General features: G+C 43.8%; 43 protein-coding genes (2 of these 43 only partly in view). 24 read left to right on the top strand and 19 right to left on the bottom strand.

Translation table 11 applies throughout. The features are described 5' to 3' along the window. Nucleotides 1-6,644: the 3' portion of a VCBS domain-containing protein gene (locus OC193_RS08485; protein WP_261978624.1), read on the top strand. Its footprint begins 34,003 nt before the window's first position; the window shows 6,644 of its 40,647 coding nt (coding positions 34,004-40,647); its start codon lies beyond the left edge, outside the window; the stop codon is at nucleotides 6,642-6,644. A 69-nt stretch (nucleotides 6,645-6,713) separates the two neighbouring features. On the opposite strand, the gene OC193_RS08480 is transcribed toward OC193_RS08485, so the two are convergent. Continuing rightward, nucleotides 6,714-7,907: a class I SAM-dependent methyltransferase gene (locus tag OC193_RS08480; protein ID WP_048662985.1), complete on the bottom strand. Its 1,194-nt coding sequence runs from the start codon at nucleotides 7,905-7,907 to the stop codon at nucleotides 6,714-6,716. Nucleotides 7,908-8,035: 128 nt separating this feature from the next. Then, nucleotides 8,036-9,439: a methyl-accepting chemotaxis protein gene (locus tag OC193_RS08475; protein WP_048662987.1), complete on the bottom strand. Its 1,404-nt coding sequence runs from the start codon at nucleotides 9,437-9,439 to the stop codon at nucleotides 8,036-8,038. A gap of 88 nt (nucleotides 9,440-9,527) precedes the next feature. On the opposite strand from OC193_RS08475, the gene yccX reads away from it, so the two are divergent. Continuing rightward, nucleotides 9,528-9,815, top strand: coding sequence for an acylphosphatase (gene yccX, locus OC193_RS08470; RefSeq protein WP_048662988.1), 288 nt, complete (start codon nucleotides 9,528-9,530; stop codon nucleotides 9,813-9,815). A gap of 59 nt (nucleotides 9,816-9,874) precedes the next feature. On the opposite strand, the gene OC193_RS08465 is transcribed toward yccX, so the two are convergent. The 6 genes from OC193_RS08465 to OC193_RS08440 all read right to left on the bottom strand — a co-directional run bounded on the left by OC193_RS08465 (nucleotide 9,875) and on the right by OC193_RS08440 (nucleotide 15,517). Next, nucleotides 9,875-10,204, bottom strand: coding sequence for a TusE/DsrC/DsvC family sulfur relay protein (locus tag OC193_RS08465; protein ID WP_017057205.1), 330 nt, complete (start codon nucleotides 10,202-10,204; stop codon nucleotides 9,875-9,877). A 160-nt stretch (nucleotides 10,205-10,364) separates the two neighbouring features. Next, on the bottom strand, nucleotides 10,365-11,030 hold the full coding sequence (locus OC193_RS08460; protein ID WP_017057206.1) for a Bax inhibitor-1/YccA family protein: 666 nt from the start codon (nucleotides 11,028-11,030) through the stop codon (nucleotides 10,365-10,367). Nucleotides 11,031-11,325: 295 nt separating this feature from the next. Then, nucleotides 11,326-12,090, bottom strand: coding sequence for an amino acid ABC transporter ATP-binding protein (locus OC193_RS08455; protein ID WP_017059704.1), 765 nt, complete (start codon nucleotides 12,088-12,090; stop codon nucleotides 11,326-11,328). A 22-nt stretch (nucleotides 12,091-12,112) separates the two neighbouring features. Further along, nucleotides 12,113-13,210, bottom strand: coding sequence for an amino acid ABC transporter permease (locus tag OC193_RS08450; RefSeq protein WP_048660774.1), 1,098 nt, complete (start codon nucleotides 13,208-13,210; stop codon nucleotides 12,113-12,115). 1 nt (nucleotide 13,211) lies between these two features. Beyond that, nucleotides 13,212-14,417, bottom strand: a complete 1,206-nt coding sequence (locus tag OC193_RS08445; RefSeq protein WP_048660775.1) for an amino acid ABC transporter permease — start codon at nucleotides 14,415-14,417, stop codon at nucleotides 13,212-13,214. Between the two features lie 71 nt (nucleotides 14,418-14,488). After that, nucleotides 14,489-15,517, bottom strand: coding sequence for an amino acid ABC transporter substrate-binding protein (locus tag OC193_RS08440; protein WP_004733634.1), 1,029 nt, complete (start codon nucleotides 15,515-15,517; stop codon nucleotides 14,489-14,491). Between the two features lie 480 nt (nucleotides 15,518-15,997). Between OC193_RS08440 and OC193_RS08435 the strand changes: the two genes are divergently transcribed. Further along, nucleotides 15,998-16,939 carry a precorrin-2 dehydrogenase/sirohydrochlorin ferrochelatase family protein gene (locus OC193_RS08435; RefSeq protein ID WP_048662989.1) on the top strand — a complete coding sequence of 314 codons (942 nt, stop codon included), beginning with the start codon at nucleotides 15,998-16,000 and terminating at the stop codon, nucleotides 16,937-16,939. 99 nt (nucleotides 16,940-17,038) lie between these two features. Here OC193_RS08435 and OC193_RS08430 read toward each other — a convergent pair whose 3' ends face one another. The 4 genes from OC193_RS08430 to OC193_RS08415 form a co-directional block, all read right to left on the bottom strand. After that, the gene (locus OC193_RS08430) at nucleotides 17,039-17,881 is read right to left on the bottom strand and encodes an IS3 family transposase (protein WP_123961588.1); all 843 of its coding nucleotides are present in this window, start codon (nucleotides 17,879-17,881) and stop codon (nucleotides 17,039-17,041) included. Continuing rightward, on the bottom strand, nucleotides 17,878-18,387 hold the full coding sequence (locus OC193_RS08425; protein ID WP_261978623.1) for a helix-turn-helix domain-containing protein: 510 nt from the start codon (nucleotides 18,385-18,387) through the stop codon (nucleotides 17,878-17,880). The genes OC193_RS08430 and OC193_RS08425 overlap by 4 nt, the downstream gene beginning before the upstream one ends. 130 nt (nucleotides 18,388-18,517) lie before the next feature. After that, nucleotides 18,518-19,000, bottom strand: a complete 483-nt coding sequence (locus tag OC193_RS08420; protein ID WP_004733632.1) for a YajQ family cyclic di-GMP-binding protein — start codon at nucleotides 18,998-19,000, stop codon at nucleotides 18,518-18,520. Between the two features lie 12 nt (nucleotides 19,001-19,012). Further along, the gene (locus tag OC193_RS08415; RefSeq protein ID WP_048661946.1) at nucleotides 19,013-20,071 is read right to left on the bottom strand and encodes a 3-deoxy-7-phosphoheptulonate synthase; all 1,059 of its coding nucleotides are present in this window, start codon (nucleotides 20,069-20,071) and stop codon (nucleotides 19,013-19,015) included. 207 nt (nucleotides 20,072-20,278) lie between these two features. Between OC193_RS08415 and OC193_RS08410 the strand changes: the two genes are divergently transcribed. After that, a complete protein-coding gene (locus OC193_RS08410) occupies nucleotides 20,279-21,166 on the top strand; it encodes a putative PEP-binding protein (protein WP_048661948.1) in 888 nt (295 codons plus the stop codon). 164 nt (nucleotides 21,167-21,330) lie between these two features. Continuing rightward, entirely contained in the window at nucleotides 21,331-21,816 is a 486-nt protein-coding gene (locus OC193_RS08405) for a PaaI family thioesterase (RefSeq protein WP_017082222.1), read from the top strand. Between the two features lie 76 nt (nucleotides 21,817-21,892). On the opposite strand, the gene OC193_RS08400 is transcribed toward OC193_RS08405, so the two are convergent. Then, complete coding sequence (locus tag OC193_RS08400; protein ID WP_048660779.1) at nucleotides 21,893-23,248, bottom strand: hypothetical protein; 1,356 nt, start codon at nucleotides 23,246-23,248, stop codon at nucleotides 21,893-21,895. Between the two features lie 28 nt (nucleotides 23,249-23,276). Between OC193_RS08400 and OC193_RS08395 the strand changes: the two genes are divergently transcribed. After that, nucleotides 23,277-24,185 carry a CvfB family protein gene (locus tag OC193_RS08395; protein WP_080967362.1) on the top strand — a complete coding sequence of 303 codons (909 nt, stop codon included), beginning with the start codon at nucleotides 23,277-23,279 and terminating at the stop codon, nucleotides 24,183-24,185. Nucleotides 24,186-24,488: 303 nt separating this feature from the next. Here the strand turns inward: OC193_RS08395 and rsmF are convergent, their stop codons facing one another. The 4 genes from rsmF to OC193_RS08375 form a co-directional block, all read right to left on the bottom strand. Next, nucleotides 24,489-25,910 carry a 16S rRNA (cytosine(1407)-C(5))-methyltransferase RsmF gene (gene rsmF, locus OC193_RS08390; RefSeq protein ID WP_048661949.1) on the bottom strand — a complete coding sequence of 474 codons (1,422 nt, stop codon included), beginning with the start codon at nucleotides 25,908-25,910 and terminating at the stop codon, nucleotides 24,489-24,491. Between the two features lie 147 nt (nucleotides 25,911-26,057). Then, nucleotides 26,058-28,715, bottom strand: coding sequence for an MlaD family protein (locus tag OC193_RS08385; protein ID WP_048661950.1), 2,658 nt, complete (start codon nucleotides 28,713-28,715; stop codon nucleotides 26,058-26,060). Further along, nucleotides 28,702-29,985, bottom strand: a complete 1,284-nt coding sequence (locus tag OC193_RS08380) for a paraquat-inducible protein A (protein ID WP_048660782.1) — start codon at nucleotides 29,983-29,985, stop codon at nucleotides 28,702-28,704. Before OC193_RS08380 ends, OC193_RS08385 begins: the two co-directional genes overlap by 14 nt. Before the next feature lie 54 nt (nucleotides 29,986-30,039). Next, entirely contained in the window at nucleotides 30,040-31,836 is a 1,797-nt protein-coding gene (locus OC193_RS08375) for an ABC transporter ATP-binding protein (RefSeq protein ID WP_048666384.1), read from the bottom strand. Between the two features lie 89 nt (nucleotides 31,837-31,925). Between OC193_RS08375 and OC193_RS08370 the strand changes: the two genes are divergently transcribed. The 14 genes from OC193_RS08370 (at nucleotide 31,926) to rmf (ending at nucleotide 53,394) form a co-directional block, all read left to right on the top strand. Then, on the top strand, nucleotides 31,926-32,417 hold the full coding sequence (locus OC193_RS08370) for a GAF domain-containing protein (protein WP_017630025.1): 492 nt from the start codon (nucleotides 31,926-31,928) through the stop codon (nucleotides 32,415-32,417). A gap of 97 nt (nucleotides 32,418-32,514) precedes the next feature. Further along, the gene (gene proQ / locus OC193_RS08365; RefSeq protein ID WP_017057223.1) at nucleotides 32,515-33,138 is read left to right on the top strand and encodes an RNA chaperone ProQ; all 624 of its coding nucleotides are present in this window, start codon (nucleotides 32,515-32,517) and stop codon (nucleotides 33,136-33,138) included. Nucleotides 33,139-33,155: 17 nt separating this feature from the next. After that, the gene (gene prc, locus OC193_RS08360; protein WP_048661952.1) at nucleotides 33,156-35,150 is read left to right on the top strand and encodes a carboxy terminal-processing peptidase; all 1,995 of its coding nucleotides are present in this window, start codon (nucleotides 33,156-33,158) and stop codon (nucleotides 35,148-35,150) included. Between the two features lie 274 nt (nucleotides 35,151-35,424). Then, a complete protein-coding gene (locus tag OC193_RS08355; RefSeq protein WP_048660785.1) occupies nucleotides 35,425-36,108 on the top strand; it encodes a hypothetical protein in 684 nt (227 codons plus the stop codon). A gap of 217 nt (nucleotides 36,109-36,325) precedes the next feature. Further along, the gene (gene pepN, locus OC193_RS08350) at nucleotides 36,326-38,932 is read left to right on the top strand and encodes an aminopeptidase N (protein ID WP_048661953.1); all 2,607 of its coding nucleotides are present in this window, start codon (nucleotides 36,326-36,328) and stop codon (nucleotides 38,930-38,932) included. A gap of 227 nt (nucleotides 38,933-39,159) precedes the next feature. After that, nucleotides 39,160-39,378 carry a DUF2835 domain-containing protein gene (locus OC193_RS08345; RefSeq protein WP_004733645.1) on the top strand — a complete coding sequence of 73 codons (219 nt, stop codon included), beginning with the start codon at nucleotides 39,160-39,162 and terminating at the stop codon, nucleotides 39,376-39,378. Nucleotides 39,379-39,606: 228 nt separating this feature from the next. Beyond that, a complete protein-coding gene (locus OC193_RS08340; RefSeq protein ID WP_048661954.1) occupies nucleotides 39,607-44,448 on the top strand; it encodes an NAD-glutamate dehydrogenase in 4,842 nt (1,613 codons plus the stop codon). A 312-nt stretch (nucleotides 44,449-44,760) separates the two neighbouring features. Further along, nucleotides 44,761-45,771, top strand: a complete 1,011-nt coding sequence (pyrD, locus tag OC193_RS08335; protein ID WP_017063847.1) for a quinone-dependent dihydroorotate dehydrogenase — start codon at nucleotides 44,761-44,763, stop codon at nucleotides 45,769-45,771. 206 nt (nucleotides 45,772-45,977) lie between these two features. Then, nucleotides 45,978-46,526, top strand: coding sequence for a cell division protein ZapC (locus tag OC193_RS08330; RefSeq protein ID WP_017059680.1), 549 nt, complete (start codon nucleotides 45,978-45,980; stop codon nucleotides 46,524-46,526). A gap of 508 nt (nucleotides 46,527-47,034) precedes the next feature. Continuing rightward, complete coding sequence (rlmKL, locus tag OC193_RS08325) at nucleotides 47,035-49,155, top strand: bifunctional 23S rRNA (guanine(2069)-N(7))-methyltransferase RlmK/23S rRNA (guanine(2445)-N(2))-methyltransferase RlmL (RefSeq protein ID WP_048661955.1); 2,121 nt, start codon at nucleotides 47,035-47,037, stop codon at nucleotides 49,153-49,155. Nucleotides 49,156-49,222: 67 nt separating this feature from the next. Continuing rightward, nucleotides 49,223-49,441 carry a glutaredoxin family protein gene (locus tag OC193_RS08320; RefSeq protein WP_017057231.1) on the top strand — a complete coding sequence of 73 codons (219 nt, stop codon included), beginning with the start codon at nucleotides 49,223-49,225 and terminating at the stop codon, nucleotides 49,439-49,441. Further along, nucleotides 49,419-51,335, top strand: coding sequence for an ABC transporter ATP-binding protein (locus OC193_RS08315; protein WP_048661956.1), 1,917 nt, complete (start codon nucleotides 49,419-49,421; stop codon nucleotides 51,333-51,335). The genes OC193_RS08320 and OC193_RS08315 overlap by 23 nt, the downstream gene beginning before the upstream one ends. 9 nt (nucleotides 51,336-51,344) lie before the next feature. Next, nucleotides 51,345-53,060: a DUF3466 family protein gene (locus OC193_RS08310; RefSeq protein WP_048661957.1), complete on the top strand. Its 1,716-nt coding sequence runs from the start codon at nucleotides 51,345-51,347 to the stop codon at nucleotides 53,058-53,060. A 160-nt stretch (nucleotides 53,061-53,220) separates the two neighbouring features. Then, a complete protein-coding gene (gene rmf / locus OC193_RS08305; RefSeq protein WP_017059676.1) occupies nucleotides 53,221-53,394 on the top strand; it encodes a ribosome modulation factor in 174 nt (57 codons plus the stop codon). A 252-nt stretch (nucleotides 53,395-53,646) separates the two neighbouring features. On the opposite strand, the gene fabA is transcribed toward rmf, so the two are convergent. Both fabA and OC193_RS08295 read right to left on the bottom strand, forming a co-directional pair. Next, nucleotides 53,647-54,162, bottom strand: coding sequence for a bifunctional 3-hydroxydecanoyl-ACP dehydratase/trans-2-decenoyl-ACP isomerase (gene fabA / locus OC193_RS08300; RefSeq protein WP_017059675.1), 516 nt, complete (start codon nucleotides 54,160-54,162; stop codon nucleotides 53,647-53,649). 70 nt (nucleotides 54,163-54,232) lie between these two features. After that, nucleotides 54,233-55,885 (bottom strand): AAA family ATPase, encoded by a 1,653-nt coding sequence (locus tag OC193_RS08295; RefSeq protein ID WP_048661958.1) that lies wholly within the window; start codon nucleotides 55,883-55,885, stop codon nucleotides 54,233-54,235. A gap of 189 nt (nucleotides 55,886-56,074) precedes the next feature. Between OC193_RS08295 and matP the strand changes: the two genes are divergently transcribed. The 4 genes from matP to OC193_RS08275 form a co-directional block, all read left to right on the top strand. Further along, nucleotides 56,075-56,530, top strand: coding sequence for a macrodomain Ter protein MatP (gene matP, locus OC193_RS08290; RefSeq protein WP_010440786.1), 456 nt, complete (start codon nucleotides 56,075-56,077; stop codon nucleotides 56,528-56,530). 23 nt (nucleotides 56,531-56,553) lie between these two features. Beyond that, complete coding sequence (locus tag OC193_RS08285; protein WP_017059672.1) at nucleotides 56,554-56,862, top strand: DUF3634 family protein; 309 nt, start codon at nucleotides 56,554-56,556, stop codon at nucleotides 56,860-56,862. Nucleotides 56,863-56,967: 105 nt separating this feature from the next. Continuing rightward, on the top strand, nucleotides 56,968-57,279 hold the full coding sequence (locus OC193_RS08280) for a hypothetical protein (RefSeq protein WP_048661959.1): 312 nt from the start codon (nucleotides 56,968-56,970) through the stop codon (nucleotides 57,277-57,279). A 144-nt stretch (nucleotides 57,280-57,423) separates the two neighbouring features. Continuing rightward, nucleotides 57,424-57,671, top strand: the 5' portion of a protein-coding gene (locus tag OC193_RS08275; RefSeq protein WP_048661960.1) for a hypothetical protein. 973 nt of this gene lie beyond the right edge of the window; only the first 248 of its 1,221 coding nucleotides appear in the window; its start codon is at nucleotides 57,424-57,426; its stop codon lies beyond the right edge, outside the window.

The following is a 57,671-nucleotide window of genomic DNA, read 5'->3' as shown; positions in this document are numbered from 1 at the left end:
ATAACAGCAACGAGACGGTCGATGCGTTGAACGTGGGCTCAGAGCCACTGACTGAAACCTTCACGGTGAAATCGGAAGACGGCACCGAGCAGGTGGTGACCATCACCATCAATGGTGCGAACGACGGCGCGGACATCACAGGCGATGTCGCAGGCGACGTGACCGAAGATGCGGCGGATAACACCGCGACGGGTACGCTGTTGTCGGACGATGTCGACAACACCAACAACGTGTTCCAAGTTCAAAGTGATGTGGCGGGCGATTACGGCACGTTCAGTGTGGACGCGAATGGCGAGTGGACCTACGAGCTGGATAACAGCAACGAGACGGTCGATGCGTTGAACGTGGGCTCAGAGCCACTGACTGAAACCTTCACGGTGAAATCGGAAGACGGCACCGAGCAGGTGGTGACCATCACCATCAATGGTGCGAACGACGGCGCGGACATCACAGGCGATGTCGCAGGCGACGTGACCGAAGATGCGGCGGATAACACCGCGACGGGTACGCTGTTGTCGGACGATGTCGACAACACCAACAACGTGTTCCAAGTTCAAAGTGATGTGGCGGGCGATTACGGCACGTTCAGTGTGGACGCGAATGGCGAGTGGACCTACGAGCTGGATAACAGCAACGAGACGGTCGATGCGTTGAACGTGGGCTCAGAGCCACTGACTGAAACCTTCACGGTGAAATCGGAAGACGGCACCGAGCAGGTGGTGACCATCACCATCAATGGTGCGAACGACGGCGCGGACATCACAGGCGATGTCGCAGGCGACGTGACCGAAGATGCGGCGGATAACACCGCGACGGGTACGCTGTTGTCGGACGATGTCGACAACACCAACAACGTGTTCCAAGTTCAAAGTGATGTGGCGGGCGATTACGGCACGTTCAGTGTGGACGCGAATGGCGAGTGGACCTACGAGCTGGATAACAGCAACGAGACGGTCGATGCGTTGAACGTGGGCTCAGAGCCACTGACTGAAACCTTCACGGTGAAATCGGAAGACGGCACCGAGCAGGTGGTGACCATCACCATCAATGGTGCGAACGACGGCGCGGACATCACAGGCGATGTCGCAGGCGACGTGACCGAAGATGCGGCGGATAACACCGCGACGGGTACGCTGTTGTCGGACGATGTCGACAACACCAACAACGTGTTCCAAGTTCAAAGTGATGTGGCGGGCGATTACGGCACGTTCAGTGTGGACGCGAATGGCGAGTGGACCTACGAGCTGGATAACAGCAACGAGACGGTCGATGCGTTGAACGTGGGCTCAGAGCCACTGACTGAAACCTTCACGGTGAAATCGGAAGACGGCACCGAGCAGGTGGTGACCATCACCATCAATGGTGCGAACGACGGCGCGGACATCACAGGCGATGTCGCAGGCGACGTGACCGAAGATGCGGCGGATAACACCGCGACGGGTACGCTGTTGTCGGACGATGTCGACAACACCAACAACGTGTTCCAAGTTCAAAGTGATGTGGCGGGCGATTACGGCACGTTCAGTGTGGACGCGAATGGCGAGTGGACCTACGAGCTGGATAACAGCAACGAGACGGTCGATGCGTTGAACGTGGGCTCAGAGCCACTGACTGAAACCTTCACGGTGAAATCGGAAGACGGCACCGAGCAGGTGGTGACCATCACCATCAATGGTGCGAACGACGGCGCGGACATCACAGGCGATGTCGCAGGCGACGTGACCGAAGATGCGGCGGATAACACCGCGACGGGTACGCTGTTGTCGGACGATGTCGACAACACCAACAACGTGTTCCAAGTTCAAAGTGATGTGGCGGGCGATTACGGCACGTTCAGTGTGGACGCGAATGGCGAGTGGACCTACGAGCTGGATAACAGCAACGAGACGGTCGATGCGTTGAACGTGGGCTCAGAGCCACTGACTGAAACCTTCACGGTGAAATCGGAAGACGGCACCGAGCAGGTGGTGACCATCACCATCAATGGTGCGAACGACAAACCAACCGCAATAGACTTCTCAGTTACCCTAAACAACCAAGACGAAGCGTTCTTTACGTTTGATGGTGGTCAATCGGGTAGTCAAGATAACGTGGGCGATATAGAAGATGATGCTGCTGGTACTCCGGTTGATGTCAAAATTCTCGAAGAACCATTGTTCGGTAACCTTTACGACGTTAGTGGTGGTGGCAAAGTACTCATTGAAGCTGGAGATATAATCAGTAGTGACGCTCAAGTCGAATATGAACAAGATTCCAATGCTGTGGATAAGCTTGATTTTGTAGCAAGTACTTTTGCAGGCCAAGTCAACAATGGGTCTAGCAGCGTAAGTTACTTACAGGGCAATGTATTAATAAGCTCGGGGATTTACGATGGTAGCTCCCCAACCGACGCTAATGTAATCGATACAAATTCTTATTTGGTTTACGACAGTCAAAACCAAGAGGATGGTTTTGGTGTGTCAACTAATGCGAATTCAACTAGCGGAGAGTTGGATGTAGTTAGCGGTGGCAACCAGGAATATATCTCTGTTGATTATTCTCAATCTGGTGCAACCATTACAGAGGCTAATATTGAATTTGGTAGCGTATTCGGAAACTACAATGCGGGAAATAATGCTGGCGGTCGTATTGAGGTACTCGCTCTCGATGAAGATGGTAATGTTGTTGGGACGTTCTTCTTCGATAGCGATGAATCAGGCGAGAACGGACTGTCCATCGATAGCAACGGGAATGCGACAGTTAACATCCAAGTCGATGGAGGGTTTACTGAATTAAGAGTATTCACTACTCAAGACGGTTCTGATAATCCTAATAGAAACTCCAATATCACGCTTAAAGGCGTTGATGTAGTTAGTGCTGATCTCTCTGAAGAAATTGATTATCAGTCAGTTGATTCTAGCGGTTTACTTAGTGATGAAGTGGCTCAACTGACTATTACGTCCAATGCGACCAATCAGCCCCCAGTTGCTCAAGATGATACGGTATCAGTATTTGGTGGACTATCTGGATACTATTACAGCTCAAATGATAGCGTTAATGGCAATATTGATTCGATTCAAGATGCATTGGATGTTATTGCTAGCAAAGAAGCAGACCTAACCTTTGACGCCAAAGATATCAACTATACGCTAAATGGAAATAACAATGGCTTGAGCTCTCAAAGTCAGTTTGAAGACTTCTTAAATGATGACTCTAGCTCTGTTGAAGGTACCGTTGGTGCTCATACTGACGGTGTTGTTCAAATTAGTGGTTCAGTCTATCTAGAAGCCGGTGATTATGCATTTAAAGTGACCGCTGATGATGGCTACACGGTATTAATTGATGGGGTTGAAGTTGCTACTGTTGACCAGAACCAGTCGTCTACAACTACCTTACATGACGCATTTGCGATTGATAGTGATGGTTATCATTCTATTGAAATCGTTTATTGGGACCAAGGTGGTGCTGCTAACCTAGACATCAATCTTGGTACGGTTGATGGCAATGGTAATTACAATAATGGCGAGCATGACTTAAACGATTTCCCGCTGATCGGTGATATTCTGTCTGTGCAAGAGGGTGAAACTTTAATTGTAGATTCGTCACTGCTTCTTGCTAACGATTACGATCCAAATACCGGTGACACCTTTACGATTGTCGCGGATGGATTTAGTTCAGCTGACGGAACGGTCTTATACGATCAAAACAGTGGTGAGATCTCCTTCACGCCAAATAGTAATGTGACGGGTAGTGCGTCGTTCACATATACCATTGTTGATAGTTCAGGCCTGACCAGTAGTGCAACGGTAACAACAACAGTTGCGCCAATTAGTAATGGATTGGCGGTTTCCGCCAACTTAACCAGTGTTAGTGGAAATGTTGCTGACTCTATTGTTGCAAACATAGAATCTAGCTTGGCGAATAAGACAGTAGACCCAAATGCTGATGGCGACGACAACCATCTTCAGACTACAAGTGGTGCTTGGCTAGATGCCCTTGGTGGCAATGATACTGTTGTATACAACAATGGCGATCATATGCAGGTACTTGGCCGAGAAGGCGATGACATTATTGTCGGCAATGACGGCGGTCTTGGCGTTGTTTCTGAAAACCTACAAGGCGGCGACGGTAGTGACATTTTGGTTGGCGGTATAGATGCATCAACAAGCATTAATTTGTTAGGTGATGATACTGGAGAATTTGGCAATGATGTTCTCATTTCTCGTAGCCCAACAACGAGCACAGCATACTATGGTGGTTCAGGCAATGATGCAGCATATCTAACAGGCCAAAGTACAGACTACACCTTTAGTACAGCAGGAACTCCAGATTTTCGCTTAACTCATACTGGAACAGGGAATGCAAATCATGACTTTTATAGTATCGAGTCGTTGTATTTCTCTGACGGCAAGTTTGAAGTTCAGAGCGGTACCCTAGTTAAAGTTGCTGAGGTTTATGAACTTAACATTGATATCGTTCTGAATGACAACGACGGTAGCGAGCAAGTAAGTTCATTAGTCGTGAGTGATGTACCTTCCGATGTAACGCTCTCGACAGGTACTAAACAAGCTGATGGAACCTGGGTGATTGATCCGGCTGAGTTAGATAGTGTAGGGAAGTTAACAGTCATTGTTGAAGCACCAGTTAATACGGCACCAGTTCTGACTGTTACAGCAGGCGCTTACGAGGTCGATGGTCAAGGTCAACCTGTAGATTCAGAAGTACTTGCTGATACTCAAACCGGTATTGTTATAGCGCCTAGCTTAGGTAATGAAAATGGTGATAACACGATCGTTGGCTTTGATGGTGACGACGTACTGTTTGGAGATACTGGCGGTGTTGTGGATAACTCAGTCGCACCGACGAATTACAATATTGCTTTAGTTGTTGATATGTCAGGCAGTATGAAAGACGCACTCAATAGTTACAGTAGCCAGTCTAAGTTAGATGTGGTTAAAGCATCACTTATTGCTATGTTGGCTGATATTGCATCTCATCCGGGTATTATAAATCTGGCGTTGATTGGTTTTGAGGCTAGTGCGAGCATACAAATAGATTTACAAAACTTAGAAGAGTCAGACTTAGAGCAGACAGTCAACTCAGCGATCAATGATTTGACTGCGGATGGCGCAACTAACTACGAGGCTGCGTTTGATTCTGCTAAAGATTGGTTTGCTGATGGTGACCAACCATCGAGTTATGAAAACTTAACGTTCTTCTTAACTGATGGAAAACCAACTGTGTCGAACAGTTCAAACAGCAGCGGCTCTACTACCCAGTTTGATGAGTTTGCTGACTCTATTACTGCTTTCGATGAGCTAGCGGATGTATCAAAAGTTAGAACGATAGGTATCGGAGATGGCATTGATTCTGAAATATTAGAGCACTTCGTGAGTGACAATGGTTCTTCGTACACTTATTCATCAACTACAACGCAACTTGCAAACTTCAGCTCTAGTACAGGTGAATCTTGGAGCCTTGAGAACTTTGCGGTTTCCGGTGGTACAGCAGTACTGACTAACTCAAGCATCTTGCTAACCGATACGGGTGATATTAATAGCTCAGCTTCGATGACCAGCCCCGAGTTTGTTGTTGCTAGCGGCGAAGCGTCAGTTCTGACATTTGATGCATCACAGGGTAACTATTTTGGTGGCGGTGATGTGTTTGGCTGGAGTGTTCAGAAATTTGATGAACAAACTCAAGCATGGGTAAGTGTATCATCTGGAAGTAGTACTGGCTCGATTGAAACAGATCTACTTCATGAAGGTAAGTACCAGTTAGTACTCTCTGTTTATGAAGACCAAAGCGGATACACAGCAGACGTATACTTAGACAACTTTATAATCAAGACAGTAACAAGTACGACAGGCGATGTTGAAATCGTTCAGTCAAGTCAAGGCTTAGATGCAGCACTTGAGGAAGGTAGCAACGAAATTACGCTACTGCCTGTAGGTAGTGATGATCTAAGCGGCGGTGCCGGTAACGATATTTTGTTTGGTGATGTTATCAATACAGATAACTTGCCATGGGGTGATAATGGCCTTGTTCGTCCAGATGCGTTAGCTGATGGTTCGGGTATGGAAGCTCTAACAACGTTCTTACAGATGTTGAATGGTGCAGAACCTGCAGGCATGGAAATCTACGAATATGTTAAAGATAACCATGAGTTGTTTAATGCAGACAGTGATACTCGTGGTGGCGATGATACCATTACAGGTGGATTAGGCGACGATATCCTCTACGGTCAAGGTGGTGAAGATACGCTTATTGGTGGTCTTGGTGATGATATCTTAACTGGTGGTGATGGTGATGATCTGTTCAAGTGGGTCGACGAACCTTTCCAAGGTGATGTCGATACGATAACCGATTTTGCTCTAGGGGAAGACCATCTTGATATCTCTGAGTTGTTACCAAACGAAAGTTCAATGTTTGATCTTCTTGATCATATCACTATTGAAAAGGTTGATAATGGCGGCGGTGATAAAGACCTCGTGATTACCATTTCAGAAAACACAGATAATACAGGCCAAAGTCAAACGATTGTTCTCGACAACGTAGGTAATCAGTTCGACTCGGTAAATTCACAAGGTGATGGCTCTGTTGTTAATGGTGATTTGACCAACTTGGTGAGTCAGTTGTTCGTGAACTTACCTGACCAATACTAAAAAAGGGCCGAAAGGCCCTTTTTTAATACGTCTGCTTTGCTATAAAAGAGAGATTCTAAAGCTCTAAAATTAAAGAACCTTACAAGCAAAGCCTTTCAGGTAGAACCCTTCTGGGTAGGCTGTGTCTGTTAGGTGGTCGGCTGCTTGCTCGAAGCGCTCTACGAACTTAACAGTGCGGCCTGCGTCTAATGCTGCATCAGCGATGATCTTTTGGAATAGGTCTGTACCCATTAAGCCAGAGCAAGAGTAGGTGAGTAGGGTGCCGCCTGGTTTCAGGATTTGCATTGCAAGCATGTTAACGTCTTTGTAGCCGTTAGCGCCTGAAGTTAGGTTGTTCTTGCTTGAAACAAACTTTGGTGGGTCCATGATCACTACGTCAAACTTAGTGCCTTGGTCACGGTACTCACGAAGCAGTTTGAAAACGTCAGCGTTAAGGAACACAGCGCGCTTTTTCGAGATATCAAACTCGTTAAGTTCAGCGTTGAATTTAGCCGTATCAAGAGCAAGTTGAGATACGTCAGCGTTGATAACACGCTTCGCGTCGCCTTTAAGTGCGTAAAGGCCAAAGCCACCTGTGTATGAGAAACAGTTAAGGACATCTTTGCCTTTAACGTACTTCATCGATTCTTTGCGGCTATCACGTTGGTCCATGTAGAAGCCCGTTTTGTGGCCTTCCATAATGTTCACGCTGATCTTAACGCCGTTTTCTTCAATCACGATAGACTTCGGTGGTTCTTCACCGTGAAGAACGCCAACAACCTGTTCTAAGCCTTCTTTCTTACGAACTGCCACGTCTGAACGCTCGTAGATGTTGCAGTCAGGGAAGCATTCAATTAACGCTTCAACCAACACGCTTTTGTTAAACTCAGCGCCAGCACTTAGCAGTTGGCAAACAAGGAAGTCTTGGTATTTGTCGATTGTGATGCCAGGCAGGCCATCAGACTCTGCAGCTGTTAGACGGTAACCCGATAGGCCGTCACGTTCGATGATGTCTTCACGTAAAGACTGTGCATCTTGAATTCGTTTTACAAAGAACGCCTTGTTGATTTCTTCTTTTTCAAATGTCCAAACACGAGCTCGAATTTGAGATTCTGGTGAGTAAGCCGCTTTTGCAAGCCACTGACCATTTTGAGCATATACGTCTACAGTTTCACCTTGTTTTGGTTCGCCTTCGACCTTATCGATACCGCGAGAAAATACCCAAGGGTGTTTGCGGCGTAGTGATTTATCTCGGCCTTTAGCTAGATGAATTGAAGGAGTCATAATTTACTCTGTTTGTTGAATTTGAAGGAGGGGTATTGTCGGGGAAGTACAGGTGAAAAGCAAATAAGAAAGGGCTGCAGAAGCAGCCCTAGTATGATTAATCAACACTTAGTGGTTGGATATCAGTATTAAGCTTTAAGACCTGTCAGTAAACCTTCCATCGTATCGCTTTGTTTACGAAGTTGGTCGACATTGGAATTACTCTTACTGATCATCTCGCAGATACTGTCTGATTGATGACGAATCTCTTCAACACTTTGTGCAATGTTGTCAGCGACTACGCCTTGTTCTTCAGCCGCGGTAGCAATTTGAGTGCTGCTATCTGAAATAGACTGGTTCTTTTCAGCTAATGAACCGATCTCAACGTTCACTTCCGACATCAGTGTTTGGCCTTCACCAGCATTGTTTACCGTTACTTCCATCAGTTTGGTCAGTGATTGGCTGTTACGTTGTAATGACTCAATCATACTTTGGATTTCAACCGTTGCTTGTTGAGTACGACCAGCAAGGGCACGAACTTCATCGGCAACAACAGCAAACCCACGACCTTGCTCACCTGCACGTGCAGCCTCTATGGCAGCATTCAGTGCCAATAGGTTAGTCTGCTCTGAAATGCCATTGATGGTTGCGACCACTTCATCGATCTGCGCCGCGTTGGCATCAAGTTCTTCTACTGCTTGTGAAGCGGATTGGATCTCTTGAGATAGGTTAGAGATAGACTCCAATGTATTTGAAACCTTGACTTGACCACTCTGCGCAACGCCGCGAGCGTCCATCGTTTGTGAACTAGACTCATGAGCAAGGGTAGCTACTTCGCGAATCGTAGCAGCCATTTGCTCCGTTGCACTTGCTAAGCTATTCAGGTGTTCTTGTTGGTTACCAGAGATGTCTGAACTTTGTTGTGTTGACTGGTTTAAGTCCGAGCTGATCTGCTGCATTAGAGCGACAGACTCTTGAATTGATAGAACCATGTTTTGTTCACGCTCTGCTACCTTGTCGATCGTAATAGCAATTTCACTAAACTCATCACGAACTAAGAAGTAGTTCATGCGGCAAGTTAGGTCACCATTAGCCAGTGTGTTTAAAGCTTTGTTCATAGAGAACATCGCACCACCGATGAAGGTCATGATGTAGTAAACACCCAGCGCGATAAGCGTTAGGGTTACAGCGATGATAGAAACCTGAGTCGTAGACAGAGCAGACCAAAGGTTTTGGTCATGGTTAGCAACTAGGCTGAATGCACCATTAATCACCGAAACAGAACCAGCACCGTAGCCCAAAGAGATGGTTTCAGAGCTGCTGACAAGTTGAGCGACTTGATCTTTAGTGAGTTGACCTGCTTCGATAAGTCCTTTCATCAAGAGCATTTCTTCTTGATAAAGGTGAGCAAGCAAAGAGTCCGCGGCGCTATCTAAAACGAGAGTTAATATAACTAGGGCGAGAAGAGGTAATAAGAAGAGTAGATAGAACTTTTCTTGGATTTTTAGGTGAATGAGATATTTGTCAATCCAACGAAATGGGATTTCTTTCATAATCGTTATACTCGAAGTAAGTCCACCAATAAGTGGTGAATGAATAGAAGCTCAACTATATCATTCATATAAATTATGAGGCAACGTTATGGAAAGTTCACAATATATTTTTGTCGTGTCAGGCGTAGTTCAATGTGTTGGGTTTCGTTACCACACCAGTAGGCAAGCGCAAGCTATGGGTCTTTCAGGCTATGCGAAGAACTTAAATGATGGTCGAGTTGAAGTATTAGCTGTCGGAGAGAGTCAACAAATAGAGAAGTTGCATGCTTGGCTCAACATTGGCCCGTCGAGTGCAATAGTAGATAACGTAGATATGCATCAAGTTAAAGATAGTGAGCGCCAAGACGTACGTGTAGGGACGTTTAAAATACTGTAGTTATGGCACTACAGTATTTATATCGAGCGTAATTAAATAACTTAAAGCGGGTTAGGTTTTTACAAGCACTTTGCTGGTTTAGGTAAACCGGCGAGCTTGGTTGCTTGTTTTGCCGGCCCTTTTTTGAATAACTTGAATAGGTACTTGCTGTTACCTTTTTCTGGGCCGTGCGCTTTTTCCATCGCTTTAACTAGCATACGAACCGCTGGTGAGGTATTGAACTCTTCGTAAAAGCTCCTTACAAAATGGACGACTTCTAAGTGTGCATCCGTAAGTTCAATAGCTTCATCTTGAGCAAGTATTTCAATCATACCTTCTTCCCATTGCGTGTAATCCAATAGGTAGCCTTGAGCGTCGGTTTCGATTTGCTTGCCGTTATATTCAAACATGTTTAATCCAGAATCCAATTAACTATGCGGGTAGGGTACATGACCAAGTTTATCTTTCTCAACTGAAATTGTAGCTATCCATAGAAATATCGCACTTATAGATACAAAAAAGCCCAAGAGGTAGGCTCTTGGGCTAGATATTCTTCAATGATGGGAACGATTAGTCGTCGCTGCCCATGATGCCTAGGATGCTTAGCAGGCTGATGAAGATGTTGTAGATTGATACGTACAAGCTGATCGTTGCAGAGATGTAGTTTGTTTCACCGCCACGAATGATGTTTTGCGTTGTAAGCAAGATAACACCAGTCGAGAATAGGATGAACATACCGCTCATTGCCAATGATAGTAGAGGCATCTGTAGGAAGATATTTGCAACCATACCTACAAGCAGTACTACAAAACCAGCTAATAGCATGCCGTTAAGGAACGACAGGTCACGCTTAGTTGTTAGCGCGTAAGCTGATGCGCCCATAAACGCCAGTGCTGTACCGCCAAGTGCAGTTAGGATTACATCACCCATGCCTGCGCCAACGTACATATTAAGAATTGGACCAATGGTGTAGCCTAAGAAACCTGTAAATAGGAATGTGAAGACTAGACCCATGCTGTTGTCACGGTTCTTCTCTGTTAGGAAAAGTAGGCCGTAGAAGCCAACAAGCATGATAATAAGACCCGGGCGAGGAAGGTTCATCGCCATGGATACGCCTGCTACAACAGCAGACCAAAGTAGTGTCATAGACAGTAATGCGTAGGTGTTACGCAACACTTTATTGGTTTGCAGAGCACTTTCTTGAGATGCTGTGCGTGAAAACATAGGGCTGTTCATAATCTTCCTCGTAAGGTGACTTCAATAGTTATTAATACATTTATGGGGGTGAAAGTTCGAAAAATCAAGTCTTTCATTCCTCCTGTATACGTAAAATAATAATAAAAATAGTCGGTTAAGTGTTTCTGAAGGTGTAACAAAGTATTTCTTTAGGCTGTAATTAAGTATAGCTAAAATACGATCTTCAACCTTTAGTCGTCATAGCCAGTTATTTAGAACTTTAGAAAACCATCTATAACCTTGAAAAATAAAGAGGCGATCTAAGCCGCCTCTATAGTTTATGCATCATAACACATTAATGGTGTAAGATTTGACTTAAGAAGTTCTGCGTTCTGTCTGATTGTGGGTTTTCAAAGAAGTCGACAGGGTTGTTCTCTTCTATGATTTCACCGGCATCCATGAAGATAACGCGATCTGCTACCTCTTTTGCAAAGCCCATCTCGTGCGTCACACAAAGCATTGTCATGCCTTCTTCCGCTAGCTCAACCATTACGTCTAATACTTCACGAACCATTTCTGGATCGAGTGCCGACGTTGGCTCATCAAACAGCATCACTTGAGGGTTCATACACAAAGAGCGAGCGATAGCTACACGCTGTTGTTGACCACCTGAAAGTTGACCTGGGAACTTGTCTGCTTGCTCAGGAATTTTCACACGCTCTAGGTATTTCATCGCAATCGCTTCAGCTTCTTCTTTCGGCATCTTTTTGACCCAGATAGGGGCCAAAGTACAGTTCTCTAATACCGTCAGATGTGGGAACAGATTGAAGTGCTGGAAACACATGCCTACATCTCGGCGAACGGCTTCGATGTTCTTGAGATCTTCCGTCAATTCATTACCTGAAACAAAGATATGACCCTTTTGGTGCTCTTCTAATCGGTTGATACAGCGGATCATCGTTGATTTACCTGAGCCGGAAGGGCCACAGATAACGATTTTCTCGCCTTTTTTAACTTCTAGGTTGATGTTCTTAAGTACGTGGAATTCACCGTACCATTTGTTCATGTCTTTCAACTCGATCATAAGACCTTGAGAGTTGTTTTCTGTCTGCTGCGTCATAATACGTCCTTGATCTTGTTAATTATCGTTTGTGACCGGTGTGAAGTCTGTTTTCTAGCCATATCGAATATCTCGACATGCCAAAACAGAACACCCAGAACACTAACGCGACAAATACATAACTTTCTGTTGAATACCCAAGCCATTCAGGGTCGGTATTCGCGGCTTGGCCAATTCCTAACACATCAAACATACCAATAATTAAAACAAGACTGGTATCTTTGAACAAACCAATGAAGGTGTTCACAATTGAAGGAATCGTGATTTTAAGAGCTTGAGGAAGAATGATAAGCCCTGTCTTTTTCCAGTAGCTTAGTCCCAGAGCATCAGCCGCTTCGTATTGGCCTTTTGGTATTGCTTGTAAACCACCACGAATTACTTCTGCCATGTAGGCTGCACTGAATAGTACTACCCCAACAAGTGCTCTAATCAGCTTATCGGTTTCTGTTCCTTCTGATAAAAAGAGCGGGAGCATAACTGAGGCCATGAATAGAACGGTAATGAGCGGTACGCCACGCCAAATTTCGATGTATACGGTACACATACTACGAATGATCGGCATCTCTGAACGACGCCCAAGCGCAAGTGCAACACCAATAGGGAGTGACACTACAATACCAACAAGTGCGATGATCAGTGTGACCAGTAGACCACCCCATTTATGGGTATCGACAACTTCTAACCCAAAGACACCACCGTATAGCAAGCCAGCAATGATAAATGGGTAGATGTTTACGAAGAACAACCAGATCCACGTACGTTTAGGTGTTTTTTCGTAGGCCAGTAAGGCCACAAAAATGGCTAACGTAGCGTAGAAGAGGCGAGGTCGCCACAGTTCAGCTTCTGGGTAGAAGCCATACATGAATTGCTCCCAACGAACGCTAATAAAGACCCAACAAGCGCCTTCGCTAGTGCAGGCATCGCGTGTGGTTCCTATCCAGTCGGCACTGATGAATGCCCAATCCGCTACTGCCCATATAAGGGTAAAAGCAAAGTAAGCAAGAACCACAGTGACGACGCTGTTAATTGGTCCATTAAATAGATTTTTTCTTAACCAACCGACTGGCCCAACGGTATTCGCTGGAGGCGGAAGATCAGGTTGAAATTGATGTGTACTCATCTTATCTCTCCACCAACGCTACTTTGCGGTTGTATATGTTCATTAGAGCAGATGTTAATAGGCTCAAGGTCAGGTAGACACCCATTGTCATCGCGATTACTTCGATAGCTTGTCCAGTTTGGTTTAATGTTGTTCCTGCAAATACAGAGACAAGATCAGGGTAACCAATGGCCATCGCAAGTGATGAGTTTTTGGTCAGGTTTAGGTACTGACTGGTTAGTGGTGGGATAATAATTCTTAATGCCTGTGGGATAATGACAAGCTTAAGGGTTCTAGATCGTGGGATTCCTAGAGACATAGCAGCCTCTGTTTGCCCATGGTTTACGGCGTTAATACCTGAACGAACAATCTCGGCAATGAACGCTGCTGTGTAGATACTTAAAGCAAGCATCAATGCAGCAAGCTCCGGGATTATGCTAATACCACCCTTGAAGTTAAACCCTTTTAAAACAGGGTAATCCGCAGAGATAGGCATACCCATAACAAAGTAAGTCACCAACGGTAAGCCTAAAATCAACGCTGCAGCAATTCGAAACATCGGTGTTTGTTGGCCGGTAAGTTTCTGTTTGTTATTAGCCCAAATGTTGATAATAAACGTAGCGATGATACCAACAATCAATGATGCGATAACAATGCTACTGCCTTGCTCTAACACTGGAGCAGGGAAGTACAATCCACGTACGTTCAAGAAAATTGCTTCACCTAGGCTCATGCTTTGACGAGCAGAAGGCAAGGCTTGCAGTACGGCGAAGTACCAGAAAAAGATTTGCAAAAGAAGGGGGATATTTCGGAATATCTCAATGTAGACAGCTGCAAATCGGCTAACTAGCCAGTTTGAAGAGAGTCTAGCGATACCCATACTAAAGCCCAGTATCGTGGCTAGCATGATGCCTAGTACTGAAACTAAAGCGGTATTGAGAAGACCGATAAAGAATGTACGACCGTATGAGAAGGTCTCGTCGTATTCAATCAGTGTTAAGCCTATGCCAAAACCAGCTTCTTGGGAGAGAAAATCAAAACCAGTGGCGATACCACGGGAATCTAAGTTAGTGAGCGCATTATTTACAATCGTGTAAAAGAAAGCACAAAGCGCCCCGACGGCGATAATTTGGAAAATGATGGAGCGAAAAGTGGGGTTGTAAAATAAGTTGGCACTTTTGGGCTGTGGCTTTGCCTGCGCTGGAGAAATAGTTTCATTAGGTTTCATACTACTATAACCTCAAATCCATTTAATAAATAGGGCGGAAAACTCCGCCCTAATTGATGCTTGAAAATTTATTAACGGATTGGTGGAGCGTACATAAAGCCGCCCGCATTCCATAATGCATTTACACCACGAGAGATTTGAAGTGGAGAACCTGTACCAACAGTACGCTCAAAACTCTCACCGTAGTTACCAACTTGCTTAATTACTTGGTAACCCCAGTCGTCACGAATGCCAAGGCCTTTACCTTTAGGACCGTCTACACCAAGAATACGTTTGATGTTTGGATCTTTTGACTTAAGCATTTCGTCTGCATTTTTAGAAGAGATGCCGTATTCTTCCGCGTTAATCATTGCTGAAAGTGTCCACTTAGCAACGTTAAACCATTTGTCATCATCTTGACGAACAACAGGACCTAGAGGTTCTTTAGAGATGATTTCAGGAAGTACTTGTGCAGATTTAGGGTCAGCGAGGTTTAGGCGAAGTGCGTATAGACCAGATTGGTCAGTCGTTAGCACGTCACAACGACCTGCGTCGAAACCTTTAGATGTTTGTGCTGCCGTATCGAATACCACTGGCTTGTAAGACATGCCACTGTTACGGAAGTAATCGGCTAGGTTAAGTTCAGTTGTTGTACCTGATTGAACACATACAGAAGCGCCATCAAGCTCTTGAGCACTTGTTAGGCCAAGCTCTTTCTTAACCATGAAGCCTTGACCATCGTAGTAGTTAACGCCTACGAAGTTCAGACCTAAAGCAGTGTCACGATGTAGTGTCCATGTTGTGTTACGAGATAGTACGTCGATTTCGCCAGATTGAAGCGCAGTAAAACGCTCTTTTGCGGTTAGAGGTACATACTTAACTTTAGTCTTGTCACCGAGTACAGCCGCTGCAAGAGCTTGACAATACTCAACATCAATTCCTTCCCATTCACCTTTTGAGTTAGGGTTAGAGAACCCTGGAAGACCTGTACTTACACCACAAGTTAGAAAACCTTGAGATGTGACTTTGTCCAGAGTGCTTTCTGCCGCTGATGCTGATGTTGCCATCATCGCAGTTGATGCAGCTACTACTGAAGCAAGAAGTGTTAGTTTATTTGTCATTTGTATCCTTCCTTGTTAACCAGGTGACACCTGATACTCGTGCTCGTTTGAGTGTCTCTTATGTGTTGCGTTTTCTATGACCTTGTTGCTCAAATTACAAGAGTTGCATTTTGCAAATGAAACTGTGTGCGATTTAAGCAACTGTTTATAAGGTTAGGAAAGGATCCGTAGTTTCACAAATGTATAATTTAAAAAGAATTTTGAATGAAATCACAAATCCGAACACAATTAGAATGACCAAATGTTAACTGAATGTAAATAGTGCAACAGTTCACACTGTTGGTGCAACGAGATTTAGAGTTTTATATTGATAATTGACTAGATAAATGTTCTGAATGAATGTCACAGTTGTGGAGCATTAACCTTAAAAAAGATTGAAATTTGGTCAATAAATATTTTTATTGCACTTCGATAGTTATGAATATGCTCCAAATTTGGTAGCATGGCTGAATAGTTATTGAAGTAATCTCAAGGAAGAACATGCGTTATTTCCCAATGTTTTTGGATGTAGAAAATAAGCCAATCTTAGTGGTTGGTGGAGGTGAGGTTGCTTGCCGTAAAGTCGACAGCTTGTTACGCGCTGGGGCTGATGTGACTTTGGTATCTCCCAAGGTCGCACCTTACTTAAAGCAGCTTGTTGATGAAAATAAACTTCACTGGGTGCAAAATTTTTACTCGTCACAGATCATATCGAATAATTACCTGCAGGTGTGGGCGACGACAGACAACCCAAGCTTGAATCATCAAGTACATAATGATGCAAAAAAATTGGGTATTCTTGTCAATGTGGTTGATGATTTACCCTATTGTGACTTCATTACGCCATCAATGATTAATCGCGGAAGGATCCAAATTGCCATCTCTAGTGGCGGTGCATCACCTGTTTTGGTGAGAAATATTAGAGAAAAACTCGAAACGGTATTGCCACAAAATATAGGTTTGATAGCAGATTTCGGTGCATCAAAACGCAATTCGATCAAAGAGTCATTCCCAACCGTCGACGAGCGTCGTAAGTTTTGGGAGCGTTTCTTGTCATCCAGTTTTATCGAGCAGGTGACTGACAGAGAGCAGTTAGAGTCTTACTATCAGCAAGCGCTAACGGAAGGCATTGATAGCGAAGGACAGGTGACTTGGATTGAATTCGAGCAGGACGTTGAGTTGCTGTCTATGAAGGCTTTACGTTTGATGCAAGAGGCAGAACTCGTACTTTCACCGAGCGATTGTCCATTTGAATTTATCGACCTGTGCCGCCGAGACGCAGAAAGAGAGAGCTATGCTAACAGCGGAGAGCTATCAACCAAGCTTGAGCAAGCAAGAGCTGAGAAATTGCGAGTGTGTGTGTTTATTCCACCAGCAAGCGTGGAGTTTAATCTGTTGGTCGGCAAAGACCTAAAACTGTCAGCGGCCAAAGTACTTAGTTGAGTTGGCTGATTACCAGCTAGGACTTCGATTTAAACAGACCAGATAAATAAAAAGCCACTTCCGATAAATGAAGTGACCCCGTAAAGTTGGACATTTCTGTTAAGCGGCTTTCAAGGCCTGAGTTCGATATTCTATCGGAGTCAGGCCTTTTAGTTTCACTTTTATACGTTTGGTATTGTAGTACTCGATGTATTCTTTAATTTGCTCTATCAGAGCATCTGCATCTTCAAAGCTTTGGTTGTGATACATCTCTGTTTTGAGTAAAGCAAAAAAGTTTTCAGCAACCGCATTATCCAAGCAGTTACCTTTTCTCGACATGCTTTGCGTTAACCCACTCTCCGCTACCTTTTTCTGATACTGTCGATGGCGATATTGCCAACCTTGATCGCTGTGTATAATTGGCTTTGAGTTGGGTTTCAGCTTTGATATAGCCTCCGTCAGCATATCCGTGACAAGCGGCAAGCAGGCATTTTGGGCCACTCTATAAGCAACCACTTCCTGAGTAAACAAGTCGACAATGGGAGACAAGTATACTTTCTGCTCTTTGACTTTGAACTCCGTGACATCAGTTACCCACTTTTCGTCGGGTTGAGTCGCACTAAAATCTCTTTCAAGCACGTTGGGAGCTGCTGTTCCAGACTCTCCTCGGTATGAACGATACTTTTTAATCCTGACTGTCGATTTAAGGTTCAGCTGAGCCATAAGTCTTTGAACCGTTTTGTGATTAAGCACGACCCCCTGATTTTTTAGTTCCAAGTGAATACGGCGGTAGCCGTATCGACCCTTATGTTCATGATAAATTGACTTTATCAACCGCAGCTCACGTTCGTAGCTATTTGGGCGCTTGCTCGTTTGAGCCTGATAATAAAAGACACTTTTTGCCAGCTGTAGAGTGTGCAGTAAGTGCTTTAGTGGGTACTTGCCTTTAAGAGTTAGAGCTATGACCGCTTTTTCTTTGTTCGACGGTTTTTTTCCTGCTCCAACTCTTCCAACTTTTTTAGAACGGCATTCTCGGTTCGTAAGTAGACCAACTCCTCTTTTAGCTCCTCAAGCGTCATTTCATTATCAGGCTTAGTGGTACGTTGAGGTTGCTGTTTCATTGAGGGTCTTCCTTTCTGGCGCATTTTGAGCCCTTTGATACCCAGCTCATTAAATCGTTTGAGCCAGACAGAGAGTATCCCAGGGGATGAGAGGTTTAATACAGCGCTAGTGTGCGTGAGAGACCATTCATTCGTCCACATTAAATTCAATGCTTTTCGTTTTGTCTGAGCAGTAGCAGCATGCTTAGTTGGTAAAAATGAAGCAGTGCCGTGGATGGCAAACACTTGAGCCCAATACCGAATCTGTCTTGACGAAATTGAATATTGTTTGGCTAAGTAGAGAGATGACGTGCCATCTAAGTATTGCTTAGCAATGATACATTTTAGCTCTCGGCTATATTTGGACATAAAAAGACCCCCAATAATTGGTGTCCAACTATTGGGGGTCAGTTCATAAAGAAGTGGCTTTCTGCTTTTCAAACAGGACATTGTGATGATGAATGAGCAACTGAAACAAGCGGTCGCTCATACTCAAAAATTAGTCGCGGAAGTTGTCAAACTGGAATGGTTGACCAAGCTCACCGCTGCGAACTAGAGCCATAACAGCTTGTAGATCATCACGTTTCTTACCTGTTACACGAACTTTGTCGCCTTGGATAGAAGCTTGAACTTTAACTTTGTTGTCTTTGATTAGTTTAACGATCTTCTTCGCTACATCAGTTTCAATGCCTTGCTTAAAGATAACCGTTTGGTGCCAAGTGCGACCTGTTTGGTCTGCCGCTTTTGCTTCCATCGCGTTAGGATCAACATTACGCTTTGTTAGGTTGCTACGAAGGATATCGCGCATTTGCTTCAGTTGAAAATCGTCTTGAGCAGTCAATTTTACTGATTCATCTTTGTAATCAAAGCTTGCTTCAACGCCGCGGAAATCGAAACGAGTCGATAGTTCACGGTTTGCGTTGTCTACCGCGTTACGCAGTTCTACTGCTTCTACTTCAGAGATAATGTCAAATGATGGCATTGTGTTGTTTCCTTAAGCTAAGTTTCTATCTTTAATTGCTGTTGCAAGCATGTCTAGCATTGTTGCCGTATCTTCCCAGCTTAGGCATGGGTCAGTAATTGACTTGCCATATTCTAGGTTGTTGATGTCGGTCATTGGTTGGTTACCTTCAACAATGAAGCTTTCTGCCATGATGCCTGCAATTTGGTTCTTGTTAGATTTAATTTGCTCACAAATGTCTTGTGCAACTTCTAACTGCTTACGGTGCTGTTTCTGACAGTTAGCGTGGCTGAAGTCTACAACCAAACGTTGAGGCAGGTCGAATTCAGCCAGTTGCTTACATGCGGTATCTACAGATTCAGCGTCGAAGTTAGGGCCTTTATCACCACCGCGTAGAATAACGTGACCGTATGGGTTGCCAGAAGTACGGTAAACCGTCATGCGGCCATTCTTATCTGGAGAGTAGAAGTAGTGTGACGCATGCGCTGCACGAATTGCATCGATAGCAATCTTGATATTGCCGTTGGTCGCGTTCTTGAAGCCAACTGGGCAAGACAGTGCAGAAGCCATTTCACGGTGAATCTGAGATTCAGTTGTACGAGCGCCAATCGCGCCCCAAGTGATAAGGTCTGCAATGTACTGACCTGTGATCATATCAAGGAATTCAGTTGCTGTTGCTAAGCCAAGCTTGTTGATGTCTAACAGAAGCTTACGAGCTTTGTTTAAGCCCGTTTCAAGTGCGTATGAACCATCAAGGTTTGGATCGGTAATCAAACCCTTCCAACCTACAACCGTACGAGGCTTCTCGAAGTAGGTTCTCATTACAACGAACAGTTCATCTTTGTACTGGTCTTGAATCTGGCTTAGGCGCTCAGCGTAATCAAGTGCCGCATCTGTATCGTGAACAGAGCAAGGGCCTACGATAACTAATAGGCGGTTATCACGACCAGTTAGGATGTCTTCGATTTGGCGGCGAGAATTTTTAATGCGCTCAGCAACGTCGTCAGTAATAGGGTGTGCATTGCCTAGTTCGGCAGGAGTTGGCATAGGACCCAGAGCTTGGGTTCTCAACTCATCAGTTTTTAATGGCATGTGATAGCTTTTTTATTCTATTGCGAAGTGGTTAAGATAACGGAATTGAACAGAGGAATAAACTCTATTGAGTCAAAGTTATCTCAGTTATTGCTAATATTCTTATTTTTATCAGCAGGCCAGCGTCAAATAAGGGATTTTCACTTGTATTAACAGGCAGCTATCGGTATTTTCGTTTGAACACAACATAAAAATGCTGGAGCAGCAATGACTCAAGAAAATCAAAGCACTTTGCACCCAGAACTTGTTTTAGGTGATGTGCTGCCTTCTTACAACGATAATAATAATTCCAACCACTTATACGTTTCATTATCCGAATTGGTAATGGACCGCGTCTTCTACCACCCAAGTATTGAAAGTCATTTAGATACACTTACTGATATCGAAAAAACGTCTTTAAATGCGATCCTTGGTGATAAAACAGTTGATGAGCATTTTGTTTCGACCTTGGTGATTGCGATTCAAGCTGCCGTTCAGCCAAATCACATTTCTGTTCGTATCGCATTAAGCAGTGCAGACAGCTATGGCTTCCGTTCGCTGCTTGGCGGTAACTGTGAAGCTGAAGAGATTAACCCAGCACTAGGCGTTCGTGGCGTTGCTCGTTACGCGACACCAGAGTACAGCAAGGCTTTCGCTTTAGAGTGTCAGGTCATTAAAACGTTGCGAGAGCAGGGCATTAACGTTGAAGTGGTTGTACCGTATGTACGAGCATTAAGCGATGCAGCTAAGATTATTGATCTGCTTGCAGAGCAAGGCTTACCACGCGGCCTGAATGGTTTGAAAGTACTGTTCTCATGTGATGTGCCGTCTGCAGTGTTATTGAGCGAACGTCTATTGCATTACTTTGATGGTGTTGTGGTAAACGTTGATAGCTTAGCGTCTTTCACTTTAGGTGTAGATAAGGACAATGAAGCTCAGAAACACGCTTTCGATCCACAAAACGAGGCTGTTATTACCTTGTTAGATATGATTGTTAAAGCGACGCTGCATGCGAAGAAGCCTGTACTGCTGGTGACTCAAGGCTTGGTTGATTACCCGCGTCTACAAGGTTACATTGCCGATCTTGAAGGCGTAGAAACGGTCGTGACTGCATAAATCGGCTTGCTGTTTAAGTTAAATCAACTTGCTTGAAGCGCTAAAGCTTTGAGAATGAAAGAGATATCATTATGCGATGATATCTCTTTTTTGTAACATTTTTTTGACATCCCTATCGCTAATCGATTAACTGGTCTGATGACTGATTTGACTAGGTAATCCGAATGTTGACCCCTCTACAAAAAGCAAATTTCTACTTGAGCATGTTTGGTTTTTTCAAAGTGCCTCTGATCTGGCTGTGCAGGCCAAAATTGCTCGCACTGGATAACCAACATGTTGAGGTCAAAATCCCTCTTAAAAGACGAACGAAGAACCATCTTAATAGCATGTACTTTGGCGTATTGGCTGTGGGTGCTGATGTGGCGGGGGGCTTTCTTGCGATGAGCAAATCTCAGCAGCAAGGTGAAAAGATTTCGTTGGCATTTAAAGAGGTGACGGGTAACTTCTTAAAGCGTCCAGAAGGCGATGTGCATTTCACTTGTAACGACGGTGAGTTGATCAACACTATGCTTGCAGAAACCATGTCCACTGGGGAGCGAGTGAATCAACCCGTAACTATTATCGCGACTTGCCCATCTTTGCATGGCGACGAGCCGATGGCCGAGTTCACGCTAACGCTTTCGATTAAGAAAGTCCCGTCTCGAAAATAGTTTGAAAGTAAAAGGTAACCGTTGAATTAGTGACAAGAACGGTATGTGAATTGAATATCCACATACCGTAACAAGATTAAGATTCTTGAGTGATTTGCTCGATGTCGACGATCTTTGAACGGTTCATCACGATTTTCCAACGGTAATAGGTCGGTTCGTTATCGTGATTATTTTCTTTAATGATCAGGTTGAGTAAGTGGCGCTTTTCTACTGATTCACGGCTGACTTGCCCTTCATTCAAGCGATATACCTTATTTGAACCCTTATCCATTAATCGTGTCAGCGCTCTTAAGCTGATGGATAAAGTTTCACGGGTCTCTTCATAACCACTCATGAACGTCGATGTCGACATCTCAGTATGAGAGCGATAATGCAAGATCTGCTCTTCACGTTGCACTACACGCTTCTTACGAATTGATTGAATACGATCTGCAAGCTTCGAAAAGTTCGCGTAGTCCAACCATTCCAGTTTATGGCCGACAGACTTATTGGTCGTTGGGTCATAGTAACGACGCTTCCATTTCGGCTTGCCTTTACGTAGCCATCGCCACAGGATGTCTCTCAAGTCATCTTTGAAGATTTCACGCAACGCATAGATGAATGACATCGCCACGATGAAGGAGGCGGTAATCTCACCAAGAAAGTCACGAGCCAAGATTACGGTAGTGGTTACGACAACCATCACCAAACCTGTCGCAATACCTTTAACGGCACGTTTGACGTTTTTACCCATGGAAGTTGTCTTCTCCTTGAGTACGATAGGGTGTTCTATCAAACGTCGCAGCAGTCGCATCTTGTTACTCAGGCGGGTGACGTCTTCACGTACCTTAGCTGAGTTGTAACGGTTGAGCTTGCGGTGAGCGGTTTCCTTATCACAAAGCGTCAAGAGTCGCTCTTTTATCGTCGAGTATTCGCTGCCACGTGGCATATGTGACACCAACGATAAGAATTTTTGCTCTGTGTACCATGAAAGGTAGTTATCAATGTTTGCGTAGTAGCGTTTGAGGTTCTCTTCATAAGGAATACTACGACGAAGCTTTTTTAGTATGTCTAACGCGAGCTCAATAACTTCATCTACTTCATCAGCCGTTACGTCGTCACTATCATTTTTATTCAGGCTACTCACCGCTTTATCTAACGCGATAACATATTGATAGGCGAACAAACTCAAACTGACACGGTACTGTGTAATGGACAGTCGACCACGTTTTGCTAAACGGCTGTGCACCAAAGGCAGCAGTGTTTTATCACTGTAATAAGCACGTTTTTGAGTGATCGAGCTGTAGAAAAATGCGCTTTCAGAAAGGACTTCAGGAGTCAGTCCAAGTTCACCGGGAATGAATAGATAAACGTCCATGTCGAGCTTTTTTGTTTTAGCCATGGCATGGTTAATTTTAAGTGTTATCGCATCTTGTTTATCAACGGTGATCAACGATGGCTCCTAGAATGTAAAAATATGAATGAAACTAGCGAAAGCATATCAGAGATCACGTATAATCTCCGCCAAATTTAAAGTAGAGACAATCTTGATGATTAATATTGGTCAAATAAACAACTTAGAAGTAGTAAAACAAGCAGACTTCGGTGTATTCCTTGACGCTAGCGACTATGGAACCGTGTTGCTGCCGAAACGATTTACTCCTGAAGGTGTTGAAATTGGTCAAAAGTTAGATGTTTTCTTATACATTGATTCTGACAACCAGATCGCTGCAACGACTGAAAAACCGATTGCTCAAGTAGGGCAGTTTGGTTTGATGACCGTTGAAGGTGTAAACAGCACTGGTGCATTCATGAGTTGGGGCGTGAAAGGTAAAGACCTATTGGTTCCTTTCAGCGAGCAACGTGGCCGTTTAAACGAAGGTCAGTCAATCTTAGTATATGTATATATTGATAAAGCATCTAGCCGCATTGTAGGTACAACAAAGTTCAACAAGTGGTTAGACAACACGCCTGCGACTTATAAGCAAAACGAACAAGTGGATCTTATCATCGCTGAACGTAGCCAATTGGGTTACAAAGCAATCGTGAATGGCGAGCACTGGGGCATGATTTTCCCATCTGACATCATCGGTAAGCTGTTCATCGGTAAAACACTGAAAGGCTACATTAAAAATGTTCGTGAAGAAGACGGTAAGATTGACTTGTCTCTTCAGAAGATTGGCGTCGCTAAGATGGATGACCTAAGCACTAAGATTCTAGACTTGCTTGAAAAGAAAGGTGGCTTCTTGCCATTGAATGACAAGTCTTCACCGGATGCGATTTTCTCTGCATTCAGAACCAGTAAAGGTACGTTCAAAAAGACCATTGGTGGTTTGTACAAGTCTGGCAAAATCTCGATCGACAAAGAAGGCATTCGCTTAACCAAATAAGCGAGTCTGGTGGTCAAAAAGAAGCCCAAACCTTCCTGTTTGGGCTTAGGGGAAAGGGCTCCGAAGAGCCTACGCTAATCGTTTAAATTCTTTAACTGTTAGATTGAAGTCTAGTTTAAATTTTCCAATAAGCGATTTTTGTTATTAAAAATAGTGACTTGAATTGATATTTGTATAATTAACTATTGATTTTACAATGCTTTCCCTCGAAATAAAGTTGCCGACAAGAATAGAAAAAGCCCAAACAATTAACGTTGTTTGGGCTTTTTTTTTTTCATTACAGTGCGAGCTTTTATCGAGCGACTAGAAAAGGTTCTTATCGCGGACGAGTTCGCGTGGTAAACCATTCTTCACTCGGTTGCCAACCCACTTACCAAGGCCGATGATTGTACCATTGTACTTCACTAGTACTTCGCCTTTACCTGACAAGCCTTCCGGGCGAACATCTCGTCCCATGAACCACTCACGAGCGTCTTGGATGCTAAGGTCTACAATGATGGCTTCATTGCCTGTGGCTAGCGTCGTTGCCACTTGGTGTTGCCAGCGGTAACCCTTTTTATGGGTTTCTGCGATCTTGATGCCCATACGAGAGAAGCGGAATTCACCGATCATCGGCTCGAGCGCTTCTGGGAATAGCCAAACGTCTTTGTCACGAATCCAAACTTGAGTGTCACTTGGCAGTTCGATATCGAGAGCACTCATTAGTTGTTCAGCGACTTCTTGCTGAGTTTTCTTTGATGCTTTTTCAAATGGGAATTTACCCATACGCTTTTTAACTTCTGGTGGTGTTACAGACGCTAGTTTGCGGATACGTGCAACGAAGAAACCTTCTGAGTCATACACCTGTGGGAAGATATGAAGGAAACCTTCCTCTGTCGTGGTTGCTTTTGCATTGTCGAACAGTGACTCCAGAGATTCGAATTCAACCGCATCACCAAAGGTCTCTTTTAAGTGATGACACACTTGTTGGTTCTCTTCGGTGCTAAGCGTACACGTTGAGTAAACCAACACACCATTAGGTTTAAGCGCATGGAATGCACTTTCAATCAGATCTTTTTGCGTGTCGGCAATGTCGACCACAGATTGATACGTCCAGTTCTTCATCGCATCAGCGTCTTTACGAATGGTACCTTCGCCAGAGCAGGGTGCATCAAGCAGTACAGCATCAAACTGTTCTGGTAACCAACCACCGAAAACTCGACCGTCAAAGTTACTTAGAGCGGCATTACGAACGCCACAACGTTCAATGTTAGCGTGAAGGACTTTCACACGGCTTGCTGCGTATTCGTTGGCAACCAATACGCCGCGATTATTCATTAGCGCAGCGATTTGCGTTGTTTTAGAACCGGGTGCAGCCGCCGTGTCTAACACCGCTTGGTAATCAGCTTCGCCTTGGAAAAGTGCCGAAGGTGGCATCATCGAGCTGGCTTCTTGGATGTAGAAAAGACCAGACATGTGTTCTGCCGTATTACCTAGTGGCGCTTCACTTTCGTCCGCTGTAATCCAAAAGCCCGTTTCGCACCAAGGTACAGGTTCCAGTTCCCAGCCTTTCTCTTTTGCTCGTACTAGGAAGTCTTCAACACTGATTTTCAATGTGTTGACTCGAATACTTTTACGAAGTGGTTTTTGGCATGATGCGACAAAAGAAGCCATATCTAGATGACTCGGCATGATTGCTTCGATGTGCGTTAGGAATTCTTCAGGAATATATACGTTAGCGTGCAAAAGAGTATCTCGATTTATTGCATTAATGCGTGGAGTTTAAAGCAAAATGAGGCCGCCCTAAACCATATTTACAGCAAACAACAAAAATGCAGCCTAATGGCTGCATTTTGATGAAGAATTAATCTTCCTGGAATGTCAGGGGATTCACTATGGGCGAGGAATCGCAGTTCTCCATGACTTCCACTCATCTTCGGCTTTAGGATAGAGGTAGAAAGACTGATCTTCGCTAGCCACTGGTTGAAGTTCATTCGTCGGTGGCGTTGAGAATGTAATACCACCTCGTAATAAACTGTCTACCGTTCCAGCTTTGATGTTTGCGCCTGACAGACCGATAGAGACATCGACGCCCGATACGTTCCAGAACACAGTGTTTGCGCGGATTAGGTAGGCATAGTCTGGCTCGATTTGAATTGTAGAGATGATACGGTCAGCAAACTCGCCTAGCTGAACATCGATAACACTGCCGATTTCTAGCTCACGGAATAGGATAGGTGTGCCTTCAGATACCGAGCCTCGCGTTTCGCTTTGTAGCTGGAATATCTTACCTTCAGGCTGCACTGGTCCCTTGCTGAGCTTAAATTTCGTGTTTCTTTCGCCTTTGCCAGGATCTACATTTATGTGCTTAGAGAGCAGTGCAGAGACGTTTTTGATGCCGTTAAGGCCAATCTCAGGTTCAGCCAACCAGAAGTGACTGTTCGCCACCGCAATCTTGTCGACGTACTCTGGTAAAATACGCGCAGTAATTTCAATACCGCCCTTGTTGAAGTTCGGAATCACCAAAGTAACCTCACCAACAGTGACACCTTGATATTTGATCGCCATGCCCTTGCTGACTTCTTGATCGCCGGAAGAGGTGATGGTAATCGCGCGGCCAAATTTTCGAGCGGATTTCGAATCTTTATAAAGCTTCCACACATCGCCGAGTTTGTTGTCGATTCCCGGCAGAGAGTCAAAAGCAATACCGCCTTGGATAAGGGTTTTAACCGGTGCAGCTTTAATACTTATACCCGATAGCGACGCATCAACCTCAACGCCTGAACGGTTCCAGAAAACGGTATGTTTATTGAGTAAGTGCGTGTAACGATTTTCGATCGTGACCTTAATTCTTACGCCACCGTCTGCAAGCTGAAAATCAGAAATACTACCCACTTGTAGGTTGCGGTAGAGTAGTGGGCTGCCTTTAGAAATTGATGGTAGTTCACTCGCAAACAACGAAAGCGTCTTTGAACCCGACTGATTAAACTTGGCGATTTCTGCTAACGATTTACTTTGGAAAAGCTGGTAATTCGTTCTAGCCTCAGATTTGCCTTCACTCACAAAGCTAATTGAGCCAGTAAGAAGCTGCTTCGCCGGCGGGACCGTAACACTCAGGCCTGATTCGGTTAGTTCTGCCGTCGCACTGCCTGTCACAAAGAAACGGTTGTGGCTTTTGATAAGGTGCGCGTATTCATTATCGATAAGTGCATCCATGAAGACTTCGTGTTTATCAGAGCCCGTCCCAACACCATCAACCAATCCCACATGGATGATAGAGCCAACAGCAATACCTTTGTAAAGAAGCTGTGTACCGACATCCAGCCCGAATGAATTGTTTGAGGTTAAGCGAATCGCGACCGACTTTTCTTGTTCCTGACTGAACTCGTTTTTACGGATCGCAGTAAATCGACGTGCTTTTTCACCTTCACCCGGTACCAAGGTTAAAAAGTTACCTGTCACTAAGTTGGCAATATTTTTCATGCCTGTAAGCGATAGTTCTGCTTCTTCTAGAACGAATTTACTGCCGCTATTCAAAAAGTCACTGAATGCAGGCTGGATAGCGGCAGATGCAACGACGTTTTCGCGCCCTTCACTTAAGGATAAGTCAGTGATTTGACCGATTTCGATTCCTCGATACATGATCGGAGCACCCGTTGCACTGATCTTATTATCATCGGGAACGGCGATCTTGATAGAGATACCACGACCCGCTGTTTTCAAATCTGGGTAGAGCTTGAACTTGGTATTCATCTCAACCGGTTGGCCTTCTCCTGGAGAGTCGACCGCAATTGAACCGCCAAGCAATGCACTTAGGCTTTCTAAGCGAACATCAACACCAGAAAAACCAATACTTGCACCCAAACCACTGACATTCCAAAAGCGGCTTTGGTCGGTGATGATATGGCTGTATTCGTCTTTAATCGACGCTTGAATCGTAACGGATTTAGCGTTGTCGTTTAGTTGGTAGTTGTAAACTTCACCAATTGGAATTTTGCGGTAAACGATTTGAGAACCAACAGACACACCGCCTAGATCTTTGGTCGTCAGTGAAATATTCAAACCTTCAGAAGCCAGTAAGTCGGAAGGGGATGATTCTAAGGCTTGGAAAACGGTTTCTGGGTCTTCTTTGGTTTCGCTCGGGTGTATAGCAATATAGTTACCTGAAACAAGAGCGTCTAACCCTGAGATACCCGACAAACTTGCCGTTGGCTTCACAAGCCAAAAACGAGTGCCTTTTGAGAGAAGCTTCTTAGCTTCTGGGTAGATGTCAGCATCAACGTAGATGCTCGATAAATCTTTGGACAAGGTGATGTCACGCACCATACCCACCTCTAAGCCTTGGTAACGAATCGTTGTTCGACCTGCGACTAAACCTGCGGCATCTGAGAAGTATATCTGCACACGTTGCCCAGCATCGTGTATCGATTTCATGACCAACCAACCGGCTAATGCAACGGTTAATATCGGTAGAATCCACAAAGGTGAGATGCCTTTGTTTTTCCTTACTTCTGGTGAATATGACGTTTGTGATTGGTTATCGTTGTTCATTCACTGACTCATCTTTAGAGGTGTAGTTATCCCAAATTAGCCTAGGATCTAAGCTTTCCGCTGCCAGCATCGTGAGAACAACTACGACGCCAAAAGCGACTGCACCATAACCTGGTGTAAAGTTTAAAATCTGTCCACGGTCGACCAAGGTCATCATGATCGAAATAACGAACAGGTCCATCACCGACCATTTCCCCACCCATTTCACAATGAAATAGATGGTCATGCGTTGTCTGTGGTAAACGGCGCGCTTCATCTTGATACAGATTAAGATGTATGCGAGGCCGAGAATTTTCGCGACGGGCACGACGATACTGGCAATAAAAATGATCGCTGCAATGCCATACATATCGCTATTTATCAGCGACGCGACACCAGAAATTATTGTGTCTTCTAGCCTTTGTCCGTTTGTTATAAGGATAGAAATCGGAATAACGTTGGCTGGCACAATAGCCACTGATGCGGCAAACAGCAGAGCCCATGTCTTCTGTATAGAGTAGGGCTTGCGGTGGTATAAGTCATGGTGACAACGCACGCAAGTATGTCCATCCGGTTGAGATAGGTGGCAGTTGTGACAGTGTATGTTCTTACTTTCAGCAAAAGAGTAGTCAGATTCTTTTGCCCAAGCTTCCCAGTAGCGACGCACACTGATACGGCTTACCAATAATACGCTGAAAAGTTGCAGAAGAATCAGGCCAACCAATCCTGGGCCTACAAAAATATCTGAGTAATCTTGCAGTTTGAAACATGAGACCGCCAAACTTACCAGAAACACATCCAACATCATCCAATGTTTGAGGGTCTGAATAATGGCTAATGCATAGCGAAAGGGTGTGAAGATCTTAAAACGCAGTGATACATGGGTGATGAGCACCGAGCTACATACAAGCAACGGAGCGATCGAACTGCAGAACAGAATCAGCAAACCAAGCAAAGGGAAACCTTCGCCCATTAAGGTAAAGACGCCGGATGGTAAAGTCGCGGGTATCATGACACCAATCAAGCGAATGCTGATGAATTCGAAAAAGTGCGATGGGATAAATAGCAATAAACAAGTGACAGCGATTGCTAGGTTTCCAGACAGGCTAGGAGTGCCGCCTCTATAAAGCTGAGTGCCACACCTTGGGCAGTAAGCGGATTTCCCTAAAGGGATGTCCATTTTATCAACGGGGAGTTCGCAGCCCTGACAAAGGCGCACTGAGCTACTATCGCATTGATGCTGAGTTGATAAAGGGTTGGTGGGGAATGGGGAGGTCACGCGACCTCCCAAGTTGAAACGTCAGTTAGGCTCGATGCCCGATTTAAATGCTTAGGACTACAAACATCAGGCGTGCGATTGCACACTGCCGTAGAGTGTTTGATAAAGTCCTTGTTGTTCAACCAATTCACCATGTGTTCCCGTTTGTGTGACTTGCCCATCTTCTAAAACATAGATTAGATCGGCTTGTTTCACCGCTGATAATCGATGAGCCACTATCAAAGTTGTGCGATCTTTCAAAAACTCGCTCAACGCTTTATGCAGTGCTGACTCTGTTGCTGTATCGAGTGCAGATGTCGCTTCATCAAGAATAACAAACTTAGGATTGCTCAGCACCATACGAGCTATTGCTAAGCGTTGTCGTTGACCGCCAGACAGTCGGACGCCATTCCTACCAATCTGTGTATCTAAGCCATTGCTGAGTTGCTTGATGACATCTTGCATTTGAGAGACTTCAAGCGCACGCCACAACGACATTTCATCGTATTCAGCACCAAGGGTCAGATTATGCCTCAATGTATCGTTAAAGAGTATAGGTTGTTGTAAAACAACGGCAATTTGATTACGTATTACATCAAAGCTGATGTCGTCGGTTGTTTCACCGTTATAGCGAATGCAACCTGAGTCCGCTTGGTAAACCCCAATTAGCAACTGGATTAAGGTAGATTTACCACCACCACTCGCACCCACCAAAGCGACTTTCTTACCTGCAGGGATGTGTAGTGATAGCCTATTTAAAACAGTGTTTTCTAATGTGTAAGAGAATGTAACGTCTTCGATGTCGACTGTCACTTCTTGATCTTCATAAAACGGGTTTACTTTGCTAATCGGGCGCTTCTCTTCTTCTAATTGAAGTAGATCGTTGATGCGTTGCAGTGCCGCTTTTGCACTATACCAAGAGAATTGAATCCCTAGCAGCTCTTGAACCGGGCCCAACATGAACCATAAGTAACCAAATACCGCAAAAATCTGACCAATGGTTAAGTCACTGAATAGAACCATTAGCATAGCGACAGCGCGGAAAAGCTCGAAACCTAACAAGAAGAGGAGAAACGAAACGCGGCCAGCAGCTTCAGATTGCCAAGCGTATTTGTCGGCATCGATTCTTACTTGGTTTGCTTGAACCTTAAGCTCATCGAGAAAAATGCGTTCTTTATTCGCTGCACGCAGTTGGTAAATGCCATCTAAGGTTTCCACCAAGCGATTCTGAAAGCGTTCGAAAGATTGGTTCTCGTACTTTTTAAGGTGCTTAACCTTGCTGCCTAGTTTACGAGAGAAATAAATAACAACAGGATTGACCAGTAGAATGAACAACCCTAAACGCCACTCTAACCATAACAACACGATCGCGGTGCCGAACACAGTTAAGAAGCTGATGAGGAACTTAGATAGCGTTGAGCCAATGAACTTATCGATTGTCTCTATGTCTGTTATTAGGTGAGCATTAATACCGCCGCTGCCTTTGGTCTCGTATTGTCGAATACTAATACGGCCAAGCTTATCTATCATCTTGCTACGCATTTGATAGGTAATTGTTTTGGAGACGAGCGTGAATTGACGCCCTTGTAGAATGTTCAACGCTTGGTTAACGGTACGCATGATAATGACTAACAGTAAAGTCAGTGCAATATAGCCAGTGGGTGTCTGCAACGATGTTGGAAGTAGGTGGTTCATCATATCTAAGCCAGAAGCCGGCTTATCAAGTAATACTTCATCAACCATTAATGGCATGAGCAACGGGATAGGGACACTGATGAGAGTTGCAAGTATGGCAATAATGTTAGCAAACAGTAATTTGGACTTGTGTTTTTTTACTTGAGTTATTAACCAAGAACGGCTAATAGTGTCTTCTGAATTGTTCATTGTAATGAGAATAAGTCCTATTTAGTTTGATGGCCGCATTCTACTGCGTTCTCTTGATAATGGAAGTCTCAATTTAATTGGAAGTTAATATGAAAATAGAACATTACCAACGCTTAACCAAACAAGCCGTTGCATTAATTGAATCAGAAACCGATCTAACTGCTAATCTTGCTAATATCAGCTCATTATTGTTCATGGAATTGGATGACTTGAATTGGGCGGGTTTCTATTTAATGAAGCAAGATCAAGCTAAGGAAAAAGACGAACTTGTACTGGGTCCCTTTCAAGGCCAACCTGCTTGTGTGCGAATTCCGGTAGGGCGTGGGGTGTGTGGAACTGCGGTTGCGACGAATACAGTTCAGCGCATTCATGATGTTCATGAGTTCGAAGGTCACATCGCTTGTGACGCTGCAAGTAACTCAGAAATCGTAATTCCGTTCTCTATTGGTGGAAAAATAGCGGGTGTTCTTGATATCGATAGCCCAAATGTTGGCCGTTTTTCTCAAATTGACGAGGACGGATTGACATTTTTCATGGCAGAAGTGGAAAAGCTGCTTAATTCGCACGCGAACAAGGCATAAATTATTCTCTTACTGTGGTTTTTCCCAAGCATCTCTCTATAATACGTAAAAATATTTTCTTAATGCTCGCGGAAAACCGCAAAAACCAGGAACCCACATGGAAAACACTGAAAAGTTAAAAAACAGCAAAGAAGTTATCGCATATATTGCTGAATGTTTCCCTAAATGCTTTACTCTAGAAGGTGAAGCGAAGCCACTTAAAATTGGTATTTTTCAAGATCTTGCTGAACGTCTTAATGAAGACGAAAAAGTAAGTAAGACTCAGCTTCGTGCAGCGTTAAGACAGTACACATCATCATGGCGTTACCTGCACGGCGTAAAAGCTGGCGCAGAACGTGTTGACCTAGACGGCAACGCGTGTGGCACACTAGAAGAAGAGCACGTTGAACACGCTAAAGCTACACTTGCAGAAAGCAAAGCGAAAGTTCAGGCTCGTCGTAAAGAACAAGCACAAAAAGCTCGTGAAGAAGGCAAAGCGAAACCTAAGGCGAAGAAAGCTCAACAGCCTCGTCGTCAAGCGCCTAAAGCACCAAAAGTAGAAAAGCCTGTAGAAACACGCGCTTTGAACGCTGACGAATTCATCGCTGGCAAAGAAGTGAATGTGAACATGGGTAAAGGAAACATGGCTGCGACCATTGTTGAAATCAATAAGGAAGATGTGCGTGTTCAGTTAGCAAACGGCCTACAAATGGTTGTTAAAGCGGAGCACTTGCGCGCTTAAAGGAGATACTCCTACGCATGAAATGCCGTTCAAAATTGACACTGATTGCTGCTAGCTTTTGGCTAGCAGCTTCAGCTCAGGCTCTCGAAGCCAAATTAGATCAGGACGATTTACCTCTACTCGCTCCTGAGGTCCAACACGAAACTGCTAGTAAACGTGTTACTTCTCGATTTACTCGTTCTCACTATAAACACTTCAATCTCAACGATGATTTCTCTCAAGCTATCTTTAATCGTTACTTAGAGATGCTGGATTATAATCGTAATATCTTCACTCAAGCTGATATTGACTCTTTCTCTGCGTCATCTAAACAAATTGATGATCAGCTGAAATCGGGCAATAACCAGATTGCATTTGATGTTTATAATCTGTCTATGCAGAAGCGTTTTGAACGTTTTCAATATGCATTGTCTTTGCTAGATACAGAGATTAAGTTTGATACCGATGAAAGTATTGAGCTAAATCGTAGCGAAGCGGAATGGCCAAAAGATATCGCTGAAGTGAATGAGCTTTGGAGAAAACGCGTTAAATACGATGCGTTGAATCTAAAACTTACTGGTAAAGAGTGGCCAGAGATTCAAGAAGTTTTGGAAAAGCGTTACAACAATGCGATGAAGCGTATTACGCAGTCGCACAACGAAGATGCTTTCCAGATCTACATGAACGCATTCGCGCGTGAAGTTGATCCGCACACCAGTTACCTTTCTCCAAGAAATGCAGAGCAATTCCAATCCGAGATGAACCTATCTCTAGAAGGTATTGGTGCTGTACTTCAGATGACAGACGACTACACCGTTATTCGATCTTTAGTTGCTGGTGGCCCTGCGTCAAACAGCAAACAATTGAGTGATGGCGACCGCATTGTCGGCGTTGGTCAAGATGGCGAAGAGATTGTTGATGTTATCGGCTGGCGTTTAGACGATGTAGTACAACTTATCAAAGGCCCGAAAGGGACCAAAGTTAAGCTACAGATCTTGCCAGATGGTAAAGATGCAAAAAGTCACGTTGTCACAATTGTTCGCGATAAGATTCGTTTAGAAGACCGCGCTGTTAAATCAGAAGTGATCGAGAAAGACGGCAAGAAGATTGGTGTACTAGAAGTACCAAGCTTCTATGTTGGTCTTTCTAAAGATACCGATAAACTGATCACCGAGCTTAAAGAGCAAGGTGTTGAAGGTATTATTGTTGACCTTCGAAACAACGGTGGTGGTGCACTGACTGAAGCAACCGAACTCTCTGGTTTGTTTATCAAAGAGGGACCTGTTGTTCAGGTTCGTGATAGCTACGGTCGTGTCAAAGTGAACAGTGATACCGATGGCCAAATCAGTTACCAAGGTCCGTTAACGGTATTGGTGAATCGCTATAGTGCTTCAGCATCTGAAATCTTTGCAGCAGCGATGCAAGATTACGGTCGTGCAATTATCTTGGGTGAAAACTCTTTCGGTAAAGGTACGGTGCAACAGCATCGCTCTTTGAATCATATTTATGATTTGTTCGATAAAGAGTTGGGTTACGTTCAATACACAATCCAGAAATTCTACCGAATCAATGGTGGTAGTACGCAAAACAAGGGCGTAGTGCCTGATATTGCTTACCCAACGCCAATTGATCCTGCCGATACTGGTGAAAGTGTTGAAGACAATGCTCTTCCTTGGGACAGCATCGACAAAGCGAAGTACTCAGTGTTACAGCGTAACGATGAGCAAATCGCAGCGTTGACGGCTAAACACCAAGCTCGTATCGCAACAGACATGGAATTTGGCTTTATCGCGCAAGATATTGAAAAATATAAGGCAGATAAAGACGACAACGACCTTTCTCTTAATGAAAAGGTTCGTCAACAAGAGAGTGATGATGCGGATGCGCTTCGTCTAGAGCGTATTAACCAACGTCAAAAAGCTGCTAAATTAGAGGCATTTAAAACGTTGGATGATATTCCAAAAGACTACGAAGCCCCGGATGCTTATCTTGATGAATCAGTTGCTATCATGCTGGATATGATCAAGAAATAAACAGAATGCCTGTTAAAAGGTGATTGTTTAAAGACGTACTATTTAAAAAGCGAGCTTAGGCTCGCTTTTTTGTGTCTATGATTTGACAGGAATATCTGATTGTAACCGTTGAGATTGTCGTAAAGAACACTCAATGTTAAGGGGCATTTAGCTCTGTTTTTCGTTGAATAATGACATTTAAGTTACTTCGCACTTAAAATTTAGTGACTTGGATCATATTTTTTCGCTTTCTAATCATTACGTGCCTAAGCTTAAAGAAAACGAGGGGGCACATATGAAGTGGATTCTACTAATTTTATCTTGTTTAAGTTTTGTTGCTTTTGGGAGCGAGGTTGCTTCGAACAGTCAACAATCAAAAAGTGATAGTAATCTATCTCATTTTGACCTTCCTTTGTTGCTTGGCGATTGGTATTTGATGAATCCAGATCCTGAGCAAGGTACTGAAAACTTTAGAGCAATCAAACTCACTCTCGATTCCAATTACTCATTCACTATCGATATCCAAAAGAAAGACTATAGTGTTGATCATTGGGAAGGTTTGTATAACGCCAATGAAGATACGATTATTTTGGGTTTGAATACTTCTGAGCCCCAAGTTTACGCGTACAGCAGCAATCATAATATGCTGAATCTTAATGGTGTTATGTTCACCAAAGCCTTGCCCAACGCTCTGGCTGGAATATGGTCAAGCGCCGAACTGTCTGGAAGCGATTTGCGTGCGAGTAACATTCAAAAAATGGATTTAGTGCTTCAACCTGATTTTATTTTCATGTTTCGAGTATCAGATGAAGAAGGCGGTGAAGTCATTCGTCGCGGTGTGTATTACACCGAAGGCGACCAGCTAGTGTTACTTTATGAGAACGGTGAACACGGTACTCGATATACACTGAACAGCGATGTCTTGACGCTGCAAGGTGAAGAGGGAGACATGTTCGCAGTGCTTAATCGCATACGTTAAGTACGAGTTTTATCCATAACATCGGCTCGTTGAAAATATGGTACACAGTTCATTTCTTAGCCTTTCCTTTCTGATTTGATTGATAAAATAGCAAAACATGGAGGCATTTTCTTACAATGCCTCCTTTTTTTAATATTCCTCTTGTGTTCTTGGCGTTCAACCTTTAGATATATACAGTTAACAAATAATTACGTATAACGATCAAAAGGAACCCGTCATGGCACATACACCTCAAGCCAAGTATCGTAAAGATTATCAATCACCATCTCACACTATTTCTGATATCGATCTTACTTTCGATTTATACGATTCAGCATCCATTGTTACGGCTATTTCTAGTGTTAAGCAGGAGAAAGACAGCGCGACATTAGTACTTGATGGTGAAGGCTTGAAGTTGGTTTCTGTTTTGGTTGAAGGCAACGAATGGACTCAGTACGAGCAGTCTGAAACTCAACTGACGCTGAATGACCTTCCAAAAGAATTTACTCTAACCATCGTTACTGAAGTTAACCCTGAAGGGAATAGCGCACTTGAAGGCTTGTACAAGTCGGGTGGTGCGTTCTGTACTCAGTGTGAAGCCGAAGGTTTCCGTCGTATTACTTACTACATGGATCGCCCAGATGTGTTGGCGAAATTCACCACCACAGTAATCGCAGACAAAGCAGAAAACCCATTCTTATTAAGCAATGGTAACCGTGTAGATGAAGGCGAAGCTGAAAACGGTCGTCATTGGGTGAAGTGGCAAGACCCACATCCCAAGCCGGCATACCTATTTGCTTTAGTTGCGGGTGACTTCGATGTACTTCGTGACGCATACACCACACAATCGGGTCGCAAAGTTGACCTAGAAATCTTTGTTGATAAAGGCAATCTAGACCGTGCAAACCACGCGATGGTTTCTTTGATTAACTCAATGAAGTGGGACGAAGAGCGTTTCAATCTTGAATACGACTTAGACATCTACATGATCGTTGCCGTTGATTTCTTCAACATGGGTGCGATGGAAAACAAAGGCCTGAACGTATTTAACTCTAAGTTTGTTCTAGCAAACGACCAAACTGCAACGGATACAGATTACCTAGGTATTGAAGCGGTAATCGGCCATGAATACTTCCACAACTGGACTGGTAACCGAGTGACTTGTCGCGATTGGTTCCAGTTAAGTCTGAAAGAAGGCTTAACCGTATTCCGTGACCAGGAGTTCTCGTCTGATCTTGGCTCTCGCGCAGTAAACCGAATCAACAACGTTCGTATTATTCGCGGGCCACAATTCGCTGAAGACGCAAGCCCAATGTCACACCCAATTCGTCCAGAAAAAGTGATAGAAATGAATAACTTCTACACACTGACTGTTTACGAAAAGGGCAGCGAAGTGATCCGAATGATCCACACATTGTTGGGTGAAGACGGTTTCCAAAAAGGCATGAAGCTTTACTTTGAACGTCATGATGGCACGGCTGCAACATGTGAAGACTTCGTCGCGGCAATGGAAGATGCATCTGGCGTTGACCTATCTCAGTTCCGCTTATGGTACAGCCAGTCTGGTACGCCGACGCTGTCTGTTGAAAGTCATTACGATGCAGAAAACAAACAATACACGTTAACAACTCGCCAATTAACGGCACCAACGCATGAGCAAACTGAAAAGCAGGCTTTGCATATCCCTCTGGATATCGAGCTGTACACGGCTTCAGGTGATGTTGTTGAGTTACAATGTAACGGAAAGCCAGTTCATAACGTATTAGATGTCAAAGAAGCGGAACAAACCTTCGTGTTTGAAAACGTTTCTGAACAACCAATCCCATCACTACTTCGTGAATTCTCTGCGCCAGTGAAATTGGAGTACGACTATTCAGATGAAGAGCTTATCTTCTTGATGGTGAATGCGCGCAATGAGTTCTCTCGTTGGGATGCTGGTCAAATGCTATTGGCGAAGTACATTCGCAGCAACGTTGAGAAGGTTCAACAGGGTCAAGCATTTGAGCTTTCTGATTCTGTTGTTGATGCATTCCGTGGCGTACTGCTGAGTGATTCACTAGAGCCTGCGTTTATCGCAGAAATGCTTTCACTGCCAAGCCATAATGAAGTATCAGGTTGGTACGAGCGTGTTGATATTGATGCGGTCGCATCTGTTCTTAACTCAATGAAAGTAACATTAGCCGCTGAGCTTGAAGACGAGTTAGCTGCGGTTTATCACAGCAATGCTCTCACTGAATACACAATCGATCACGATTCGATTGGTAAGCGCACTTTACGTAAAGTTTGCCTAAGTTACTTAGCGCACACAGAACAGGGTAACGATTTGGTTGTTGCAATGTACCAACAAGCAAACAACATGACCGATACAATGGCAGCAATGGGTGCGGCAAACAGTGCGCAACTACCATGTCGTGAAACCTTGATGGCGGATTACAGCGACAAGTGGAAACACGATGGTCTTGTTATGGATAAGTGGTTTGCTCTACAAGGTACAAACCCAAGTTCCAATGCTCTTGAAGTGATCAAAGCATCGATGTCACATCAAGCGTTTAGTTTGAAGAACCCGAACCGAACTCGCAACTTGGTTGGTTCATTCTTAAACATGAACCCGGTACAGTTCCATGACAAGTCAGGTCAGGGCTATGAGTTTGCTGGCGAGATCTTGCGTGAGCTTAACAGCAGTAACCCGCAAGTTGCTTCACGTCTGATTGACCCGCTTCTTAAATTCCGTAAGTACGATGATGAACGCCAAGCTCTGATCAAGAAAGAACTTGAGACTTTAAAGGGGATGGACAACCTAGCTAAAGACTTATTTGAGAAAGTAACGAAGGCACTAGAAGCTTAAGTTAAACGTTCTCAAGTAACGGTTTACTTAAATCTGTTTACTTATCAAGAAAAGTCGTCAGTGGTAGAGAATATCTGCCACTGATTTTTTGTTTCTGGTTCATCGAATTTTCGATAAGCTAGAGCAGTTTCAAGTTCAGTTTCAAGTTCAGTTTCAAGCTAGGTTTCACAGTCAGACATCGTCAAGTGCCAAAAAATACTGGCACTGTATATTTATACAGGTATCGTATGAATCGCTATATTTTCCAACTTAACATCTCATATCAGCAGTTTTTAGCCAGCTATTCTGGTGCGGCAAGTAAAGTTCAAGTGATAACAACAACAGGTTTACGTTTACAGTTACCTGCAACTCGATTCAGACCATTTCTTACACAAATAGGGGTTAGAGGGCAGTTTAGGCTGACAACTGACCAAAAAAATAAGTTTATTAAGTTGGAAGCTCTGTAAACCTTGGCGTGCCTAGTGAGTTAAAAGGAATCTTAATCACATAATCAAACATTTCACCTCTTACCACCTCCAAAACAATTAACTATTTTTCAATAATGCTTTTACAATAAATGAATGCATTACCTTTGCTTAACTCGTTAGTAGAAAAGCGCTCAGCGGCACGTTTCAAACACTAGCTTAAGTGATCCCCCTAATAATAAAATATAATTCTAATTGTGGAGTGTGACTATGACCGCACGTGAAACTGTGGTTCCAGTTTTACTTGAAAAAGTTTACAAGCTGATTCAAGACAAACTTGACCTTGCTCATCGACCTCTCGTAACTCAACTTGCTCAACACTTGTTTAGTAACGTTTCTCACGACGATCTAACTCAGAGAAACGAATCCGATTTATATGGTGCTGTAGTTAGCTTATGGCATCACATCAATGAAAAGAAAGCCGACGAAATCTCTGTACGCGTTTTCAACCCGACGGTAAGTCGTCAAGGTTGGCAGTCTACTCATACTATCGTTGAGATAGTCGTTCCAGACAGTCCGTTCCTTGTTGATTCTGTAAAAATGGCACTTACTCGCCTAGACCTTTCTTCTCACCTTATGCTTCATAACCCAACACAAATCTCTCGCTCAGATAAGGGCAGTGTTGTCGGTGTTAGCAATAACGAAGGTGCATTCCAATCGCTTTTCCATATCGAAGTAGACCGTCTTAGCAGTAAAGCTGAAATGACAGCTCTTAAAACGGAGCTACTGGATATCTTTACCGATACTAGCTTAGTTGTGAACGATTGGTTGAAGATGGTTGAAAGACTTGAAGAAGTAACCAATCAAGTAGAAAAGCAGAAAGAGAGCATTCCTGTAGATGGCCAACGTTTTGATGAAACGTTGGCGTTTCTTCGTTGGTTAGGTGAACACAACTTTACATTCATGGGTTATAAGGAATATGACCTAGTTTCAGTTAACGGCGACACTGAACTGCAACCGACCAAGGAGCAAGGTCTTGGTTTGTTTGCGAATTCAGATCGTGTACGCAACGTTAAGTTGTCTGAGTTTTCTGATTCGGCACGCCTTGAAGCGAAAAAGCCTTATGTACTTATTGTAACCAAGGGCAACACGGCTTCACGCATTCACCGCCCAGCTTACAACGATTACATCGGTATTAAGAAGTTCGATAAGAACGGTAAGGTCATTGGTGAGCACCGCTTTACTGGTCTTTACACGTCTGCTGTTTATAACCAAACCGTTGAAACGATTCCTCTTGTTCGTGAGAAAGTAGACCGAATCTTAGACGCGAGTGGTTACCGTGAGGGTTCATACTCTTACAAAGCACTGCACAACATTCTTGAAAACTACCCACGTGATGAACTGCTTCAAGCTCGAGAAGAAGAGTTACTTGAAGTGGGTACTGGCGTAGTACAAATGCAAGATCGCGATCTTCTGCGTCTGTTCGTTCGCAAAGACCCGTTTGGCCGTTTCTTTAGCTGCATGGTTTACGTAACAAAAGATCGTTACAACACTGAGCTTCGTCGCCAAACACAACGCATCTTGAAGCAGTACTTTGGTTGTGAAGAAGAGGTTGAATTCACAACTTACTTCTCTGAAAGCCCACTGGCGAGAACGCACTATATTGTTCGTGTTGATAACAACAACATGGATGTGGACGTGAAAACAATTGAGCAAAATTTAATGGAAGTATCGTCTACGTGGGATGACCGCCTGTCTGAATCAATCATTGCAAACTTCGGTGAGAGCAAAGGTCTTCCATTGTCGAAAGAGTACATGCGTGCATTCCCACGTTCGTACAAAGAAGACATGATGCCAGGTTCTGCAGTTGCGGATATTGAACGTTTAGAAGCACTAAGTGAAGACAACAAATTGGGTATGCTTTTCTACCGTCCTCAAGAAGAGGCGGCAGATTCAAAAGCAGTTCGTTTGAAGTTGTTCTACCACAGCGATGAGCCAATTCACCTTTCTGATGTTATGCCAATGCTTGAAAACTTTGGCCTACGCGTTATTGGTGAATCACCTTATGAAGTGCGTAAAACTAATGGTGTGACATATTGGATCCTTGATTTCTCGATGTTGCACAAGAGCGATAAGACTATCGATCTTCGCGAAGCGCGCGATCTTTTCCAACAAGCGTTCGCAGCAATTTGGGCGGGTGAGTTAGACAGCGATGGTTTCAACCGTTTGGTACTTGGCGCTGGTCTTTCTGGCCGTGAAATCTCAATTTTACGTGCTTATGCTCGTTACATGCGTCAAGTGGGTTTCCCATTCAGCCAACAATACATTGAAGACACATTGTCTCATTACCCAGAGTTAGCAAAAGGGCTAGTGAGCTTATTCGGCAAGCGTTTCGATCCTAAACTGAAGGGCAGCGTGAAAGGCCAACAAGATCTTATTAAGAAGATCACTGAACAGTTGGATCATGTAGAGAGCTTGGATGATGATCGTATCATTCGTCGCTACATGGAAATGATCACTGCAACGCTTCGTACTAACTACTACCAAGTAGATGAGAACAAGCAGTCTAAACCTTGGTTGGCTCTGAAAATGAGACCAAGCGAGATTCCAGATATCCCTGCGCCGGTTCCTGCGTTTGAAATCTTCGTTTACGCACCAGATATTGAGGGTGTTCATCTACGTGGCGGTAAAGTAGCACGTGGTGGTTTACGTTGGTCAGACCGTCAAGAGGACTTCCGTACTGAGATTCTAGGTCTAGTTAAAGCGCAACAAGTTAAGAACACGGTTATCGTTCCGGTTGGTGCTAAAGGTGGTTTTGTTTGTAAGCGTCAACACACTATGTCTGGCCGAGATGAGATCTTTGCTGAAGGTCAACGTTGTTACAAGCGCTTCATCCGTGCCTTACTAGACGTATCAGACAACATCATTGAAGGTGAGGTTATCCCACCTAAGAGTGTTGTTCGTCACGATGAAGATGACCCGTACTTGGTTGTAGCTGCCGATAAAGGTACCGCGACATTCTCAGATCTAGCGAACTCGGTAGCTGAAGAGTACAACTTCTGGTTAGGTGACGCGTTTGCCTCTGGTGGTTCTAACGGTTACGACCATAAAGCTATGGGTATCACGGCGAAAGGTGGTTGGGAATCTGTTAAACGTCACTTCCGTGAAATGGGCATCAACTGTCAAAGCACAGACTTCACTGCAATTGGTGTAGGTGATATGGCGGGCGACGTATTTGGTAACGGTATGCTGCTATCTAAGCATATTCGCTTACAAGCTGCGTTTAACCACATGCATATCTTCATTGACCCGAATCCAGAGTCGGCATCAAGCTGGGTAGAGCGTGACCGTCTGTTTAATCTGCCTCGTTCAAGCTGGGAAGATTACAATAAAGACCTGATTTCTCAAGGTGGTGGCATCTTCTCTCGTCGAGCGAAGTCTATTTCCCTAACACCTGAAATTCAGAAAATGCTGGGTACCAAGAAAGCTTCTATGGCACCAAACGACTTGATCAAAGCGATCTTGTCTATGCAGGTTGATCTACTTTGGAATGGCGGTATTGGTACTTACGTTAAGTCTTCTAGCGAGACTCATACTGATGTGGGTGACCGTGCAAATGACGTGCTACGTATTGACGGCCGTGACCTAAAAGCTAAGGTGGTTGGTGAAGGCGGTAACTTGGGTATGACTCAATTGGGTCGTATTGAATACGCTCTAACGGGCGGTCGAGTGAATACTGACTTTGTTGATAACGTTGGTGGTGTAGATTGCTCGGATAACGAAGTTAACATTAAGATCTTCTTGAATGGCTTAGTGTCTAATGGTGATCTAACCGTTAAGCAACGTAACCAAGTGCTTGAGTCAATGGAAGATGAAGTTGGTGAAATCGTACTAGATGATGCGTACTGCCAAGCTGAGTCCATCTCTGTGACTGAGCATCAAGGTGTTGGCTTAGTGAAAGAGCAAATCCGCTTCATCCACACAATGGAAAAAGCAGGATATTTAGACCGTGGTTTGGAATACATCCCAGATGACGAAACGCTGCTAGAGCGTGAGAAGCAAGGCCAAGCATTAACAAGACCTGAGCTATCAGTATTGATCGCTTACGGTAAAATGGTTCTAAAAGAAGATCTTGTAAGTGATGATATTGCGAATGATGAGTTCCATGCTCAACAACTGATGCAATACTTCCCAACAGAGTTACGCCGTAACTACTCCCAGCACATGGATAACCATCCACTACGTGCCGAGATCATTGCAACTGCGCTTGCTAACCAAATGGTTAACGAGATGGGCTGTAACTTTGTGACTCGTTTGCAAGAAGAGACGGGCGCGAACATTGTTGATATTGCGAATGCTTACGCGGCATCACGTGAAATCTACGGTCTAGGTAAGGTACTAAAGAGCATCCGTGAACTGGACAACATCTCAAGTTCTGAAGCTCAATACGAATTGCTTTACCATGTGCGTCGTACGCTTCGTCGCCTAGCACGCTGGTTGCTAAGAAACCGTACGGGTAAACAGTCAGTGAACGCATTGATTGAGCTTTACCAAGGTGATGTGGCTGCGATTACTGAAAAACTGGACGAAAACCTAGTCGCATCAGAAGTAGAAGAGCATCAAGCAATGGCTCAACTATGGATTGACCAAGGTGTAAACGCTGAGCTAGCTAATTCAGTGGCTCGTTTGTCTAGCCTGTACTCAGCACTGGATATATCCACAGTAGCTCGTGAAACAGGTAAAACAGTACAACAAGCGTCTAAGCTTTACTTCAACCTTGGCGACCGTTTGTCACTGCATTGGTTCTTGAAGCAAATCAATGGCCAAGCTGTAGACAACAACTGGCAAGCGCTGGCACGTGCTGCATTCAGAGAAGATCTGGATTGGCAACAACGTCAGCTAACTGGCCAAGTACTTAACTGTGGCTGTGCTTCAGACATCGATGTGATTAAAGCGCTTGATGACTGGATGGAAAGTAACTCTGTTTCTCTGCATCGTTGGGAGAGCATCTTGAACGAATTCAAAGTGGGCTCTGTTCATGAGTTTGCTAAGTTCTCAGTGGCGTTGCGTGAATTGATGCTACTGAATTTAAACTGTATGTCGAAAGACTAATAGCTAGATAGAAACGAAAAACTGTAAGGGCAGGCCATTAGGTCTGCCTTTTTCGTTTGGCTAAACAGTTTTCGATAAATTAACTATTCGTACAAGTCTCACTGTATTAGTGAGCTGGTGGCTGAAGAGGTATAAGGAGCATTCCCTATAGATAATCAGAGCTTGAAACGGTAACGTTTGCTTAATAATGAACCTCATTCGTTAGCAAACTCGATTATCTTACCCTTACAGACAGTAATAGATTGAATAGTTGGGTAAATAAGTAAATAATATCGCCCCGTTTACACGGGGCTTTTTTCTATCGGAGGCACAATGCTTTACCGTCTAGCCAGAACTGGCTTTTTCCAACTTGATGCCGAAAAGGCACATGATCTTGCAATTCAAAATTTCAAACGCTTTACAGGCACACCAATTGATCTTTTGTATCGCCAACAATTACCTCATCGACCTGTAGAGTGCATGGGTCTTACTTTTAAAAACCCAGTTGGCCTCGCGGCAGGCCTAGATAAAAACGGCGAATGTATTGATGCATTTGGCGCTATGGGTTTTGGTTTCGTAGAAGTAGGAACAGTGACTCCACGTCCACAAGCGGGTAACGACAAACCTCGTTTATTCCGTCTTGTTGAAGCTGAAGGTATCATCAACCGCATGGGCTTTAACAACCTAGGCGTCGACAACCTTGTTGAGAATGTTAAGAAGTCGAACTACGATGGCATCTTAGGTATTAACATCGGTAAGAACAAAGACACACCAATTGAAAAGGGCGCTGAAGATTACTTGATCTGTATGGAGAAGGTATATCAATACGCTGGTTACATTGCTGTGAACATCTCATCACCAAATACTCCAGGACTTCGTTCTCTACAATACGGCGAAGCTCTAGACGATCTGTTGTCTGAACTTAAAACCAAACAATCTGAACTGGAAGAGAAGCATGGTAAATATGTTCCTCTTGCTCTTAAGATTGCTCCGGATCTAAGCGACGACGAAATTCGCCAAATTTGTGAATCATTGATCAAAAATAAGATCGATGGTGTGATCGCAACAAATACAACATTGGATCGTTCAATCGTTGAAGGTATGAAACATTGCGATGAAGCGGGTGGCCTAAGTGGACGTCCAGTTCAATCTCGCAGCACTGAAGTAGTTCGCAAACTTCACGAAGAGCTTGGTGACAAACTGCCGATCATTGGAGTAGGTGGTGTTGACTCGTATGTTGCTGCAAAAGAGAAAATGATGGCAGGCGCGAAGCTTGTACAAGTTTACTCTGGTTTCATCTACAAAGGTCCAGGCCTAGTTGGCGACATCGTTAAAAATCTATAAGCTGAAAATTGCTTTTATTCTTGAAAAGCGACAATCTGGCATCGTCTTACTAAAAGAGACACTGTAACTCACTGAGTTGTAGAGAAAAGCGATAAGAAAGAGGAATTCATTTCCTCTTTTTTTTTGCCTATTGCTCAGTAAAATTACTGTAATTGAAGGTAATTTTGCGTTTTACCTAATGGAATGGTTCAACAGTGTGAGACGAAATGATGCTTAAACCTAGCGATACATGGAGTTGGTATTACGATGAGCAGCAATGTTCATTAATGCTAAACCTCGGAGAGGATATGATTTTCAAAACGAATCTGGTCCGCAATAAGCTGGTGGACTGCGCGTTTAGAGATAATGAATTCACCGTTGATGACGCATCTTCATACCAAACTTTCAAAGAACAAATTTCTGGCTTAGAACTGTCTGAGCCTCGCCAAGCTGAACTCGCGCTTTATTGTGTGGCAGCAAAACGCTTCCATAAGCCTGTACAGCCTAAGAGTTGGTTCTTCGACTCACAGGGCGCTGGGCATGAATATCCTCAAGAAGGGGATATCGTACAAATGAATAACGAGCATAGCTTAGGGTATTTCATTGTATTAGAAGTGGGAGAGTGCGCGAGCCTATGTGCATTTGTCGACCTAGAAGAGTTTCTGCTTACACCTTCAAAAGGGTTACGCTTTGGCGACTCGATTAAGGTCATGCACGATAGAATGATAGACGCGAACGCTATTCTTCATCAAACGCACATTGCGATGGTCGGTTAGCCTTCTATTCAGTCCATCATTTCTCACACACATCGCAACGCGTAAACCTGTCAAACCTTCCCCAAAATCGGCTCAATAGCCGATTTTTTTGTGCCTAAAAAACCTCATCCTGATAAATACATCACTGCTTAACCATTTAAATAGTGAACTTACGACTATTTTTTCGCCTTAATTTCAGCCTGTTTTCATCGCTAGAAGTGTAATTTGTCCATCTTTATTCCCTGTTTTTGGTCTTTTGTAGCTAAATTTCACCCATAAATCCATTTTGGTATATACCAATTTAAAGGTGAATATAAATTCACATTGCTGTTTTGGTTAACAAATGGTCAGAAATGGAGTTGGTTCGATAGGTCTTGTGTTCTAAGGGGATGTGGGTAAGCGATCGCTTCAAGACTGTGCATTTGCTAGCCAGTTAGTCGAAAGATTCAATGAAAAGACGCGTTTAGTGTGATGCTCTAGTTACAAATTCAGGTATAATCGAGCTCATTTTTATCAATAAAAGAACACTATGAATCAATATCTAGCGGTTACCTCAAACGGCCTTGAGAATTTATTAGTTGAAGAACTAACCCAACTAGGGATTACAAACGCAAAACCTGTTCAAGCAGGTGTTAAATTCAAAGCGACCAATGAGCAAATTTATCGTTGTTGTTTGTGGAGCCGTTTGGCTTCTCGATTTGTACGTGTCCTTTCTGAATTCACTTGTATGGATGACATGGATTTGTACCTATCAACCACTGCGGTTAACTGGGTAAATCAATTCCATAGCTCTAAGCGTTTCGTTGTTGACTTTAATGGTACGAACAACGAAATCCGTAACAGCCAATACGGTGCGATGAAAGTAAAAGATGCCGTTGTTGATTGCTTCGAGAAGAAGTCTTTGCCTCGTCCTTCTATCAGCAAAGAGAACCCAGATGTTCGTATTCACGTTCGTCTACACCGTGATAAAGCGATTCTTGGTGTTGATATGGTTGGCAGCGGTCTTCATCAACGTGGTTACCGTCCTGAATCAGGTCGCGCACCTCTGCGTGAAACGCTTGCTGCAGCGATTCTTCTCCGTAGTGGTTGGGATGCAACTAAGCCTTTCCTAGACCCTATGTGTGGTTCGGGTACGTTAGTGATTGAAGCGGCAATGATGGCTGCAAACATGGCTCCTGGTGTTAAACGCCAGAAGTGGTGTTTTGAATCACTAGAAGATTTCGAACCAGAGCTTTGGGCTGAAGTTAAAGCTGAAGCGAACGTTCAAGGTCGTCGTGGCGTTAAGAAAGTAGAATGTAAGTTCTATGGTTACGACAACGATGAACGCATGATCAAAACAGCGCGCGACAATGCTCGTCGTGCTGGTGTTGAAGAGTTGATTGAATTCGAAGTAGGTGACGCTGCAAGGCTTAAACGCCCTACAGAATTTGTTGATGGTGTGATTGTTTCTAACCCACCTTATGGTGAGCGTCTGGGTACAGAGCCTGGCCTAATTGCACTGTACACGGCATTCGGCGCACAGCTTAAAGCTGAATTTGGCGGTTGTAACGCGTCTATCTTCTCTAGTTCAGACGAACTACTTAGCTGCTTACGCATGCGTGCAGACAAACAGTTCAAATTGAATAACGGTGCGTTACCGTGTCACCAAAAGAACTACTCAATTTCAGATCGTCCGATGTCAGAACGTCCAACGGGCGAGCAAGAACAGCTGATTGCTCCTGACTTTGCAAACCGACTTAAAAAGAACATCGGTAAAATTGGCAAGTGGGCTAAGAAAGAGCAATTAGATTGTTACCGTATCTACGACGCTGACTTACCAGAATACAATGTAGCGATTGACGTATACCCAGGTCACCTTGTGATTCAAGAATACGCAGCGCCTAAAGATGTTCCGGAAGATAAAGCTAAGCGTCGTTTAACCGATATCATTCGTGCGTCAATTCAAGTAACAGGCGTTGAAGCAAACAACGTCGTGCTTAAGGTTCGTCAGAAGCAGAAAGGCCGTTCTCAATACCAGAAGATGGCTCAAGACTCATCTAACCTAGAAGTGAACGAATACGGCGTTAAGCTGATTGTTAACCTTCACGACTACCTAGATACAGGCTTGTTCCTAGATCATAAGATCACTCGTCGTCGTATCGGTGAGATGGCCGCAGGTAAAGATTTCCTAAACCTGTTCGCTTACACAGGCAGTGCATCTGTTCATGCTGCTGTAGGTGGCGCTCGTTCTACAACAACGGTTGATATGTCTAATACCTACCTTGAGTGGGCAAAACAGAACATGGAGCTTAATGGCCGTGTTGGTCGTCAACATCAATTTGTGCAAGCTGATTGCTTACAGTGGTTGGTTAAAGAGCAGGGTTCTTACGACCTGATCTTTATTGATCCACCTACGTTCTCAAACTCTAAGCGTATGGATCAATCTTTTGATGTTCAGCGTGATCACATTCAATTGATGGAAAACCTTAAGCGTCTTCTTCGTGAAGAAGGCACGATTGTGTTCTCTAACAACAAGCGTCACTTCAAAATGGACTTGGAAGCTCTGGATGAATTAGGTCTTAAGGCTCAGAACATCTCTGCTAAGACGCTTCCATTGGACTTCTCTCGCAATAAGCACATTCATAACTGCTGGTTGATTACTCACAAGTAGTTAAGAGATTGTATAAGGATATATAGTGCTGACTCTCTACAGTACAGAAGGGTGCCATCTATGTGAGATGGCATTCCAACTCACGGAACAGTTAAACATTAGCCATCACGTCAACGTTGTCGACATTGCATTCGATGATGAGCTCTTTTCCCGTTACGGGGTCACTATTCCGGTGCTCAAATTTGAAAGCTCTGATCTTTCTCAAAGCTCAGAGCTTAACTGGCCATTTGGCTTGTTAGAACTTAATGATTGGTTAAAGAAGAATGGCATTACTTACAATTCATAATGGGCAATTAGCGTTTGGCGATCACCCATTATTAGATCGTGCGGACTTCGCACTGCAAGAAAACGAACGTGTGTGTTTAGTAGGGCGCAATGGCGCTGGTAAGTCTACGTTGATGAAAATCCTGTCTGGGAACATCATCATGGACGACGGCAAGATGCAAATCACACAAGATGTGGTTGTGTCGCGCCTTGAGCAAGATCCACCGCGCAATGAGCAAGGTTCCGTTTATGATTACGTTGCTGGTGGCCTAGCTGAAATCGGTGAACAGCTGAAGATCTATCATGATCTTCTGGATCTCATCGGTACTGACCCTAGTGAAAAGAACCTAAATCGTCTTACTCGTGTTCAAGAGCAATTGGATCATGCGAATGCATGGCGCTTTGAAGATCGCGTAAGCAACGTATTGGCGGCGCTTAAGCTAACTGCAGAAACCAAACTGACGGATTTGTCTGGTGGTTGGCAACGTAAAGCAGCACTTGCTCGTGCGCTTGTATGTGACCCTGACGTGCTTCTACTTGACGAACCGACTAACCACTTAGATGTTGCGACCATTGAATGGTTAGAGGGTTTCCTGAAAGACTTCCGCGGTTCAATCATCTTTATCTCGCATGACCGTGCGTTCATTAAATCGATGGCAACACGTATTGTCGATCTTGATCGCGGTAAATTGAGCTCTTTCCCGGGTGATTACGAAAACTATCTTGTTGAGAAAGAAGAAGCGCTTCGTGTAGAAGAAATGCAAAACGCTGAATTTGATAAGAAGCTTGCTCAAGAGGAAGTTTGGATTCGTCAAGGCATTAAAGCTCGTCGTACTCGTAACGAAGGCCGTGTGCGTGCGCTTAAGAAGCTACGTGAAGAGCGTTTAAACCGTCGAGAAGTGCAGGGCAAAGCCGTTATCCAAATCGACGATGGCCAGCGTTCAGGCAAGATTGTATTTGAAGCTGAAAACATTAACTTTGGCTTCGAAGGCAAAGAGATTGTTAAAGACTTCAGCTTCAATATCATGCGTGGTGATCGTATCGCTCTAATTGGCCCGAATGGCTGTGGTAAGAGTACGGTACTTAAACTGCTGCTTGATCAACTTAAGCCAGATTCAGGTCGTCTACATTGCGGTACTAAGCTTGAAGTCGCTTACTTTGACCAATATCGTGAAATTCTAGATCCTGAGAAGTCTGTAATCGATAACTTAGCGGATGGTAAGCAAGAAGTCACTGTAGGTGGCCGTGAGCGTCATGCACTAAGCTACTTACAAGATTTCTTATTCTCTCCAAAACGTGCTCGTACTCCTGTTAAAGCACTATCTGGTGGTGAGAAAAACCGTCTGTTACTAGCTCGTATCTTCCTTAAGTCGAACAACTTATTGATTCTCGATGAGCCAACCAACGATCTAGATATCGAAACTTTGGAACTTTTAGAAGATTTGCTTGCCAACTATCAGGGTACGCTTCTTTTAGTGAGCCACGATCGTCAGTTTGTTGATAACACGGTTATGACAAGTTGGATCTTTGAAGGTAATGGCGTTATTGAAGAATTTGTTGGTGGTTACCACGATGCTCAGCAGCAAAGAAAACAAGCATTAGAGTACCGACAGGTTGAAAAGCCATCAAAGCCTGAGAAAGTAGTTGAGGAAACTCCCAAAACTGCGCCAGTTAAAGCTAAACCTAAGAAGTTATCGTATAAGCTACAACGAGAACTAGAAGCGCTACCAATGCGTTTAGAAGAATTGGAAACTCAAATTGAAACTCTTCAGGAAGAAGTCAACGATCCAAGCTTCTTTTCAAAATCTGTAGAGCAGACACAACCAGTATTAGATAAGCTATCTGCAGCAGAGCAGGAGCTTGAAGTTGCTTTTGAGCGCTGGGAAGAGCTCGAGGCACTACAACAGGAAAGTTAAGAAGTAATAATGACTTGTACTAAATTTAAATTAACAACAGTTGCAGCATTAGTTTTTGCTGCAACTAATGCGAATGCTGCGCTCTATCAAGTAGTAGAAGTTGCCACTCCTAGCTCAATTACGGGTGCTTCAGAGACCTTTGGTGTAGCAATTCAACCTGCAACAGTAACCGGAACAGAAAGTTGTTTTACTACCGGCACTGTTGGTAGTGTTGCATGTGGCGACTTTAAACTGGCTGGTGAAACTCGCGATACTCTTGAAGCGGTAAGTTATCGTGAAGAAGTGCCTTTCGCTATGGACGCTCCGTTCCAATACATCCAAGAGTTCGATGATTTCGAAAACTATTGCTACCGAGAGCTAAGATATTCTACATGTGAAAGCTGGGCGCAAAACCGTTGGAATGATACTTGGAGCAAGGAAAGAAATGACCTTACTTACGTCAATGCAAAAGCATTTGTAGAAGGTGGTGATACATTTACGAGTCGAAATACTGTCATTAACTCACTGTATGCCAAATCTGCGACAGAAGTTGAACCTTTGGGGGTAAAATCTGAAGGTGGTATCCGTAATAATGCGCTTCACACCGACTCCGTTGCTCCAGATGGTACTTCGGAAACTCGTGCGTGGCGTGCGATAAAAGCGAGTAACGGCAAAGTTTACAATGTAGGTAGTGTCTCTGAAGAGTTTGTTCCGACTGATACATCAGAACCAGATAAGGCCTATGCTTCTAAAGCGGCGATCTGGGACGGTACTACGACCAAAGAAATCGATTGGATTCGCAGCGGTGACGCTAAACAAGGTGATTACTTTGCTCAAGGCAGTATGCGTTCAATCGTTGAATCAGGTTCTGGTTTTTACGGTGTTGGCTATAATACTGCAGATGGTAATGGTGACCTACAAGACATGAACGCCAGTGTTTTTGTGAGTGACTCATTAGATCTTACTGGTGCAACATGGACGACTACACAGATTAGCGGTGCAGAGGTTAAGTCAGGCTCGTCTAACGACGATGCTAGATACAGTAACTCTGTAGCGACTGACATCAACGATAATTTGTTCGCTGTTGGTTATTCTAAGCGTAATGGTTATGTACCAGAGAGTGGTAGTGCAGGTAATAAGCCTTTCGTTGTAACCGATGCCAAAAACCCAACAGCAACGTACTTGTCTGGTGGTATCTTCTTTGGTGGTTCGAGCGGTGAAGCTAAAGCAGTTAACAACTTTAATGAGTTTGTTGGCCAAATAGATGCAGAAACCACTCGTGAGGTTGATGGTAGTGAAAGAAGACACAGAGGCTTTATATATCCTTATAACGTGTCTTCATCAACTGAAGCTCGTCGTGTAGACATCTTTAACGGTCAGGCTTGGTGGTTAGATGATCTAACAAATGATGGTAATGTTTCCGGAGAGAACAACAAGTTCCGAATTATTGATGCTACTGACATTAACGATGCTGGTGTGATCTCTGCTACTGCTATCAAATGTACAGTTGGAGGAACGACTCAACCGTATGACACAACGTCTCACAACTCATACTGTGGTGGCGCGTCATCTAACGCGGTAGAAGAGGTTGTTGCAGTTAAGCTTGTACCAATTGCCGGTGCAACTAAAGCTGATATCCAAACTCGTAGTGCCGACTCAGAGAAAGTTGATCGTCAAGGTGGTAGCCTAGGTTGGTTAACTTTGACTGTGCTTGGTCTGTTAGGGTTCCGCAGAAAATTTAAATAATTTATCTCTTGGGCCCGAGTTCACAATTCTGAACTCGGGCTTTTTTTCGCCTTGAGAAAAGTGAAAATCTGATCGATTCTTAAAGTTGGAGTCACAAAAACTCCGCAAAGTTGTAATCATTGTATGTTAGTAAATGGAACACCCGTATGAGGACTGCACTATGAAGAGACAAAAGCGTGATCGACTAGAACGAGCACAATCTCAAGGCTACAAAGCTGGTTTAAATGGTAGGTCGCAAGAAGCTTGCCCATATAGCCAAATGGACTCTCGGTCTTATTGGTTAGGTGGTTGGCGTGATGCCAAAGATGATAAGCAATCAGGTCTCTATAAGTAGATAGGGCGTAAAGAATTCAAGGTCAGGGCTCCATTGTCTGTTGATTACAACGGCTGGAGCCTTGTTAGTTTCAGAACAACACAAAGACTCCTAGAGCTATGTAGCATTCTAGTTTCGCTATCATAAGCGTATCGCTGGTGGATTTATCCTGTTTCAAGCTTAATACGGGATATTTTAATGCACTATAACTAAATTTATTGAAATGAAAATAAAGCAGCCATGGGCTGCTTTACTAAAAATCTAACTATTAGATTAGAATGCTGACGTATCTTGGAAAAGGCCAACTTTCAAATCTTTAGCAACGTAGATCTCTTTACCATCAACAAGTACGCGACCATCCGCAAGGCCCATAACTAGGCGACGGTTAACAACACGCTTCATGTGGATCTCGTAAGTTACTTTTTTCGCTGTTGGCAGAATTTGACCAGTGAATTTCACTTCGCCAACACCTAGAGCTCGACCTTTACCTTCGCCGCCAACCCAACCAAGGTAGAAGCCAACAAGCTGCCACATTGCGTCAAGGCCTAGACAACCCGGCATTACAGGGTCACCTGGGAAGTGACAATCGAAGAACCATAGGTCAGGAGTAATATCCAGCTCAGCAAGAACTAAACCTTTACCGTAATCACCTTCAGTTTCTGACATCTTAGTGATGCGATCCATCATTAGCATGTTCGGTGCTGGTAGTTGAGGACCTTGTGGCCATAGTTCGCCTTGGCTTGATGCTAGAAGCTCTTCGCGAGTGTAAGAATCACGTTTGTTTTGCATTATCAATTACTCCGATTTTTGATAGGTGCATATTAGTGAACAGGTGTACGCTAAACAAGTCCGATCAGTACTAGACAAACCAGTTTTTAATGCGTCCAACGATTCCAATAGGGTGCTCATGTCTTTCAAAGTTTTCAATACGTTCCGCAATTTTGCTCAGAACGCTTTCTTGTTCATCGTCTCTAAATGGTTTGTTCATAATGAGAGGAATTGCTTCATCTACATTAGACACTGACCAAATATGGAATTCTTCATTCTTAATGCTTTCAATAAGGTCTGGCTTCAGTGCGAGGTGCCTTAAATTCGATCTTGGAAGGATCACACCTTGTTCGCCAGTTAAGCCATTGTGCTTACACACATGGTAAAAGCCTTCGATTTTCTCGTTTAGCCCACCAACCGCTTGTACACGACCAAATTGGTCCACTGCACCAGTAACCGCAATTTGTTGATTGATAGGGTATTCAGACAAAGCACTCACCAAAGAGCAAAGCTCTGCAAGAGAAGCACTATCGCCATCTACTTCGCAATACGATTGCTCAAATACCACAGAAGCGGCATAAGGTAGCGGATCTTCAAGGTTGAGTGCGCTGCTCACAAATGCTTGCATGATCATCATACCTTTTGCATGAAGATTACCACCAAGTTCGGCTTTGCGCTCAACATCGGCAATATCACCATCACCAAAGTGAATAACACAGGAAATTCGTGCAGGTTCACCATACGATATCGGGTGCCCTGGAACGTCGATGACTGTTAGGCCATTAACCTGACCAACTTGTTCACCTTCAGTTTCAATAATGACTTGGCCATCTCGAATATCATCAAGAGCGCGTTCTGGTAGGTACGACTCTCGGTTGTATTTGTGTTGTTGAGCTTGTTGGATATGGTGAATATCAATCTCACCATTGTTAGCTTCAATCAAAGCTTCGTTCAATAACGCATTGTGCCAAATAGGGCATAATGGAGTATAGCTTTGATCTTCAGTCTCTCTTGCTCCGGCAGTAAGAATGCCCGTCAACGCTTGTTGCGTGATGGTTGGCAGTTCATAGCGTAGTTGAAGCCACTTAAGGTAACCAAGATATTGAGTCAAACTCTCTTCAGAGATCTTGATATCTTGCTCAATTTCGCTAAATAGGCAAAAACCGGTTTGAATATCGCTGTCTAGATAATCAAGGTCACCTAATTGAGCTCTATCACCAACCACAATCAACTTAATGTTGTAGGTAAGAGGCAAAGTTGGAGATTGGTTCAAGTGCTCAGGATTACTGCTGATAGGCTCTACGGCTTCACCAAGCAGCGCAGATTTAAGCAGTAACCAGCTTCCTGGGTTTGCTAAGATCAAGTTTGCTGAAACGATCAGATAACCGTTGTTTGCTCTAGCCAGGAGGCCAGGTTTTGTCGCAACAACCTTACCGTCTTTCGATTGAACTTGGTCAAAAAGAGAGGCAGCATTTAAAGATTCAGTTTTTATAACCGGTAGAGTGTGATCATCTAAAGCAGTGACTAGAGATTCAACAATCATTTGACGATAGATCGAATTGTCCGGAGCGTTTACAAGTAAAACACGCGAAAGGTTAGACAAACGGACAAAGCGGGTTAGCGCATCTTTGAATCTATGTTGAATATCTGAAAACGGGAAAGGCGAGATGTCAGGGAATTGCTCTAATTGAGCGCTATATTCGTCGTACTGAGGCGTAACATGTCGCCAATCTACTTGAGTCATTTAAGTTTCTGATTATGATAATGAGGTAGGGAGTATATAGAAAAACCGATCTCGCTTGTAGCTCTATGTGGTAGTTACTAATCACTAAGCTAATATAAGTATGATCTTGGTCTATTCTTTCAAGACAATAATTGTTAAACAGCCCATTTTGGGTTACGCTGTCACTAGGATTAACTCTCGAGATTAGACATGAAATATCAGCAACTTGAAAACTTGGAATGTGGTTGGAAATGGAACTATCTGGTCAAAAAATGGAAAGAAGGTGAATCGATCACTTGCCATATTGATTCAAGTGAAGCTGATGTTGCTGTTCAAGCCTTATTGAAGCTGGAACACCAGCCTACGGGTGTTCTTGAGTGGATCTCTAACAACATGTCTCCTGAGCTCGATAACAAGCTTAAACAAGCGATCAGAGCTAAGCGAAAGCGCCACTTCAATGCTGAACAAGTTCACACCAAGAAGAAATCAATCGACCTTGATTATCGTGTATGGGAAAAACTATCTCAACGAGCGAACGAGCTAGGTTGTACGCTTTCCGACGCCATCGAGTATTTGGTTAGCGAAGCGTCTCGTAGTGAACAGGCCAGCAAGACGGTGACTAGCCTTAAAGAAGACTTAAGCAAACTCCTTTCTGACGATAAATAACCATCAACAGTAGTGGTGACATTATGATGTACGTAATCTTAATCGGTGCGGTATTAGTTTTTTGGTTAGTAGCAGTCGATCGACCGGTGTTGAAAATTAAATTTAGTGACGGGGCGATCGAACAAGTTAAAGGGCATCTTCCACCGAGCTTTAAGCATAACCTTCAAGAGATTGGTCATAACAATACCTTTAAAGGTGAGCTAAAAGTGTATGCAAAACGTTCTGGCTACAATCTCAAGTTCACTAAAGATGTGCCTAAAAACGTACAGCAACGTATTCGTAACGTGTTCCCGCATAATGGTTTTAAGTCTAAAGGCTCAAAGAAAGCGTAATCGTTGAGAGTTACGCGCTAGCTAGTCAATCTTCATACTAAGTTAATCCTTCATTTCTCTTAAATCTCCGCATACTGTTCTCACCCTCAACAAAGAGAGAGCAGTATGAGATACCTAGTATTACTATTATGTTTTTTATCCCCAGTCGCTTTTCCCGACGATGCATTGGTTAATCCTGTAGCCAAAAAGATAAAAGTCACCGTCATGAAAGGGCTCTACAAGAGTAATGTTGATTTCGAGGGTTATTGCGATCTGATGATTGAGATGAAGCACTCTAAAGGTTACGCAAGAATCAAAAAGGTGAGAACGTCTGGAGATAGTAAAGTTTGCAAGCAGGCAACAAAAAATCTACCGACGAAGAAAAGGTTCAAATACAGCTTTCCAGAAAAGTATATCCGGCTACATATCACACACTAGCCACTCTCAACGCACTATAACTAAATATCCTTAATTTTATTGAAACAATTTCGTGAACCAATCTCTAATTTCTATTAATATTAGTTTTGTTATAAAGGCAGGATATGCCGATACAAGAGCATTTACGGCAAAGGAAAGTCACGGTTGTTGTTAGCAAATAAAAGTTATACCCCTGAAGTCGTTGAGATCTCAAGGAAGGTCTCAATCAATGTTGAAGCTCGCTTTAATCGATGGTTAATCTCACCTGAATATAAGCTCGCACAATCTACAGTAGACACGTTACTAAGTTTGGAAAATAGGTATTGTGATAGCGTCATATTTGATGAATCTGACCGCATATCTCACAACCAACGTATTTTATTGCGCTGCGAGCAGGATAGAGTCAATGCTCA

The organism is Vibrio crassostreae (assembly GCF_024347415.1).
Lineage (GTDB): Bacteria > Pseudomonadota > Gammaproteobacteria > Enterobacterales > Vibrionaceae > Vibrio > Vibrio crassostreae.
This window is presented reverse-complemented; position numbering and strand designations above follow the sequence as displayed.

Bases quoted from the DNA above. Each gene is read 5' to 3' on its own strand.
- OC193_RS08480 (WP_048662985.1), bottom strand. From the start codon at position 7,907: ATGACTCCTTCAATTCATCTAGCTAAAGGCCGAGATAAATCACTACGC.
- OC193_RS08475 (WP_048662987.1), bottom strand. From the start codon at position 9,439: ATGAAAGAAATCCCATTTCGTTGGATTGACAAATATCTCATTCACCTA.
- yccX (WP_048662988.1), top strand. From the start codon at position 9,528: ATGGAAAGTTCACAATATATTTTTGTCGTGTCAGGCGTAGTTCAATGT.
- OC193_RS08465 (WP_017057205.1), bottom strand. From the start codon at position 10,204: ATGTTTGAATATAACGGCAAGCAAATCGAAACCGACGCTCAAGGCTAC.
- OC193_RS08460 (WP_017057206.1), bottom strand. From the start codon at position 11,030: ATGAACAGCCCTATGTTTTCACGCACAGCATCTCAAGAAAGTGCTCTG.
- OC193_RS08455 (WP_017059704.1), bottom strand. From the start codon at position 12,090: ATGACGCAGCAGACAGAAAACAACTCTCAAGGTCTTATGATCGAGTTG.
- OC193_RS08450 (WP_048660774.1), bottom strand. From the start codon at position 13,210: ATGAGTACACATCAATTTCAACCTGATCTTCCGCCTCCAGCGAATACC.
- OC193_RS08445 (WP_048660775.1), bottom strand. From the start codon at position 14,417: ATGAAACCTAATGAAACTATTTCTCCAGCGCAGGCAAAGCCACAGCCC.
- OC193_RS08440 (WP_004733634.1), bottom strand. From the start codon at position 15,517: ATGACAAATAAACTAACACTTCTTGCTTCAGTAGTAGCTGCATCAACT.
- OC193_RS08435 (WP_048662989.1), top strand. From the start codon at position 15,998: ATGCGTTATTTCCCAATGTTTTTGGATGTAGAAAATAAGCCAATCTTA.
- OC193_RS08425 (WP_261978623.1), bottom strand. From the start codon at position 18,387: ATGTCCAAATATAGCCGAGAGCTAAAATGTATCATTGCTAAGCAATAC.
- OC193_RS08420 (WP_004733632.1), bottom strand. From the start codon at position 19,000: ATGCCATCATTTGACATTATCTCTGAAGTAGAAGCAGTAGAACTGCGT.
- OC193_RS08415 (WP_048661946.1), bottom strand. From the start codon at position 20,071: ATGCCATTAAAAACTGATGAGTTGAGAACCCAAGCTCTGGGTCCTATG.
- OC193_RS08410 (WP_048661948.1), top strand. From the start codon at position 20,279: ATGACTCAAGAAAATCAAAGCACTTTGCACCCAGAACTTGTTTTAGGT.
- OC193_RS08405 (WP_017082222.1), top strand. From the start codon at position 21,331: ATGTTGACCCCTCTACAAAAAGCAAATTTCTACTTGAGCATGTTTGGT.
- OC193_RS08395 (WP_080967362.1), top strand. From the start codon at position 23,277: ATGAAACTAGCGAAAGCATATCAGAGATCACGTATAATCTCCGCCAAA.
- OC193_RS08385 (WP_048661950.1), bottom strand. From the start codon at position 28,715: ATGAACAACGATAACCAATCACAAACGTCATATTCACCAGAAGTAAGG.
- OC193_RS08375 (WP_048666384.1), bottom strand. From the start codon at position 31,836: ATGAACAATTCAGAAGACACTATTAGCCGTTCTTGGTTAATAACTCAA.
- OC193_RS08370 (WP_017630025.1), top strand. From the start codon at position 31,926: ATGAAAATAGAACATTACCAACGCTTAACCAAACAAGCCGTTGCATTA.
- proQ (WP_017057223.1), top strand. From the start codon at position 32,515: ATGGAAAACACTGAAAAGTTAAAAAACAGCAAAGAAGTTATCGCATAT.
- prc (WP_048661952.1), top strand. From the start codon at position 33,156: ATGAAATGCCGTTCAAAATTGACACTGATTGCTGCTAGCTTTTGGCTA.
- OC193_RS08355 (WP_048660785.1), top strand. From the start codon at position 35,425: ATGAAGTGGATTCTACTAATTTTATCTTGTTTAAGTTTTGTTGCTTTT.
- pepN (WP_048661953.1), top strand. From the start codon at position 36,326: ATGGCACATACACCTCAAGCCAAGTATCGTAAAGATTATCAATCACCA.
- OC193_RS08345 (WP_004733645.1), top strand. From the start codon at position 39,160: ATGAATCGCTATATTTTCCAACTTAACATCTCATATCAGCAGTTTTTA.
- OC193_RS08340 (WP_048661954.1), top strand. From the start codon at position 39,607: ATGACCGCACGTGAAACTGTGGTTCCAGTTTTACTTGAAAAAGTTTAC.
- pyrD (WP_017063847.1), top strand. From the start codon at position 44,761: ATGCTTTACCGTCTAGCCAGAACTGGCTTTTTCCAACTTGATGCCGAA.
- OC193_RS08330 (WP_017059680.1), top strand. From the start codon at position 45,978: ATGATGCTTAAACCTAGCGATACATGGAGTTGGTATTACGATGAGCAG.
- rlmKL (WP_048661955.1), top strand. From the start codon at position 47,035: ATGAATCAATATCTAGCGGTTACCTCAAACGGCCTTGAGAATTTATTA.
- OC193_RS08320 (WP_017057231.1), top strand. From the start codon at position 49,223: ATGGCATTCCAACTCACGGAACAGTTAAACATTAGCCATCACGTCAAC.
- OC193_RS08315 (WP_048661956.1), top strand. From the start codon at position 49,419: ATGGCATTACTTACAATTCATAATGGGCAATTAGCGTTTGGCGATCAC.
- OC193_RS08310 (WP_048661957.1), top strand. From the start codon at position 51,345: ATGACTTGTACTAAATTTAAATTAACAACAGTTGCAGCATTAGTTTTT.
- rmf (WP_017059676.1), top strand. From the start codon at position 53,221: ATGAAGAGACAAAAGCGTGATCGACTAGAACGAGCACAATCTCAAGGC.
- fabA (WP_017059675.1), bottom strand. From the start codon at position 54,162: ATGCAAAACAAACGTGATTCTTACACTCGCGAAGAGCTTCTAGCATCA.
- OC193_RS08295 (WP_048661958.1), bottom strand. From the start codon at position 55,885: ATGACTCAAGTAGATTGGCGACATGTTACGCCTCAGTACGACGAATAT.
- matP (WP_010440786.1), top strand. From the start codon at position 56,075: ATGAAATATCAGCAACTTGAAAACTTGGAATGTGGTTGGAAATGGAAC.
- OC193_RS08285 (WP_017059672.1), top strand. From the start codon at position 56,554: ATGATGTACGTAATCTTAATCGGTGCGGTATTAGTTTTTTGGTTAGTA.
- OC193_RS08280 (WP_048661959.1), top strand. From the start codon at position 56,968: ATGAGATACCTAGTATTACTATTATGTTTTTTATCCCCAGTCGCTTTT.